Source organism: Aliibacillus thermotolerans (genome assembly GCF_027853235.1).
Classification (GTDB): Bacteria; Bacillota; Bacilli; order Bacillales; family Marinococcaceae; genus Aliibacillus; species Aliibacillus thermotolerans.
Window position 1 is genome coordinate 1 of the sequence record NZ_WKJG01000094.1, and the last position, 57,671, is coordinate 57,671.

Sequence of the window (57,671 nt, forward strand, 5' to 3'; positions counted from 1 at the left end):
TGAAGAATCCTTAGAACGCTTTCTCGTGACACGGTTTCTAGACTATAATCACAAGTTTGGCATGCGTTGTCATCGAGGCTTTGAAAAGGCCAAATCAGAATTGATACACATGTTTGAAGCACTGGAAGATTAAGCTCTAGCACTGATCCGCCATCCTTGACCTTGTTTGCGGTCGTGGTGGTGTGTAGGTTGTCGGATGGGAAAAATAAAGCCCTATGTGGGGACTTTATCCGCACACCGAGCGTACCACGACCGATCTTTTCTTAGTTCTCGCTGGCCGGGTCCCTAAACCCAACCAGCAAGAACTAAGAAAAGGTACAAGGTCAAGGACAAGCAGCTACCGCTGTGGCACTGTGTTTCACCTAAAATAGAAGTTTTACCAAGTAAAATAAGCAGGCTAACTTATCTACTGGAAATAGAGTGATTTACACAAAATTATTGACACACCCTTGTTCTTCGGATTCTTTGTCTAATTTCTAAGAATTCCTTTATTTTATGATAGTGTTCAGTCGACAAATTATCTATTTTTTTGAATAAATCCCACTTTGTAATTCCCATTTATGCCTTCCGCAAAACGATTGTTTTCAAAAATTATATCATATTGATTTGCAAAAAATGAATTGTTACACATAGAGTAAACTAACAAGAAGTAAACAAATTACGGAGGTGATCTCATGGCGAAGAATAATCAGCCGAACAAATTAATTACGGAAAAGTCCCCTTATTTGTTACAACATGCACACAACCCAGTTCATTGGTATCCTTGGGGAGAGGAAGCATTTGAGAGGGCACGAACAGAGAGAAAACCGGTGTTGGTGAGTATCGGCTATTCTACGTGTCATTGGTGTCATGTCATGAACAGAGAAAGTTTTGAAGATCCGAAAATAGCAGCGTTTTTAAATGAACATTTCGTTGCCATTAAAGTAGACCGGGAAGAGCGTCCTGATATTGACGCAATTTATATGGAAGTGTGCCAAATCATGACCGGGCACGGTGGCTGGCCATTAAACGTCTTTTTGACGCCGGAGCAAGAGCCATTTTTTGCAGGCACGTATTTTCCGAAAGAGCCTATGCCGAATATGCCTTCGTTTTTGGAAGTCTTGAAGCAATTGTCGGATCGCTATCACAGTCACCCGGAAGAAATCAGTCAAATCGGGGCAAAAATGCGTGAAGTGTTACAAGAAGAGATTACCGAAGGCGTGTTATCTGAAGAAGTGATTCACCGTGGGTTTCAAGCATTGCGTCAACAATTTGATCCTGTCCATGGTGGTTTTAGGGAAGCTCCAAAATTTCCGATGCCCCACGTACTCATGTATTTATTTCGGTATTACCACTTTATGGGAGAAGAGACAGCACTCAAAATGGCGGTGAAAACGTTAGACCAAATGGCGCGAGGTGGGATGTATGACCATATCGGCTTCGGGTTTTCTCGTTATTCGGTGGATGAAACGTGGCTTGTGCCCCACTTTGAAAAAATGTTATACGACAATGCGCTTCTTGCCATTACTTATACGGAGGCATTTCAAATCACAAAAGAAGATCGGTTTCGTCAAGTGGCCGAAGAAGTATTGACGTACGTTCTGCGGGATATGCAAGATGAGGGTGGTGCTTTTTATTCCGGCGAAGACGCGGATTCAGAAGGGGTGGAAGGAAAGTTTTACGTATGGACGAAAGAGGAAGTAATGGACGTTCTCGGTCCGGAAGACGGAGCATTGTTTTGTGAAGTGTACGATATCACGGGGAGAGGAAATTTTGAAGGGAAAAATATTCCAAACCTTCTCAAAGAGACGCCGGAGTCTTTTGCTGCAAGAAATGGACTTGATGTAGAAAAAGTAAAAGAGATATTACGGAGAGCGAAGAAGCAGTTGTTTCACCATCGAAAAAAGCGTGTGCCTCCTCATAAAGACGACAAAATTTTAACGAGCTGGAATGGGTTGATGATTGTCGCCTTGGCAAAAGCTGCCCGGGCATTTGGAGAGCGAACATACGAAGACGAGGCAAAAAGAGCCTTCGCGTTTCTTGAAAACAATCTTGTCGTGGACGGTCGGTTGATGGTACGGTTTCGAGATGGAGACGTGTTACAAAAAGGATTTATTGATGAATACGCGAACATGTTATGGGCGGCTTTAGAATTGTATGAAACGACATTCGCTGTGACGTATGTAACGAAAGCAAAACATTACGCCGATGAAATGATTCGCTTATTTTGGGATGCCGAGAAAGGTGGATTTTTCTTTTACGGAAGCGACAGTGAACCGTTACTCGTTCGTCCGAAAGAAACTTTTGACAATGCGATGCCATCGGGAAATAGTGTGGCGTCTCTTCAGTTGCTTCGACTTGCTCGTTTTACTGGGGAAGTGTCCTATGAAGAAAAGACGCGCAAAATGTGGAACGTATTTCACCAGTCCATTTGTGACTACCCATCTGGACATACGTATATGCTTCAAAGTCTCTTACTTGCTTACAGTGGCATGAAAGAAGTAGTCATTTTAGCGGGAGATGATGAGACGGCGCCATCGCTCCAAGAAGAACTTGCCCATCAGTTTTATCCTGAAGTGACGGCTCTCTTTCATCACGAAAAAGAAAAGTTACAACGAGTAGCACCTTTTATCGCGCCATTTAAGAAAAAAGATGAAAAAACGACGGTCTACGTTTGCAAAAATTTTCAATGTAAAGCGCCGGTGACGGAGAAAGAAAAAGCGCTTCGATTGTTGCGAGAGTAAATGAAAAAACATAGAGAGGAAGAAAAGGAGGAGATGGTTTGAAACCAGTTGTTGTTGCGTACAGTCGCGTGCGAAAAGTTGCCCAAGATAAACTGCGGGAAAAAGTGGATCTTCGATATTACCCGTACGGGACGAATTTTTCAAACGAAAATTTTAAGAAAGATCTACAAATAGCTGACGGGTACATTGGACTCGAGAAAAAAGTAGATGAAGAGTTTTTGTCGTATGCTCCTCATTTAAAAGTCGCCAGTAACGTTTCCGTCGGATACGACAACTTTGATTTAGAGGCAATGACGAAGCGGGGAGTGATGGCGACAAATACGCCGGGAGTATTAGATGACACCGTTGCGGACGCCATTTTTGGCATGATGTTAGCGGCGGCAAGACGGATTTCGGAGTTAGATCGTTATGTGAAGGATGGGGAGTGGAAGACGTCTCTTCCTGATGAAAAGTTCGGAGTAGATGTCCATCACCGAACGTTAGGAATTATCGGGGCAGGTCGGATCGGAGAAAAAATCGCAAAGCGGGCGCACCTTGGTTTTGACATGCCGATTTTGTATCATAACCGCTCCCGCAAAAAATCATTAGAAGAAGCGTACGGTGCGACGTATTGTTCCTTACACGATCTACTTACGAAATCCGATTTCGTTTGCTTAATGACCCCATCTACCCCGGAAACGAGAAATTTAATGGGAGAAAAAGAGTTTCGTATAATGAAAAAAAGCGCCATTTTTGTGAATGGTTCCCGCGGGGCCACAGTGGATGAAGACGCCCTCGTTAAGGCACTGAAAGAAGGAGAAATTTTAGGGGCAGCATTAGATGTCTATAAAGAAGAGCCGATACCACCGAATCATCCACTCCTTACGTTTCCAAATGTCGTCACAACGCCACATCTCGGCTCTTCCACTTTTGTCACGGAAGACAATATGTCTCTACTCGCCGCAGAAAACGTGCTTGCAGCTCTCGCAGGAAAACGCCCGCCTAATTTATTGAATGAAGAAGTATGGGAGAAGAAATAGATGTGGTCATACAACCTGTTTTCATATGAAAAGCAGATAAACATGTTGTATGAACCTTTCATGGGGTTGTTTTAAAAGGAATTCTTTCAAAAAGTGCGCCATGACTTTAAAGTAGAATCTTTTTATGGATTTATAGGATAAAACGAATTCTTTGCTGAAAAGATTCGTTATGATGAAAAAGGACGTACTAAAACATATAGAGGAAGTGAAGACGATGATAGATTTACTCATGTCTCATTCATCTGTTCGTAAATATACCGACGAACCAATTTCTGATGAAACGCTCCACGAATTAGTGAAAGCAGCTCAAGCAGCGGCTTCTTCTCACTTTGTCCAAGCTTATTCCATTATCGACGTCACGGACCGGGAAAAACGAGAAAAGCTTGGAGAGTTGTCGCGAAATCCTGTCCAATACAACGGAGCGGCCCGAGCCCTCGTTTTTTGTGCCGATTTAAAACGACTGGAATACGCTGTTCGTAAACATGGCAAAGAAATGGTGAAAGATACGACGGAAAACTTTATCGTAGCCGTGGTAGATACCGCTCTTGCCGCCCAAAACTTTGTCGTTGCCGCAGAGTCAAAAGGATACGGCATTTGTTATATCGGAGGCGTTCGCAACAATCCGGAGAAAATTAGCGAACTCCTAGAATTACCCGATCACGTCATCCCGCTTTTCGGTTTAACGATCGGCGTTCCAGCAAAACGAAATGAAGTGAAACCACGCCTTCCAGTGGAAGCAGTATTACATACGAATACGTACGATGAAACGAAATATGACACGTTGTTAGATGAATATGATGACGTCTTTCGCGAGTATTACAGAACACGTGCCACGAACCAAAAAGTAGGCAGTTGGACGGAAAACATGGCAGATTATTTATCCGCTCCACGCCGGGAATATATGAAAGAGTTTTTACAGTCAAAAGGATTTATGAAAAGATAACTAGCGACCTTTATGGGAGCTATTTCTAAGGAATATTTGAATTCACCGAGTGTTAGCACACACTCGGTGAATTTTTTCTATTCATTCAACTCTTCTGGAAGCATTTTAAAGCCAGCCATTTCCGCGTCTTCATCCACTTCAATCATGATGTACCGTTTTCCTTCCTTGTTTACTTGTTTCACATATTGTAAGTCTTGTGGGCTAATCGTAATGTTGGCGACTTTTGTGTTAATTTTAATTGATTTTGAGTTGTATTTCGGTACGATATTGTTCGCTTTTAATTCATACGTTTCATCTGGAGTGAACCTTTGATAAGCAACTTTCACTTTATCCGCATCTACTTGTTCTCCGCTTTCCCGGAGAACTCGCTCCACGTCTTTGTAATCTAACGTCGGTGGCGTCTCTTCTCCGTGTTCTTCAAGGGTGCGATGAATTTCTCCGTACACGTGGGCGAGTGTTGCGGGGCGCAGTTCGTCTCCAATGACTTCTCTAACCACTTCTTCAAAAATTACTTTGTCTTCCTTTGCGGTGGTGATTTTTTCTCCGTGAAGCACATTTTCAATAAACCACTCGTCCGGTTCATTCGCTTTTGGAGCGGCATAAAGAATCCGATTCACATCCGATATACCGTTAGCAATGGCAGGGAAGAAAAAGCCGAAAAGGGGACGATCGAGATCGATGACTGGGTCGACTTCCACTTTATATTTAAATTCTTTTTCTACGTAGTCGAATTGCATTTCTTTTGTCGGTTCCTCCGTTTGGTTGATGCTACAAAGGATAAAAGGATGAGCGTACACCGCGTCCCGTTCACTTTCTTCTCCTGTTTCATTTCGTTCCTTCATCGGTTGAAAATATTCTCCCCGAATAAACGTAATGACAATATCTCGTTCATTCGGATGGTCTTTCAACATTTTTTCAGTCATAAGGAGCATTTGTTCTTTCCAATCTTCGTCATGATTACTTAATAACCCTTTATGTAAAATCAGTTGACTGGAATGTTCCACATGTTGCTTAAATGTCAGTTCAAACAACTTTTGATCCAATTGTCCTCTCAGTACTTTTTTAAAATTGCTCATGAAAAGTTCTTGTTGATCTCGGTCAAGCATTTCGAACGGTCGGCTTTCGTGATGATAAATATCCGTGGAATCTTTCATCACGTACACGTGAAAGATCGTTGTGATAGTAAGTAAATCATTATCTACTTTCAACTGGCGGCGAATATGAGCGATATCTTTTTTATCCATTTCCCATCCACTCCAACGTTTTTCTTATGAAAATTCATTTTATCATAGATTTCGTTCAGCTAACCTCAATAAGTCAGATGAAATGATATCTTGGAATATTGCCAAGAAAAGCCACACTTAAAACAAGTGAGTTATTTTCACACCATATAAAAGAAAAAAGCAAAGTTTTCATAGAACAGACGCCAGTATCGGCAAGTATGCAACGTCATTAAGATCTACAAAAAGGTATCTGGAGATGGTCATGCTGAAAAGCTGATAGAAGGACTGAAACAAACATATATACAAAGACCCGCAATTATGGATGAACTGGGGAAAATAAGATCATCCATACGACATGTTATGGGACACTTTTTCCTGCTAGTAAGGAGATGAATGGTTCTATGACGCTTTCATACGACGCATTATTTTGTAAAAAGACTGTAGAATGGTCTTATGAAAGCAAAATTGGAAATAAATAGGTGATTTGGGGCGATTATTTTTGTCATACGACCATTTATGTGTTGAAAAAGGGAAGAAAGTGTCGCATGGACGATTGATACGACATCTTATTTCATAACATTCGTGCTGAAGGGTTGTATGAACACTATCATTGGAAAATATAGGGGATTCCAAGCCCCGTTTAAGTTTCATGGACCTGTTTTTACTTAGAAAACGATTCATTTGACTTATTTTTAAATGAAATAATGGTCCTATGACGTGTTTCATGCTCAAACAATCCCGCGGAAGAAAAGGTGCGGTAAAACTGCTTCGTAAATGAAAATTTCCAACAACGTCACCTGTGAAGATGACACTGTTGGAAATTGGTTTTTAATTTTTTTGTACCGTTTCCAGTGATTCTGTCCAACCGAAAGTATCTTCGAGCTTGCCGGTCTGGATACCGGTAATTGTCTCGTACAATTTTAGAGAAATTTCTCCAGTTTCGTTATTGTTGATTGTCATTACTTTGTCTTTCCATTTTAATGTTCCAACAGGGGAAATGACGGCTGCGGTACCTGTACCGAATACTTCTTCAAGCGTCCCCTTTTCATACGCCTCGTACACTTCTTCGATCGAAATACGACGTTCTTCTACATCCATTCCCCAGTGGTCGAGTAATTCCAGTACAGATTTTCTCGTTATGCCGGAGAGGATGCTTCCGTTTAAGGCAGGGGTGATAATCGTTCCGTTAATTTTAAAGAAAATGTTCATGCTTCCGACTTCTTCTACATACTTTTTCTCAATGGCATCGAGCCAAAGGACTTGGTCATAGCCGAGTTCATTTGCTTTCGTTTGGGCAGAGAGGCTAGCTGCGTAGTTCCCTGATGTTTTCGTGAATCCGACGCCTCCTTTGACAGAGCGAACGTATTCGTCTTCCACGTAAATTTTTACTGGACTAAGCTGATCAGAAGTAGAATAATACGCTCCTACAGGGGAGAGGATGATCATTAATTTATACTGTTTTGATGGTCGTACGGAGAGTGCAGGTTCAGTAGCGATAATAAATGGGCGAATGTAAAGTGACTGCCCTTCTTTCGTTGGAATCCAATCCTGGTCAAGTTCCACGAGTCGTTTCAGTGACTTAACCATGAAGTCAACATCCACCGGTGGGATATTCAGTCGTTCGTTCGATACATTGAGCCGTTCAAAGTTTTTTTCTGGGCGAAATAATAAAACGCCTTTTTCCGTGTGATAAGCTTTTAATCCTTCAAACACCGCTTGTCCATAGTGAAAAACGAGAGCGGAAGGGTCCAAAGTAATAGGAGCATAAGGAACGATGCGTGGAGCGTGCCAACCTTTTCCTTTCTCATAGTCCATCACAAACATATGGTCAGTAAACGTCGTACCGAAAGTAAGATGATCATAATCTGGTTTTTCTTTTTTTGACATAGCTTCTTGGACGGTCAATTCAAGTGCCATAGGCAATCCCTCTTTCTAACAAATTCATCTCTTCTTTAGTTTACTCTACTTTTTCACATTTTTCAGTAGAAAATGAAGGAGCATTCTATTTTTTTTATGTAAAAGAGATTGCTTGTTTTTGAGTTGAAGTGATTTCGTTTAATGCTTTTGCTGTTTCTTCTAACTGGGCGGTAGTAGTCCCTTTTCCAAAACTAATTCGAAATAGTCCGTGGGATTCCTCTGGTGCAAGCCCCATCGCAAGCAAACTTTTCGGAGGAGCGGAGAGGGATTGTTTACAAGCGCTGCCGGAAGAAATGGCAATACCTCGGCGGTTACATTCGAGCATGATCCATTGTCCTTCGAAACCGCGAGCCCGCATGGCGATGTGATGCGGAAGTCGATTTTCTTGATCTCCAATAGGGACAAAAATGTCTTTCTTTAATTGCTGGATAAAATCTTTTCGCATCTCTGTCCACATGTTTGCTCGTTCGGTCAAATTTTCATGTAGCTCGTTTGCGGCTGCAACAAACGCTGTAATTCCTGGAACATCCACCGTTCCCGGTTTAAATCCGTGTTGATGGGTGACATTGTCATAAATGCTACGCCAAGAGATGTGCGGGTCGATATACACTGCTCCAGCATTTTTCGGACCGTACACTTTATGAGCCGAGAGAGACATGGCGTCAACACCGAGCTGCTGTATATTGATGGGAATTTTCCCGAAGGATTGTACTGCATCCGTATGAAAGACGATATGTTTTGGAAGCACGTCCGCAATGGCTTGGAGCGGCTGAATGACACCAGTTTCGCTTGGTGCATGACAAATGGTGACGAGTATCGTGTCGGATCGAAGCAATTCTTTAAGAGACTGCAGAGAAATTTCTCCGTTCTGATTCACTTTTACTTCTTCTACAATAAAACTTTCGTCGCGTAAACGGTCCAATGCTTGGTAGACCGAAGGATGTTCTAAAGGCGAAGTGATAATATGTTTCCCCCGATGTTTATTCCCGTAAGCAAGAGAAAGGATCGCTAAAATATTACTATCAGAGCCACCATGGGTGAAATAAAATCCATCCGGTTCTCCATTGATGAACTGGGCAAGTTTCTCTTTGTTATATCGTAACAGCTGGTGAGCACGGTCTCCGGCATCGTGCAGGCTGGATTCATTTCCGTAATACATACGACTAGCTTCACTATATGCTAACAGTGCGGTTTCCGACATCGGTGTCGTTGCGGAATGATCTAAATAAATCATTGTTCTTCTCCTTTGGCATGTAATTTTTTTATCGTTAGAACGGGGTGGATGAGAAAGACTCGCACGCCCCGCTATTAATAGTTAGAAGCGAGATGGGGCTGATTTTGGTTGGGAAAAGGCAAAAAAGTGTCGTATGAGCCATTGATGGAACCCTTTTTCGTGTGTACATTGCGTGTTTTGGTCGCATGAAGGTTAGAAATGAAAATAATTAGGTGAGTTATACTCAGGATTTTGCTCATACGACCAGTCTTCAATTAAAAATAAAAAATAGACGTCGTATGACTCTTTCATGGAACCACTGTTCACACAAAAGATCTGTTGAAGTGTCGCATGAAAGATAAAATGGGAAAAACTAGGTGATACAAAGGTGAAAAGTCGTTTCATACGACGCATTTTTAGCAAAAAAGAAAATTGAATCGTCGCATGAACGTTTCATGGGACGACTATTACATCAAAATCCTGAATAAGTGTCGTATAGCAGTCAAAAATGGAAATAATTAGGTGGAAAATACTTGTTTTACTATTCATGCACATATTACTGTTAAGAAAGGACAAATAAGTGTCGCATCATGATTTCATACGACAAATTTTTTTACATCAAACTCATTGAGTCGTTGCATGACACTTCTAAAGGAGAGCGCTTCAGATCGCTGGAACGGCTTCTTTTACCGATAAAGGAACATCGCCTAACCCCCCCTCACGTCCTGCGCCTGTGGTTACTCGGCGCAAAAGAAAACAAAGAAGTATTACAGTCCAGATTTTGTAAGAAACGGCGATGCTAGCACGTCCTGTGCGTCGCAGAATCTGTCGCGCTTGTACTGTCCCCTCCGCTTTTCTTTTTATGCTCACAATTTCACATATTTGTTTAAATAGGGTTGTTTTTAATGTAAACTTATGTCATGATATATGTCAAGACATATGTCAAACAATGATAAAACAAGGTAGTTTAATGCTTTAGATGAGGGGGAGACGTGGTGAACCGATGGCAACTGCGGGATAAATTAGTCACGTTTTTTCAAGAAGATATTGGACTTGAAGATGTGACGACGAATGCGATTTTTTCTTCTCGAGACAGATCTGATATGGTGCTAAGGGCAAAGTCAGATATTGTATTTGTCGGAGAGGATGTGTTGATAGAAGGGTTCCGTTTATTGGATGAGTCGATGGACGTCACCTTACATTATCACGATGGAGACTTTGTAAAATGTGGTGAGGTCATTGCTAATGTTTCTGGTCGCACGCGGGCGCTGTTAACAGGAGAGCGTGTCATATTAAACCTTTTGCAGCGGATGAGTGGGATTGCGACGGCGGTTCATCGTGCGAAAAAAGCATTAAATGACGACTCCATTCGCATTTGTGATACAAGAAAAACAGCTCCAGGTCTCCGTATGTTTGATAAATATGCAGTGCGAAGTGGAGGCGGTGTGAATCATCGTTTCGGCTTAGATGATGCTGTCATGATTAAAGATAATCATATTGATGCGGCGGGAAGTATTACTCTCGCAGTGGAACGAGTGAAAGCTTATGCGAGCCACATGACGAAAATTGAAGTAGAAACGAGAAATGTTGCAGAAGTGGAGGAAGCGGTGGCAGCCGAAGTGGATGTCATTATGTTTGATAACTGTACTCCTGATAAAATGAAAGATCTTGTTCCGCTCGTTCCGGACACGATCAAAACGGAAGCATCAGGAAATATTACCATTGATAATATTTCTTCTTACCGAGGGTGCGGCGTCGATTTTATTTCTCTCGGATCATTAACACATTCGGTAGAGGCTGCAGATATACATTTTGTAATGAAAGGATGACAATCATGAATGTATTAGAACAGTTCCATGCGCATACGCTTCCAGATTCCATACGTTCTTTATCAACGGAAGAAATGGAAGCGCGAGTAAGAGAAATAAAAAAAGAATTAGGTTCTCGTTTGTTTATGCCGGGGCATTATTATCAAAAAGATGAAGTTATTCAATTTGCAGATGCCACTGGGGATTCGTTGCAATTAGCAAAAACGGCGGCAGCAAATAAAGAAGCGGAATATATCGTCTTTTGCGGGGTTCATTTTATGGCGGAAACCGCAGACATCTTATCAGAACCGTCTCAAACAGTACTTCTCCCTGACTTGCGCGCCGGTTGTTCCATGGCAGATATGGCGGATATAAAGCAAGTAGAAGCAGCGTGGGAAAAATTAGGAGAAACTTTTGGAGACACAATATTACCCCTTACTTATGTCAATAGTACAGCGGCCATTAAAGCATTTTGTGGCCGACACGAAGGAGCGACATTAACTTCTTCGAATGCAAAACAAATGCTCAAATGGGCATTTTCCAAAAAAGAAAGAATTTTATTTTTACCGGATCAACATCTTGGTCGCAATACCGCTTATGATTTAGGTATTCCGTTAGAACAAATGGCGGTGTGGGACCCGATGCTAGAAAAGCTTGAATATGAAGGAAACGTAGCGGATATTCGCATGATTTTATGGAAAGGGTACTGCTCGGTTCATGAAAAATTTACCCTGGAAAACGTCAAGGAAGTACGAGAAAAAGATCCGGATGTTCAGGTGATTGTTCATCCAGAGTGCACCTTTGACGTCGTACAAGCGGCCGATGAAAACGGATCGACAAATAAAATTATTGAAGTGATACGGAACGCGCCGAAAGGAAGTAAGTGGGCCGTTGGAACAGAAATGAACTTAGTGAACCGGTTAGCACAAGAAGAAAGGGACAAAACGGTTTTTTCATTAAATCCGAATATGTGTCCATGCTTAACGATGAACCGCATTGATCTTCCTCATTTACTTTGGTCACTGGAAAGCATCGTAAACAATGAACCGCATCACATTATTTCTGTGGAAGAAGAAATAAGAAAAGACGCTTTACTTGCCCTGGAAAGAATGTTAATGCATTAAGGAAGAGATGTCCTCATTATCAAGACTGGTGAGGACATCTCTTTTCTTTTCTTTACGTAATAAGCGAAAATCCATCCACTTGGGATGCTCTTCCTCTCCAAAGCGTCTGTTTGATTGTTTTTTGTTCTCCACCTAAATGAATGGTGACATCTTTCATATGAATGTATCCCGTTTCGAATGCATCTGCGCTCATTTCTTTCTTGAATTTCTTTTGCATTTTTTTGAAAAAGTTATCCATTTTTTCTTCTATCTTGTCGTCTCTTATTACTGTTCGTTCCATTTCTCTCAAATAAAGTTCATTGCCGACTAACTCACCGGTGATTACCAATCCATGCACATGAAGCATCATTTTCATTTTTGCTCCGTGATCTGCCAAACGAATCAGATACCGCAATAAAAAATCACTATGTTCATTCTGATGTAAATCTTCTTTCGCCAAAATAGCTCCCTCCTTCCAAATAATCCCCAATGACAATAGACCACCGTTATTCAAGTATTCCCTTTCTTTGAAAAATAATAAACATATTCAGAGAACTCCTTTATTCAAATAATCATTTGAATATGGTATATTAAAAGCAAGATAGACTGAGAAAAATACAAAGGAGAGTAAGACGGTGAATCATAAAAAGGTGCCGAATGATGTTTGTGAAACGACCGTAGTAAATAAAGAAAAAGTGGAACGGGCAAAGGCGAAAATGACAGAGGAAGCAACCGAGCGGATGGTGAATTTATTCAAAGGATTAGCGGATAAAAACCGAATGAAAATAGTACAAGCTCTTTATTTAGAAGGAGAAATGTGTGTCTGCGAGGCTGCAGATTTACTGGATGCAACCGTTGCTACTACTTCTCATCATTTGCGTTATTTGCGGAAATTAGGATTAGCGAAATTCCGTAAAGAAGGGAAGCTCGTTTATTACTCATTGGACGATGAACATGTTGAACAAATCGTCCAGCTGGCAATGGATCATCAAAAAGAGTTGTAAAACGGAGGGTTGTTTATCCTTACACCCCATGTCGTTTTAGGAGAAGAAGCGAGCGGACATGAAAGAGATGTTTAAAGAAGCACCGATGTCGCATATGACCATTGAAATCGAATTTTCCTCTCATGATTGCACGATTGCCCCCATTAAGTAAGGATGACTATAGCAGAGTCACTCTGTGATATACATATGGAAAGATCTTTCGTCATTAAAGATAACTAAAGGGCAATCTTCACAGCTGTCTTCAATCCCTGTACATGTGGCAGTGCATTGCAATTGACCGTTCGAAAGGGAAATGACAATCTCATAATTAATATACCGATCGACACGATGACAATAGGTGGAGTGACGCTTTGAAAAGTAATTCATGTCGATTCTCCTTTTTATCATCAGGCATAAACAAGTTCCGAAGTTTCTACGGATGCCGAAACAGTCATTAACGTTGTTGTTACTTTATACCCGTTGGGGAATGTTTTCAAACGTGACCTACTATCCTAGCTTCTACGACTTTACCACCTCAGTTTCACGAGTATAACTTTGGACGGTCCCTGCTCTAATGTCCGTTGTACGGCTTTTTTACGCTAACATTTTATTACTCCATGCATGTGTCGGATTGTCCGAATCTGATCTTTATCCCACTTTCATCTAGCTTCGCAAGATTTAGAAGTGAAGGTTAAAAAGACATTCGAAAAGGCACGTCTATTCGCTATAATGGAGAAAAAGGAGTGGATCGTATGCCTTTCATTTTGTCTTATGTCCAACCGCCGGAGGATGTCCTTCGATTTATGGAATCTCACGTGGAAGTGAAAATCGCTCGTCCGCGTAAGCAAAAAGAATTATTTTATCAATATTTAAAAGAAGCGGATGGATTGTATGGTGCTGGTTTGCCGGTGAATGATGAATTGTTGGATCATGCTCCCCGTTTAAAAGTCATTAGCAATGTTTCGGTTGGTTATGACAATTTAGATATGGCTGCTATTCGAAAAAGAGGGATCATTGCTACCCATACACCGACCGTATTGATTGATACGATGGCTGATACGATGATTGGACTCATGATTGTCACCGCTCGACGCATGATTGAGTTAGACCGCTTTGTAAAAGAAGGGCAATGGAAAAAGCCCATTTTTTACGAACATTATGGAACGAATGTTCATCATAAAACGTTAGGGATTATTGGAATGGGAAGAATTGGCGAAGAAGTGGCACGACGAGCTACATATGGTTTCCATATGGACGTTCTTTACCACAATCGACGAAGAAAGTTAGAGAAAGAAAAAGAAATAGGCGCAACGTACGCATCCCTCGATGATTTATTAAAACGATCTGATTTTGTCATGGTATTAACTCCTTTAACCGATGAAACGCGTGGGTTGATTGGAGCAAGAGAATTTCAATTAATGAAGCAAGATGCAATTTTTCTAAACGGAGGGCGAGGACCGGTCGTTGTAGAAGACGATTTAGTGCGAGCGCTCAAAGAAGGGTGGATTCGTGCTGCTGGTTTGGATGTATTTGAGAAAGAACCAGTAGATCCGACCCACCCGTTATTACAAATGAAACAAGTGGTCACTTTACCTCATATAGGAACAGCTACCCATGAAACGCGCCATGCGATGTATGAAGATGCGGCGAAACAATGCGTAGACGGCGTGCTTGGAAAAAGACCGCAACATGTCATTCAAGAATAAATTTCGCTGTCCTAAAAGATTTTGCTTGTCTTTTAGGACATTTTTTTATAAAAAATGATACTATTTGCCCTTTTTTCGTTTAGAAAAAAATTCCTTCTTGACGATAAAAAAAGTGGCATATAGTATAAAAACATGAAAAATAGGAGTAATCACAGATGAGAAAAAATATTGTATTAGTAGGATTTATGGGAACAGGAAAATCAACGGTTGGAAAACTGTTAGCAGAACAATTGAATCGCACGTTTTACGATATGGATGATGTGATTGTAGAAAAAGAAGGAAAGTCCGTAGCGGAAATTTTTTCTACGAAAGGAGAAAGATACTTTCGTGAGGTAGAACGAAAGTGGACAATTAACTATTGTACGAAGAAAGAAAATGCAGTCGTCGCCCTTGGGGGAGGTGCTTTTGTGCAAGCACCTATTCGTGAAGCTTGCCTCGCTCATACCGAGGTAGTATTACTTTCATTGTCGTGGGAAACGTGGGTAGAGCGAATGGAAGAATTAAAGGAAGGTCGCCCTCTCTTGCAAGAAAAAAATGTAAAAGAAATTCGCAACCTTTTTGAAGAAAGAGCGACTATGTATGCGGAAGCACATCATAGGATTGTAACGGATGGGTTTACTCCCGAAGAAGTAACAGAACAAATTATTGCTCTCTTGCAGGATGAAATGCAGGAATAGAGACTGGCACAAATGTCGGCAATCGTCATAAATTAGAGATGACAAGGAAATTTCTTGTTTTCAAAGATTCCAAGAAAACAAGTGATATTCTGAAAGGAAAGGCAGCGTGACATATGCATATTATTAAAGTGAAAAACGATCGTGAACTAAGCGATAAAGCCTCGGATTTTTTATTGGAAGAAATAAAAAGAAATCCAAAAGCAGTGCTTGGTCTTGCGACAGGTAGTACGCCGGAAGGAACGTATCGTGAATTGATTAAAAAAATCAAAAAGGAAAAGTTAGACGTTTCGCAATTAACGACGATTAATTTAGATGAGTATGTTGGTTTAAGTGAAGATCATCCCTCTAGCTATCATGCGTATATGAATCATCATTTATTTAAGCCCCTAGGTTTAACAAAAGAACAAACACATATTCCAAAAGGAGACGCTCCTGATTTGGAAGCAGAAACGAAACGATTTGAACGTATTATACAGGAATGTGGTGGAATTGACTTTCAATTGTTAGGCATTGGCGAAAACGGTCATATCGGTTTTAATGAGCCCGGTACATCTTTTGATTCTCGTACGCAAGTCGTTGATTTAAAACCTTCGACGATTGAAGTTAATTCCCGTTTTTTCGATAATAAAGAAGAAATGCCTCGCCGCGCATTAACGCTCGGTATCGCTTCCATTATGGAAAGCCGACGAATTTTGCTATTAGCCAGCGGTGAAAGAAAGCAACCGGCAATGAAACGATTAATTGAAGGACCGGTGGATGAACAATTTCCAGCTTCCGTGTTAAAGAATCATCCGCACTTCACGCTAATTGCAGATGAAGCGGCGCTCTCGGGTGTATTGATAGACGAAATGAATCAAACTAAAATATAAATAAAGTTGCGTGCATGGAAAAACGAACGGATAAATTTTACAGTTATCGTATAGCCATGCGCGCTTCTTTTGTGTAAAATGTAGTAAACGAGTTGAAAGGAGTCCCTTTATTTATGTCGTCTCAATTAAAATCCGAACTGCAACATATTTTACAGCACGCTTTGGAAACGAATCAGTTTGAGCGTGCAGAAGAAGCGATGTCTTATTTAAAGGACCTTGCTCAAATGGAAGCTTTCGCTAAACGCTATTTTGATCAATCTATCACTTATGGCAACGGAGGAAGTCAAGAAAAACGAAATCATGGCGAATCCTCTGTAAATAAACGGGACATCATGAGTATTTATTATATAGAAGAGGATAATATATTTAAATTTAAAAAATATACACAAACATATATGGTAAGTTATGATTTTTTTGAAAAATTTTTGCATAATTTAGAATATTGGAAGGATAAAAAGCCATTTTCCTCTAAAGATTATTTTGATACTTTCTCCCGTGATTTACAACGATTGTCGACTTACCAATCTTCGACGATGCGCCAATTTATTACGTTATTATTTCGATTTGCATATGAATTAGGTGCCCTTGTCAAACCGGAACCTCCACAACGAAACCGTTTTGTCGTCGCTGAAACGTTAAATACAGATCAGTTACTACAAGATTTAAAAGATAAAAAGATTGTCGAATTTGGAAAAGACAAAAATTTGTCGCACTGAGGTTGGAAAATAGGGGAAAAGGCATTAAAATATGAATATTCGGATGAACTTGTGCTTTTTTCACGGTATAATGGATTATTGGTACTTTATTAGTTTGAAAAATGATTTCCTATTTTTACCTTAAAGGAATAACTAGGAAAAAGGACAAGTTTTTGTGTACGGTGGAGAATGGAGGATATAAGATGATTATTGGGGTACCGAAAGAACTGAAAAATAATGAAAACCGAGTTGCCCTTACTCCAGCGGGAGTGCTAACTTTTGTGAAAGAAGGTCATTCAGTCATTGTTGAAAAAGGCGCTGGAGAAGGGAGCGGTTTTACGGATGAGGAATACGAAAAAGCAGGGGCGACGTTAGAACGGGACCCTGCTTCTGTATGGAAACAAGCAGAAATGATTTTGAAAGTAAAAGAACCAATTCCAGAAGAATATCCATATTTACGACCGGGACTGATCGTGTTTGCCTTTTTACATTTAGCGGCAGAAAAAGAACTTGGAGAAGTGCTGTGTGAAAAAAAAGTAACAGCCATCGCTTATGAAACGGTAGAAAAAAATGGTCGTTTGCCGCTACTTACTCCAATGAGTGAAGTGGCAGGAAGAATGGCTCCTCAAATAGGAACGCAATTTTTGGAAAAAACAAAAGGTGGGAAAGGAGTCCTTCTTTCCGGCATTCCAGGGGTGGAACGAGGAAAGGTTACCATCATCGGAGCAGGGGTTGTTGGAACCCACGCTGCGAAGGCCGCAATGGGAATGGGAGCAGAAGTAACGATACTCGATATTAATTTAGACCGTTTGCGGGAAATTGATGATATGTTCGGAAAAGATATCCAAACCTTATATTCCAACTCGTTTCACGTGGAACAAGCGGTCAAAAGAAGCGATTTAGTCATCGGAGCGGTTCTTATTCCGGGAGCTCGGGCACCACGACTTGTCACAGAAGAAATGATTAAACAAATGGATCCGGGCAGTGTCGTCATTGACGTTGCCATTGACCAAGGCGGAGTCATTGAAACTTGTGACCGAGTGACCAGCCATGATGATCCAACATATGTAAAACACGGTGTCATTCACTATGCTGTGGCGAATATCCCAGGAGCGGTACCTCGTACGGCTACCATAGGTCTTACCAATGCGACGATTCCTTATGCGTTAAAATTGGCGAACGAAGGGTTACAACAAGCAGTACGTCACGATGCCGCTTTACGCAAAGGCGTCAACACAGCAAACGGCGTTGTTACATACCGAGTCATTGCCGAGGAATTAAACTTACCGTATGAGGAAGTAGAACAAGCGTTAGGAATAAAATGATAGAACAGTCCAAAAAGTCATCCATGCATCGTGACTTTTTGGGCTTTTTTGTTGAAAGAGTTTTGTAGAAACTCGAATCAACTCAAGGACGTGTCAATAGTCAGTTTATCTCAAGAAGGCTTATAACACTGATTTATCGCAAAATATAAAGTGGACTGATGCCATAGAAATCTCATGATGCCGATTCATCGGGCAATCTATCGTGAATTGGTGTCATAGAACCACATGCGCTCGATTCATTAACAGTCTTTTTTAAGACAGCTTTAATATCCTCCGGGTTTCTATGTTTTTCTACCATTAAAAAAAGTAGCACAAACCATGGTCGTCGTTTGTGCTACATATATTTTAAGGTGCAATTATAAATCCGATTTTGCCGAATTGCTCCGCCTTATTTAATCGTTCAAAAGCGTCTTTATATTGTTCTAGTGAGTACATCTTATCCATGACAGGTTTAATTTGTTCTTTTTCTATAAACGCTAACATGTTTTTATATTCTTCTAAACTTCCCATTGTAGAACCGAGCATATTGTATTGACCGTAAAAAAACTCACGTAAATTTATGTTAATTTCGTCACCGGAAGAGGCACCAAACGTTACAAGTGTGCCTCCAGGACGAAGCACGTCTAATGAACGTTGAAAAGTCGCAGCGCCAACGGATTCAATGACGACATCCACTTTTTCTCCGGCTAATGCTTCTTTCCAATTTTCTTCATTGGATAGAGCCTTATCTGCTCCTAATTCCAGCGCCTTCTGTCGTTTTTCTTCGGAACGAGAAGTTACGTATACAGTAGCTCCTACTGCTTTGGCAAATTGGAGAAGGAACGTAGCAACCCCACTTCCTATTCCTGGGATAAACAGTGTTGTGTCTTTATTCACTTGTCCTCTCGTAAAGAGAGCGCGGTAAGCGGTGAGAGCTGGTAAAGACAATACTCCTGCTTCTTCCCACGTTAAAAAACTTGGTTTCGGAAGAGCGTTTTCACTGGGAACAATCACTTGTTCAGCAAACGTTCCATCACCTGGATGTCCGATAATTTCGAACCCTTTTGGAGGAGCGTCACTTTGATGGGGCCAACCAATAGCTGGATAAAGAATAACCTCGTCACCGACAGCTACATTATCCACCCCTTTTCCAACAGCATCCACTACTCCTGCTCCGTCAGATCCGAGGATAAGTGGTGGTTCGGTTGGCCGGTGGCGATAAAGCACAAACAAATCGCGATGGTTCAACCCGGCTGCTTTGAGACTTACTCTCACTTCGCCGGCTTGTGGTTCTTTCGTTTCTGCTTCTCCAAAAGTTAAGCCTTCAATTCCTTCTTGATTTGCGTGAATCAGCGCTTTCATTGTGAACCTCCTTCATCTTGTTACTATCCTCTATGTTACCATAATATCCACCATTTTCTAATCAAACGACGATGATGAGATCTGTCTTTCTTTTCCTATGTTTTCCGGTTACGATAAGAAGGGAAAGGAAAAGATTTGAATTTTGAGGAGGAATACAAAAATGAAGCTAGTCACTTATGAATCCGTATCCGGCCGTCGAATTGGTTGCATCAAAGAGGATCACATTATCGATTTGAATGGTGCCTATCAAGCACTATTAGAAAAAGAAAATCATCCTCGGGCGGAAGAAATGGCGAATGCTTACGTCCCAAAAGATATGCGCCAATTTTTACAAGGTGGAGAAGAAAGCATGGCGCATGCGAAAAAAGGGATGGATTACATATGGTCGCACAGAGATGAGGAAATAAAAGAAAAATATATCTTTCCGATAACAGCAACTAAGTTACAAGCACCGATTCAAAACCCTGAAAAAATTATTTGTGTTGGGTTAAATTATCGCGATCATATTGAAGAAATGGGGAGAGAATTGCCGACACATCCGGTAATTTTTGCAAAATACGCAAACACAATTATCGGTCCGGAAGATGAGATACCTTTACCCCATGTAACAAAACAACTGGATTATGAAGCGGAGTTAGCTTTTGTGATTGGACGGGTGGCGAAAAATGTACGAGAAGAAGACGCGTTAGATTATGTAGCGGGGTATACGATTGCAAATGACGTCAGTGCGAGAGATTTGCAAATGCGTACGATTGAGTTTTTACAAGGGAAGACGTTAGACGGTAGTTTGCCAATGGGACCATGGCTTGTGACGAAAGAAGAGATAGAAGACCCTCATTCGCTAGACATTAAATTATCTGTCAATGGAGAAAAAAGACAACATTCTAATACGAAACAGCTTGTATTTAATGTCAATCATCTTGTATCGTTTTTATCAGAGATTATGACGCTTGTTCCAGGCGATATTATTTGTACTGGAACACCAGGAGGAGTGGGAGCAGCAAGAGAACCGCAACAGTTTCTACAAGGTGGAGATGTCGTCCGAATAGAGATTGAAAAAATCGGCACGCTGGAAAATCAAGTAAAAGAAATTGACCGTTGGTAATGGGGGAAATGAAAAAACGTTCCTCTTCGAGAGAAGGTGGAACGTTTTTTAAAGAATTGTCCCAAACAGTAGAATGGGGACATTCATTCAAACACGTATTTTTTTTCTGCTGCTTTCAGTCCAACGAATAGAATAATGAAAGAGTTGATAAAGAGCAAAATAATAAATATTGACCATGTTTGAAAGACGTCATATAAGTATCCCATAAAGATCGGTCCGATCGCTGCAAGCAAGTAACCAAGCGATTGGGCCATTCCGGACAACCGGGCGGCTTCTTGGACGGTGGCAGCCCGTAAGCTAAGCAACGTAAGGGAAAGGCTGATGGCGATTCCTTGAGAAATACCTAAGAAAAGCGTACAAATGACAATCACTGTGATGTTCGGATGAAGTAAAAGACCGGTAAAACCAATAAAATAAAATAAGCAGATAGTAATCACAATCGGTTTTTGATTCGGTAATTTGTCTGCGATTAAAGGTGTCATGAAATTAAACGGAATGCCTATTAACTGAAGCCAAAATAACATCCAACCGGCAAGGGAAAGGTTCATTCCAAAATCATGAAGAACATCCGGAATCCAAGTGATGAGGCAATAAAAAGATAATGATTGCAGCCCCATAAATAACGTCACATACCATGCAATGGAAGATGTCCATAATGGTTTTTCAGACTTCGTTTGTTGGTTTATAGAAGTTGTTTTCTTACGACGAACATCTTTTTTTATTTGTGGCATCCAGATAAGTAACGCTGCGAAAGAGAGTATTGCCCAAATAGCTAACGCCCATTTCCAACCAAGACCAAATGTTTCAGAGAGCGGAATGCTCAATCCGGAGCCAAGGGAAGCAAAAACTCCCATTGATGCGGTATAAAGACTTGTCATGATACCTACTTTTTTTGGAAAACTATTTTTAATGACAGCCGGTAAAAGAACGTTACAAATGGCAATTCCAACTCCGACAAGGGCGGTTCCAATAAAAATAAGAGCAATGATTCCAGTGGAACGGGTAAGGATACCGACGATCAACACAAAGAGTGCAACAAAAATTGTTACATGATTGCCAAAGCGCAAGCCAAGCTTTGGAGCAAGTAAGGAAAATAAGGCAAAGGATAAGAGCGGAAGGGTCGTGAGTAACCCTGCCAAACTGTTGGTTAATCCAGTATCTTCTCGGATGAACGGAATTAGGGGTCCAACCGATGTAATCCCTGGTCTTAAATTAAAAGCAACAAAAATAATTCCAACAATGAAAATATACGTGGATAATTTTGTGATTTTTTCTTTTGAATCGGGAATAGAAGATTGTGGCATTGATTTCACCTAGAACCTTTCTCCAATATACGTCTAAAAAATGAACGGTATTTACTATTATAACAATCTCTAGGAAAATTGCTAAAGAAAAAAATAACAAGAAATATAAGATAATTCTGAGGTTTTACAAGCGAAAAATATTTGTTTATAGTATTTGGGAACTATTTTGTATGGAGGGGGAGATGATGATGTTAAAAGGGACAGTTTCTCTATGGAACTCGCTTTGGGTGTCGCATCGAGAAACGAAAAAATTTTTGCTCATGTCATTCGGAAAGACAGGAGACAATGGAAAAAGCAGATTTAACAATAGTAGCGCAGTAGGAAGTGGTATTGGCGGACCAGGAGATCCAGTACCGGAAGATTCGGAAAACCGCAAAGCTTATACGCGTCCACAGCTCATCGGATTGTTTCTAGGTCCATTGCTTTTTGTACTTACGTTACTGTTTTTTCAGCCGGAAGGGTTATCTCCGGAAGGAAAAGCTGTTCTTGCTTCCACATTGTGGATTGCCACATGGTGGATAACGGAAGCAATTCCCATTCCAGCGACCAGTCTATTACCTATTATACTACTTCCTATTACCGGGGCAGTAGAGGGCAATACGGTTGTTTCCTCTTATGGTAATGATATTATTTTCTTGTTTTTAGGTGGATTTTTTATTGCCTTGGCGATGGAAAAATGGGATCTTCATAAGCGGATGGCCCTGGCGATTATTTCATGGATCGGGACGAGCACACGTATGATTATCTTAGGGTTTATGTTTGCGACAGGCTTTTTGTCCATGTGGGTCTCCAACACAGCGGCCGTCATGATGATGGTTCCAATTGGACTTGCTATTGCTTTTCAAGTGCAAGAAACGTTACAAGGAGAACAAAAAGAGGAATTACCGAAATTTGAAAAGGCGCTTTTGTTTGGAATTGGTTACTCTGGGAGTATCGGAGGACTAGGAACACTTATTGGAACGCCACCGAATATTATTTTAGCGGGAACGGTGCAAGAATTATTTGGGGTGGAAATTTCTTTTGCAGGTTGGATGCTATTTGCAGTGCCACTCGTGCTTTTTTTATTGCTTTCCGTTTGGTTATATTTAACCCGCATTGCTTTTCCTATACAGTTTAAACATATTCCTGGTGGTCGGGAGATGATTCAACGGGAAAAGTCTTTACTTGGAATGATGTCTTATGAAGAAAAAGCCGTGATGACTGTTTTTGTTTTTACCGCGTTTATGTGGATTACGAGAACTTTTATTTGGCAAGATATCGTTGGTGTCCCAGGAATTAGTGATGGAATGATTGCTATGATTGCGACATTATTGTTATTTCTTATTCCAGCGAAACAAAGTGATGCAACGAAAATTTTAGAATGGAATGATTCTAAAGAAATTCCTTGGGGTATTTTATTACTATTTGGTGGGGGACTTGCCATTGCTTCCGGTTTTAGTGAAACAGGACTTTCTACATGGATTGGAGAACAGTTAACCGTGCTAGGGGAACTGCATTTTATCATTATCGTCTTAGCAGCAACCACTGTTGTTATTTTCTTAACAGAAATCACATCGAATACAGCCACAGGAACAATGATTCTTCCTGTTGTCGCTTCACTTGCGCTGGCACTCCAAATACATCCGTATGCGTTAATGGTTCCTGCTGCATTAGCCGCTTCTTGTGCATTTATGCTGCCAGTAGGAACACCACCTAACGCCATTATATTTGGTACAGAGAAATTGAAAATGATTGAAATGGTGAAGGTTGGCTTTTGGTTAAATATCTTTGCCGTTATACTGATTGTATTATTCGTGTATACTTATTTACCGATTGTATGGAATATTGATCTTTTAAATGTTCCAAGCTTTGCTCAGTAGGAAAAGGACGGTGAGAGTGATTTCTCACCGTCTTTTTGGTTAATGATAGTTTGCTAAGTCTTTAAATGTGGCCATTTCTTTCATCATTGCTGTCGCAAATTGCAAGATGGGATAGGAAACCGCTGCACCGGTCCCTTCTCCTAGTCGCATTTCTAAGTCAATGAGCGGTTTTTTCCCTAGCACTTGAACGGCAGCACTGTGTCCCGGTTCTTTTGAAAGATGTCCAATGATCATATAGTCTGTACATCTAGGTTGAATGTTTTTCGCGATAATTGCGGCGGCAGAACTAATGAAACCATCGACGAGAATCGGAATGCGTTTATGAGCGGCAGAAAGCATCGCCCCGGCAATGGCTGCTAGTTCAAGGCCACCTACTTTACTTAAGACGTCGATCGGATCACTTTTGTCCGGTTGTCGGCGTCGTAACGCTTCTTGAATAATGTTTGCTTTTTTGCGTACTTCCTCTTCTGACAATCCAGTGCCAATGCCTGTCACTTGTAGAGGGTTCGCACCACTATATAATGAGACAATCGCGCTGCTTGCCGTTGTATTACCAATTCCCATTTCCCCAAAAATGAGGCAGTTGACATTGGAGGTTTTGATCATGTTTGTTGCTTCTTCATACCCGACTGCTAAGGCTTCCATTGCTTCTTCTTTTGTCATCGCATCTTGCACATAGAAGTTGTTCGTTCCGCGTTTGATGGCACGGTTCGTAATATTTTCTGCGTCTATTGTGTTTTTCATCCCGACGTCTACTAGTTGAAATTGTGCATTGATTTGTTTTGCAAAGACGTTGATTGCCGCGCCTTCATTTAAAAAGTTCATTGCCATTTGTGTCGTTAATTCTTGTGGGAAGGCAGAAACTCCTTCCGCTACAATACCGTGGTCTGCTGCAAACACGATAATACCAGGACGACTGACATCTGGGAAAAGTTTTCCCGTCATTGCCGCTAACTCACTAGCAATCGATTCCAAACGCCCAAGACTTCCAGGGGGCTTCGTTAATTGTTCTATATGTTCTTGTGCTTGTTTTCTTACATTTTCATCTAACGTTGGAATGCGAAAGTTGTTTGGAAAGGTCATGTTGTAACTCCTTTATTGTTGTTGAACGGCGGAAAGTAGTAAGTTGGTTATCTCATAGACAACTAGCTTTTGATAATCAGCGGTTTTGCCGTAACGCGAAAAAATGCCTTCATACGCTTTTTTACGCTCTGCGTCAATTGCTGGATCGTCTGGCGCAAGGTTCTTTTGTTTGAATTCAATCATTGGTTGTTGAATAAATAGTGGACGCGGTCCCCAATCAAATAAGACATCACCGGCGTCATTGGTAATGATCACTTTCGGAACGGAGCGGCCTCCCATCGTTAAAAAGAGGTCCATCAAATCTTCATGTTCTTCCATAATAAATACTTCCGTCGGAATATTCGCTTCTTTTAAAACTTCCCAAATCGGTCCGAGATTACGGTGAACGTCACCACACCATGTACCAAGTAAAAGGGAAGCACGGAGATTCGTTTCTTCTTTTAATGGTGCCAACAATTCTTGATTGTGCATCTCCCAGTCAAATTGATTGTGCCACTTTTCAAACTTTTGTCGTTCTTCCTCGGTCATTTTGTCAATAAATGCTTCGACAGAAATACCTTTTCCTAACTTTTCTTGAATATTATTTGCGTTCATATTCCTTCACTCCTTTCGATGAAATTATATCATATTCGTTTGCAAGCGAATCTTTGTCTAATTTTTGAGCAAAACATGAAGGAAACTTGACAAATGGCTTTTTTCTCTCTAACTTTTCACTTTCTTCACAAACCCTTCCTACGATAAAAGTAATAAAGAAAAAGGAGGAGTGGAGAATGGACTATCCGGTCATAGAATTTTCGTTATTAGGAAATGGAATGGTCATTGGTCTCGTTGCATTTATTCATGTCCTTATTAGTCACGGGGTCGCTATTGGGGGAACGGCGATGATGGTGTCGCTCGAATATCGAGCCTATAAAACAAATAACAAACGTCTCGATCAATTCGCCCGGACATTAAGTAAATGGGTGTTAATTGTGACGACGACTGCGGGGGCGATAACAGGGGTCGGAATTTGGTTTACGACGATGGTCATCACGCCAGCATCCATCGGTTCTTTGTTGCGGATTTTCTTCTGGGCTTGGTTTGCCGAGTGGATTGTCTTCGTTACGGAAGTATCTCTCTTACTACTTTATTATTACACGTGGGATAAATGGAAAGGTGCGAAAAAGAATATTCACTTGCGCGTTGGTTATGCTCTCGTAGGATTTTCTTGGCTGACTGCTGCTATTATCACTGGAGTCTTGGCAGCAAAATTAACTCCTGGTCTTTGGACAGAGACACTATCCTTTTGGAACGCGTTTTTTAATCCAACGTACGTACCGTCACTCCTGTTCAGAACGTTCATTGCAATTTTACTTGCCGTATCGTTTATTTCGATTATTGTCAAAATGCGCGTCAAAGACAACGCACTACAACAAGAAGTATTTGGCGTGTTTGGCAAATGGATGGTAGTAACGATTCCGTCGTTACTCATTTTCGGAGTATGGTATTTATTTAAAATCCCTGAGCAAGCTTACGACCAAGTCATTTGGTCTACCGGAATGGAACCATTGGTCTTTACGACAATAAATATATTAGGACTTGCTGTATTAATCATCTATGCACTTTGGGCGATAAAATTGCCGAAGAAAGTACCGGTCATTTTAGTATTCATCGTCTGGGCAGCTTCCATTGGGTTTGTGGGAGAATTTGAGATGGTACGGGAGTCTGTCCGCAAACCATACGTCATCTATGATTATTTGTACGCAAACGGTATCCCTGCTAGCAAAGCAGAAGAGTTCAGTGAAGAAGGTTTTTTAGAGAACTGGACATTTGCTACTGTGGATGAAGTGACCGAAGAAACGAAATATGAAGCAGGACGAATTTTATATGAAGCCCAATGTTTAGCGTGTCACTCAATCGATGGTTGGCGAAGTAGACGAGCATTTGCAGATCGCGTAGCAGGTTGGGGAGAAGATAGTTTGGCAGATTACATTGAAACGATGCATATTTCCCGTCCATTTATGCCACCGTTTGTAGGAACTGAGGAAGAAAGAGAAGCATTGGCTCACTATATTACTTCAGAAGTAGATCAAGCAAATGGGGAAGTGGCGAAAGGAGGGGACGAGCAGTGATCTTTCAGTCCGTGCCGGTAGACTTAGAGTTAGCAATCCCAGGGAACTGGACGCTTTTAATGATTCTTCTTGTTGTCAGTTTTTTAATGCACATCGTGTTTGCGAATTTAACGATTGCAGGCGCTTTTTATGCGGTATGGAATGAAATACGAGGGATGGTAAAAAACAATCCCGTGTACGATCAGTTAGCTTCTCAATCAGCGACGATGACGTCTATTTTTAAAAGTATTGCCGTCGTCCTTGGGGTGGCACCGTTACTATTAGTGAGTGTTCTATACACGCAATATATTTACCCAGCAACGATTTTTATCGGTGAAGCGTGGCTCAATTTACTCTGGATACTAATTGTGGCATTTTTACTACTATACTTGTATAAGTTTTCGTGGAATCGTTTGAAAAACAAAGGGCTTCATTTGACCATCGGGTTAATAGGTACGATGATGTTACTCATCGTTCCGCTCATTTTCATCGTTGCGGTCGTATCGATGCTTTATCCAGATAAATGGGCGGGCGCGGAAGGATTTTTCCATTCACTCTTTTATTACCCACAAATTTGGCAGCGGTACTTCCACTTTATTTTAGCGAGCTTTGCGGTTACTGGCTTAGTCATGTACTTTTGGAATAAGCGAAAATTAACACAACGGACGAAACTACATGCAGTGGACGGGAAAGATGAAGTTGCCGCCACAACAGAAAATGTGAAAGAAGACGTGAAAGTGTATGAAGCGGGGAAATCGTTCGGAATGCAAGCAGCATTTTGGACGACAGCGTTACAACTTGTCATCGGTCCGCTCGTACTATTTAGTCTCGACCGAGAAGTACGCCTCCTATATTTAGGAGATGACGTCTTTTTAACGAGTTTACTCAGTATTTCCACGTTGTTATCTGTCGTATTAATTGGAATGCTCTTTATGTTAATGAAAACAGAAGCGAAAAAGTGGCTTCTTAGCTCCCTTACAACGTTAGTGCTCGTCATCGGGTTAATGGGTTGGATGCGCCACGAAGTACGGGAGTCTTATATCGACCCGCATCGTGCTGAAAATCCACCGACAATAGAGCAACAACCAATTCAAATTGGAGATATGATGATTGAATAAAAAAGTAGCCCACCATGAACGTGAGTATTCTAAAAAACTTCCCACAGTGTCATCTTCTTCCAATATCGATGCTGTGGGAATTTTACTTTTGTAGGAAATCGTTCAATACAACAAATTTAGAATGAAGTAATTTGACGTAGATTAGGAACGTATGATAGTGCGAATGAAAGGATAAAAGGCTCGATTCGGAGAAACATCAATGGACCAAAACTTTTGCATGAATCATGCAAGATTATCATGAAGATGTATCACGAATAGGCCTATTCCAGCGATATTTCAGTTTCACTTTCATTGACCACATTGTACAGAAAAGGATAAACTAATAGAGTGTATTGATATTAAGTAGAGGAGATGATAGGGAATGTATGATGTGATCATTATTGGCGGTGGTCCTGCAGGTGCTTCAGCGGCTCTTTTTACTGCAAAAGCAGGCAAGAAAACCCTCGTTCTTGATAATGAAACGAGCATGACGAAAGCAGCGCTCGTTAAAAATCATTACGGCACACCGGACGTAGAAGGCCCCGAGCTTCTCCGTATTGGAAAAGAACAAGCAGAATCTTTCGGGGCAGAATTTGTGAAACGGGAAGCAGAAGTCATCGAAAAACTGGAAAATGGTCGCATTCAAGTGAAGACGAATGAAGGGGATGTGGAAGCAGAACACGTTATCGTGACAGTGGGGAACACGACAAAACTTGCAAAGGCTTCTCAGTTAAACACAAAACCCGGCACAGAACCTCGTATTAAAGAAATCATTGAAACTGATGAAGATGGAAGAACAAATATCGATGGCGTTTGGGCGGCAGGAACTGTTGCAGGAGTGAGCGTCCACACCATTATCACAGCGGGAGACGGTGCAAAAGTTGCGATTAATGTCTTATCTGAAATGAACGGAGAGCGCTATGTCGACCATGATATATTAAAGAAAAAGTAACAGAAAGGGGGTTTCCCCTTTCTGCCTAGTAAAGAGGTGAATGTATGGCAGCGAAGCCAAAAGGCTATAAAAAAGATTCTCCGATCAAAGTGGTTATGATCGTCACCATCGCTTTGGTCCTTGTGATGGTGTTGCTTTATTTATTGATGAATCAATCAGGAAACAAGACGTTTGATAGTGCCCCGCCATTGGAAAACCAACCGGTACTTGGTAATGAAGAAGCATCCGTTTCCGTTGTCGAGTTTGGCGACTATAAATGTCCGGGTTGTGGAACGTGGGCAACAGAGATTTTTCCTCAATTGGAGGCAGATTACATAGAAAGTGGAGATGTGTCCTTTTCCTTTTACAACTATCTTGGCTTTGGACAAGAGTCGTTTCTTGCGTCTCTTGCAAGTAGAACAGTGTATGAAGAAGCGCCGGAAGAGTTTTGGGAGTTTCATCAACGACTGTTTGAAGTAGCTCCTTCTGAAGAGGTAACGATGGAGTTATTGTTAGACCTTCTCGCGGAGCATGCACCTTCCGTAGAGGAAGAAACGTTTATGCAAGCATTAGAAGAAGGAACCTATCTTTCTTCTCTTGAACAAGAATTAGCGGTCGTACAACAATATGAAGTCAATGCGACACCGACAATTGTCATTAACGAAACGCTGGTGGAAGATCCATTTGACTATGACGAAATCCAAGCGCTTATTGACGATCAGCTAGCGGAGTGACAAGGATGTCAAAAAATAGTTTGCTTCTTTATATTTCATGGCTCACTGCGCTTGTTGCCACTTTAGGCAGTTTATATTTTAGTGAAGTACGCCAGTTTATTCCGTGTGACATGTGTTGGTACCAACGAATTGCCATGTACCCGCTCGTGATACTTCTTGGCATGGCCACCTTTCGTTCCGATATAGAGATGAAACGATATGCCCTTCCTTTTTCGGTGATTGGTATGGGGCTTTCTTCCCTTCATTACGCTGAGCAAAAAATAGAAAGCTTTGGTGGAATGGCGCCGTGTCAGTCTGGAGTGCCTTGTGACGGAGAATATATTAATTGGTTAGGATTTATCACAATCCCATTTTTAGCACTGATTGCTTTTGTCATCATTACTGTTTGTTTATTACTCATTCAAACGGGAAAGAAAAATGGATAAAAAACCGAAGAGTGTCTTTTTATCATGAGAGACTCTTCGGTTTTTTGCATTGTTATGAGTGGGGAACTTGAGGTTTCACTCGAATCCAAGGACGTTCATTTTCCCACTCGAGGGAAATGGGTAAATGAAACGTCTTTTCCAACGTGCTTTCAGTAAGCACTTCCTTTTTTCTCCCTTGAGCAGCTGTTTCCCCGGATGCAATGAGCATAGCGTGAGTAATAGAAGGCACGATTTCTTCAATGTGGTGGGTGACGTAAAGTAATGTCGGACCATCCTCTTCTTTTGCCATCTGTTCAATGCTATCGAGTAACTCTTCTTTTGCAAGTAAATCGAGTCCGGTGCAAGGTTCGTCTAAAATAAGCAACGCCGGTTTTGGCATAAGTGCTCGCGCAAGCATTACTTTTCGTTTTTCTCCTTGGGAAAGGGTACAAAATTCTCTTTCTTTCAAGGTTCCTATGTGCAGTTGATGGAGTAATTGTTCTGCTCGTTCGATATCTTCATCGTGTATCGTTTCATAAATACCGATAGAAGCGTGTTTTCCGCTTAAGACAATGTCTAACACCGTATCGTTAGAGCGGTGAAGAAACTGTTCTTCAATGTGAGGACTCATCAAGCCGATTTTTTTGCGAACGTTTTGAAGGTTTGTTTGTCCAAAACGGCGTCCAAAAACGGAAACGGTGCCGTGCATTGGCCAAATATAGCCCGTGATGATCTTTAAAAGAGACGTCTTTCCCGAACCATTTAACCCGAGAAGCACCCAATGTTCTCCTTTATGTACTTCCCAAGTGACGTTTTTAATAATGCGTTTCCCTTCCTTTTGCCACGTTACTTGTTGTAAGTCAATCATTTTTTCCGTCATCATAGGTTCCTCCATCCTACCACTTTTTCTTTAGTATATCTCTCTCAAATGATAATTCAAAGCTTCTAGCTAGGTTGTATGGAAGTTACGTTATTTACCAATTTTCTAAATATTGATACACTAGTATTATATTGATATTAAAATATTAAATGGATAAAAGGAAGTGGGAAAAGTATGAGAAATGTAGTCATTGTGAGTGGGAAGCGAACACCGATTGGTCGTTTCAATGGGGTATTCAAAGATAAAACGGCAGTGGAACTTGGAACGATTGCTTTAAAAGGTGCACTGGAAGCAATCAACCTTGATCCACAACATATCGAAGAAGTGATCGGTGGACATGTATATCAAGCAGGATGTAAAGGAAACACTGCTCGTCAAGTAGCCATTCATGCCGGTTGCCCGGTGGAAACAGTCGCTGTGACGATCAACCAACAATGTCCATCTTCTCTGCGTGCGACAGATATGTTGGCAGGAGAAATTATGCTAGGAAAAATTGATGCCGGAGCAGTCGTTGGAATGGAAAGTATGACGAATGTTCCATACTTACTGCCTAAAGCAAGACAAGGGTATCGCATGGGAGATGCAAAAGTTGTAGATGGATTGCTTCATGACGCTTTGCTCGATGCTTTTCATGGTTATCATATGGGGGTTACCGCCGAGAACCTCGTTGAAAAATATGAAATTTCTCGGGAAGCACAAGATGAGTTAGCGCTTAGTAGCCAAAAGAGAGCCGTTGCTGCGATGGAAAAAGGCATATTTAAAGAAGAAATTGTACCGGTAGAAGTAAAACAACGCCGTGAAACGGTCGTCATTGAAGAGGATGAAGGACCAAATCCAAACACGACAGCGGATTCATTAAAGGGACTTCGACCTGTGTTTAAAGAAGGGGGAACGGTGACAGCCGGGAACGCTTCCACTTTAAACGATGGAGCAGCTGCTCTCATTTTAATGGCGGAAGAAAAAGCAGAAGCGTTGGGATTAGAGCCCCTTGCCCGTATTGTTGGGTCATCCTCTGCTGCGGTAGATCCGAAAGTAATGGGAATCGGAGTCGTACCAGCGGTGAAAAAAGCCCTTGCCGCAAGCAATCTCACAAAAGAAGAGATCGATTATTGGGAAATTAATGAAGCCTTTGCGGCACAGTTTCTCGCTGTCAATCAAGAATTAAATATTGATCTCGATAAAGTGAACCGATACGGCTCCGGCATTTCCCTTGGGCATCCTGTTGGGGCAACCGGTGCGCGAATTCTCGTTACACTGATTCACGAGTTACAGAAATCGAAAGAAAAGTACGGTTGTGCGTCTCTTTGTGCCGGAGGTGGCCCGGGAGCTGCTCTTGTCGTTGAAAATGTAAATATATAATTGAAGAAATCGTAAAGAGTTGTCTCAAATCATTCGGGCAACTCTTTTTTTGGCTCTGAAGGGATGGAGATGTTGCTTTGAATGGCTCTCCTTCTAATGATAGAAGTCCCTTCCATAAAATATATGAAAAAAGAAAAGAGAAACCATAAAGTTTGCTCTTTTAAATAATAATAGTGTCTGTATGATAAAAGAAAGTGATAGGAACAATGAACAGATCATGGATAAATTGAAAGCGTATTCATCTTAGTTCAATAAATATCTGACCAACCGTGACTTCTGAAAAAATAAATATTTTTAAAAATTAAAATAAAAATAAATAATGGAAAAAGGAGTTGTATGATAAAAGAAATTACGTACTTATCGTAACGATGGTCTTTATTGCTCTCGTATTGGTGGCATGTGGTCAATCTAGTTCAACGACAGAAGCAGAAGGAAGTACTTCAGAAATGAAAGATAATCTAATCATTGGAACACACCCCAGTGGTTCTTCTTATCATACTACCGGATCTGCAGTAGCAAATGTAGTAAACGAACATTCATCGCTGCAAGTAACCGTACAGCCATATGAAGGTCCGAATGCTTGGATGCCTTTATTAAATAGTGGAGAAATAGATATGGGAGTGATTTCGAGTCTTGATTTATTTTGGGGGATCCAAGGAGAATATGGGCATCCGGAACCTCATAGTAACGTACGTGCATTCATCGTCGGCAATTATCCTCCCACAGTTGGCATGGTGGTAAAAGAAGATTCAGACATTATGACAACTGCTGACTTGAAAGGGAAGAAAGTGGCAACCGGATACGCAGGAAATCATCTCAATCATTTGTTGTCTGAATATCATTTAAATTCTGTTGGGTTAACTTGGGACGATGTCGAGCCAGTGCCTGTCACAGCAGCAATTGATGGACTTGAAGCGCTACGAGATGGAAGAGTAGATGCAGCACTCGGATTAGGTCCTATTTCAGCCGTAACCATGGAAGTTCATTCGGCAGTAGGGGGCTTAAGGGTGTTAAATCTGGCGGATGTGGAACCAGAAAATATCGAGGACTTTCCTGAAGATGTTGCGCAAAAAATAGGGGAAGGCATTCCGGGAGCGAGACCTGCTGTCCATGAAGATATGGGAATTTTAGAAGGGAAAACAGCAACAGGCTATGAGTACCCTATTATGTTGGCTACGACGACTAAATTGAACGAAGAAACAGTCTACAAAACGCTTGAAGCAATCTGGGAAAATTATGAAGAACTTCACTCTGTGCATGCATGGCTAGAGGATTGGAGTCCAGACACGATGTTCCAAGAAAAACCACCGGTTCCTTATCATCCGGGAGCTATCCAATTTTTCAAAGATCAAGGACTCTGGACAGAGGATGCGGAAAAACATCATCAAGAACTGCTTGATGCACTTCGTCCCGTTCTTGATAGCAATAGGTAAGACTTTGATGTAATCGCCATCTTTTCCCCTGCTCCACACTCAACGTGCGACTTTCACCGCATTAGGCGTTCCATCTTATTCTTTTATACTAAAGCAACTAAATTACAAACTTTACGAAATTGATTTATTTTCTCCAATTGTTTCTCATCCAATTGGAGGATTTTTCTATATTGTTCAATCGTCTTTTCTTCTGTTGCATGGATTAACCTATGGACATTTTCGTGAAACTACTACGAGATTACTGAATTTATCCGTTCCACCCATGTGACGAGGTGTCTTGTGATGACAGTGAACTTCATTAGCAAGGAGGAATTTCCCTGTTACTGCACATTTGCCTAATTGCATAGAGTACTTTGAAATTCTGTTATCTGCAAATTCTAATTTGTCGTTATCGAAGTGTGTTTGTAGCATTTTATAAATTTACGTTGTAATTTCGGCTTATCGAGATAGCAATTAGCCATCCCTTGTCCGAAGGCGATTCATCCCCCACCTACTCACTGGGATACGCCCTTCACGTACCTTGAGGTGGGGGGCTTCTCGTCTAAATTAAGATGAAAAGATACAGTGTCCAGCGCGAACGATCATATTGCTGAACACTGCTTTGCTAAGAATGGAATGATGGTGATTGATTACCAATGATTGTATCCTGTTTCTTATTGTGAATTGATAAGTTCAATATAAGAAAATTTTATCGTGAAGTATTGAACATGTCAATTCTTCACTCGAAATATATCGAAAATTACTTAAAAGGAAATGTCATGGAACCAAAACAAATGAAAAGGCATTTCCAATGGTGTCATTGTGAAAGATAAGACAATGCCATTGGAATTTTATTTTGCAATTATTTTGAGAAAATAAAAATTATTTTTAAAACAGGCTTGAAAATTCAGAAAAAAGTTTATAATTAAATTTAAACACAAAGTATAAATTTAACTAAAAAGAAATGATTTTCCTCCAGGAGGGAACGGGATGGGACAAGTTGTTCAAACAAAAATATGTAAGGGGATTGGTTACCTTGAGTTGGCAAGACCGGATAAACGAAATGCGTTAACGAAGAAATTAGTGGAACAAGCGATTGCAGCTTGTCGTAAGTTAGACGAATCTCCGGAGGTAAGAGTGATTATCTTGTCTGGAGCGGGAAGTGCGTTTTGCGCCGGCGGTGATATAATGGAAATGAGGTCCTTAAACAAAGCGAGTGAGATCTCTCTATGGATGAAAAATGCATTTCGTCTAACAAAAACAATTCAAGAGTTAAATAAATATGTGATTGCTGCAGTCCATGGTTTTGCAGCTGGAGCGGGCTTTAGTCTTGCGCTTGCTTCTGATTTTGTCGTGGCGGACCGCAACAGTTCTTTTATTAGTAGCTTTACCAATGTCGGATTGATTCCTGATTTAGGGTTAACGAAATTGCTGACAGAACGAGTGCTCTTCCGTTAGCAAAAGAATGGATTGCTTCTGGACGAGCCATTTCTGCTGAAGAACTGTATGAGAAAGGTCTCGTGAATCGTTTAAGTGATGGCGACGTCGTTCAAGAAGCGACAGAGTTTTCACAATTTATTTTAAAAGGCTCTCCACTTACCCGGATGTATGAGAAAAAAATATTAAATGAAGTGAAAGACATGTCCATGGATGCAGCACTCATTCAAGAGATGATCACACAATCGTTACTTCTTCAAACAGAGGACCATAAAGAAGGTGTTGCTGCCTTTTTAGAAAAACGCACGCCTCAATTTCAAGGAAATTAAGCAAGAAAGGAGCTAGAAACACTTATGAAAACGATTGCAGTTGTAGGGGCAGGTACGATGGGAAACGGCATTGCCCAAGTTGCAGCAGAAACCGGTTATGAAGTGATCCTTTATGATGTCAATGAAGAAGGATTAAACAAAGGCATAGAACGCATTGAAAAGAATCTGAAGAAAAATGTCGAAAAAGAAAAAATCGATGAACAGACAGCCAAAGATATAAGAGCGCGCATCCAACCAACCTTACAAATGAAAGATTTAAAAGACGTCGATATCGTTATTGAAGCCATCATTGAAAAAATTGAACCGAAAAAAGAATTGTTCGGTCAATTAGATCAAATTTGTAAAGACGAGACAATTTTTGCTTCGAACACGTCCGGAATCAGCATTACCGAAATGGCAGCCAGTGTGAAACGCAGCAGTCAGTTTATCGGGATGCACTTTTTTAACCCCGTTCCGGTCATGAAATTAGTAGAAGTGATTCGCGGAGAACAAACATCGGACGAGACGTTTCAAAAAGCCCACGCTCTCGTAGAAGAGTTCAATAAAGAAGCGATTTCGGTAGAAGATGCGCCGTTGTTTGCGGTGAATCGCATCTTAGTTCCAATGTTAAACGAAGCAATTTTTGTGTTAGGAGAAGGAATTGCCAGTGCAGAAGACATTGATAAAGGGATGAAATTAGGAGCAAATCATCCAATTGGTCCCCTCGCACTGTCTGATTTAATCGGGTTGGACACTTTACTTTTTGTGATGGAAACGCTCTATCAGGAAACGAATGACTCGAAGTATCGTCCAGCTCCTTTGCTGAAAAAATATGTGCGAGCAGGCTATCTCGGAAGAAAAACAGGAAAAGGATTTTTCACGTACGAAAGCAAATAGTCACTTCCAACCTAGAAAATAAAAGGAGGGAGTATTGATGGTTGAGGATTCTATTAAACAAGCAACGATGGAGTTACAAAAAGGGAACTTAATTATTTTGTTTGATGATATGTTGCATAATGCCGGTTATTTAATGGGAGTTGCTGAAAATGTAAGCGCTCCAAATATTAATCAAATGACGAAAATTGCGAAAGGATTAACGTATGTATGTATGCCGGAGGAAAAAGCACGGAAATTAGAGTTACCTTTAATGGTAGAAGGAACCAATCATTTTGAAGCAACTGTATCCATCGATCATATTTCTACTACAACCGGTATTTCTGTTTTTGAACGTATGCAAACGATTAAAGAGCTGACAAAACCAGATGTTCAACCGGATGAATTTCAAAAACCAGGACATATTTTTCCGTTGGTAAGTAAAGAAAAAGGTTTGTTAGAGCGAATCGGCATTACGGAAGCAGCAGTGGATGTTGCTAAGATGTGTTCGCCCATTCCCTTTGCTTATATGAGTGAAATGTTAAACGAAGCGGGAGAAGTCGCAACAAAAGAAGAGATTCAACAGATAGTAGTAACAGAGAAGTGGATGTTTGTTTTTGCATTCGAGAAGAAATTGCTTTTCCAACAGTGAATCAATTACTCTTTCAAATGGAAAAAGACAAACAAATGATTTTAAAGCGTTTTCGCTTGATGGAAGAAAGATCCGTCGTATTGCGGGATAGCTCTCTTCTAGAAATATAAACCTTACACCATCCCACTCCCTCTTTTTTCAATTGGAATAATGACTTTTACGAGAAAAACGTGTATACTCTTCTCTGAAGGAATGAACGTTCATTCATTTCTTTAGAGAAGAATTTTTTATTTTTAAAGAATATATTGAAAAAGGAGGAGGATCAAAACATGAAAAAAGATATTCGCGCCCAATTACAGGAAACGATGAGGTTGCCTGTCATTATGGCACCGATGTTTCTCGTTTCTAATCCTCAAACTGTCGTGGAAGGATGCAAGAATGGAATTATCGGTTCTTTTCCTAGTTTAAATGCAAGGGATGCATCTATTTTGGATGAATGGATGACCACGATTAAAAAAGAATTAGCGGAAGCAAAACAAACTTCTCCTGATAAGAAGATCGCTCCGTGGGCGGTGAACTTTGTTTGTCATCGTTCACATAACAAGCGGTACGAGGAAGATTTAGCGTTAATAAAGAAACATGAGCCGCCGATTGTTATTTGCTCATTAGGAGATCCCAAACCAATCGTCGATATCGTCCACAGTTATGATGGCATCGTATTTGCAGATGTCATAAATACTTTCTTTGCTAAAAAAGCGATTGAAAAAGGCGTCGATGGACTTATTTTAGTTTGTAATGGGGCCGGGGGACATGCGGGAACGTTCCATCCGATGGCTTTTATAAAAGAAGTGAAAGCGTTTTACGATGGCATTACGATTTTAGCGGGGAGCATTTCAGAAGGAGACGATATCCTTGCGTCAGAAGTATTGGGAGCGGACTTTGTTTATATAGGAACAAAGTTTATTGCCGCGAAAGAGAGTTCCGCACCAACAGAATACCAAAAGATGTTAGTGTCGTCGACGATGGAAGATATTATGTACACCGATGTATTTAGTGGTATCCATGCAAATTATTTAATCCCGAGTATAGAACGAGCAGGCATTGACATTCAAGATATACAAAAGAAAAAAGTTAGCAAAGAGACACTTCGTCAGTCATTAGACGTAAAAGCGTGGAAAGATATTTGGTCTGCCGGACACGGAGTCGGAGCGATAGATCGCGTGCAAACCGTACGAGAAATCATTCAAGATTTAGAACGGTGCTATGAGGAGGCAAGAAAAAAAATAACCGATAAAGGGGTGAAGGTGAAATAAAGGGGATGGGCAACTTCAGCCATCGCCAAAAACTTGGTGAGTCTCTCTTTTTGTGGACAAAGAACATTTAAAAATGAAAATGATAAAAAAGTGTCGTATGAACTGGTGATGCGACACTTTTTTCGTGCAATCTGAACAGGAGTGGTTGTAAGAGGATGAAAACTGGAAATGAATAAGTGATTCGGAACATTTTTTTGCTTCATGCGACGAATGACGCGTTAAAAAAGAATATGAATCGTTCCATGAACGTTTCATACGATGCTTCATTTTGTCAAACACCGGTCGAATGGTTGCATGGTAGTTATTGGAAGTAATGAGGATAAAAACAGGTCACAACACGTTTCATACAACCTTTTATTACGAGAACGATGCAATGAATGGTCGTATAAAAGATTCATACGACGAAATATTACACAAAATTCCTACTGAATGGTCTCATGACGGGAGAGTTGCAGTAGGGTGCTTGCGGTGCATTCGGCCATCCGTTGACGATCCGCGTACATCATACTGATTCTTGAGTTAGAGACACAGAGAAATGCACTTCCGGCGGTAAACTTAAGGAAATATACCGTCAGACAATAATCCAATCATAGAAGATGGGAAAACACACTACAAAAACGGTTCCAAGCAAATTTTAGTGCTTGGAACCATACTTTTTGGCTACAACCTCTTTATTTTTTGGGGATTAATTTAAAAATATCTCCACTTTCAAATAAGTGAATGACTTCATCGAGCCATTCATAATAATGGAGCGCTCCTTCTAATTTGTCTATGTCTTGTTTTATTTCTTCTATTAAATCCTCATCGTTCGTTTCATCCAGTAGCATTTCTAGTGCTTCTTTGGCCCGAGTGGCTGCATGTTTGTTTTTGTCTGTCCCTTCCCGCCAACGATTAATAAATACCGAAATAAAAGATTTGTACCAGTCATCCTCTGTTTCGTATAAATCTTTTCTATTTCCTTTCTCCCATACACGCGTGACCATATCCGCTTCGGATAATACACGAACACCGGTACTCATGCTCGTTTTGCTCATTCCAAGCGCTTTGCTCATGTCATCTAGCGTCATTGGTTTATTAGAAAACAAAATGGTTCCGTAAAGCCGACCATTTGTTTCGGAAATGCCATATAACCCTATATTTTGGGCTAACACAGAAATAAAACGATGACGTATTTGTTGCAGTTTTTCTCGTTCGTTTGACACATCCATCTTCGGTTCTCCTCTCATGCACTCGGGTTCATGATAAGATTTCTCATCGATAATAGAGAAAAATAGTCGTAATGAAAATATAGCAAAATGGAAAGTATTTTCCTACTAGCAATGAAGCAAGAAAAATGTCGAATGATGACGGGATTAAAAGAATGACTCATTTAAAGTTTGTACAGTAAAAACTGTACAATCAAAACAAATATTATAGCGTGTAAATGACGTTTGCGACTTCTACTGACATCCCGTATAGTTGGTGAAGTAAACAAAAAGAACGGACAGAGGTGTTTATGGTGGCCAAAATAAAAGTAGAAGGCCTAACCAAAATTTTTGGTAAAAAACCAAAAAAAGCGTTAGAACTTTTACAACAAAATAAAACGAAAGAAGAGATTTTGAAAGAAACGGGCCATACGGTCGGCGTAAATCAAGCCTCTTTTGAAGTAGAAGAGGGAGAAATATTCGTGATAATGGGTCTGTCGGGAAGTGGAAAATCGACCCTCGTTCGCCTATTGAATCGATTAATTGATCCAACATCAGGAAGTGTGTGGGTGGACGGAGAAGATTTAGCTACAATGAATAACGAACAGTTACGTCAGACGAGACGAAAAAAAGTAAGCATGGTTTTTCAAAATTTTGGTTTGTTTCCTTTCCGTACGATATTAAATAACGTGGAATACGGATTGGAAGTACAAGGAATGAAAAAAGAAGAACGCGAACAAAAAGCAAGAAAAGCATTGGAACTTGTTGGGTTAAAAGGATATGAACAAATGTACCCTAACGAGTTATCCGGGGGAATGCAACAACGAGTTGGTCTGGCACGAGCCCTTGCCAATGACCCGGACATTTTATTAATGGACGAAGCGTTTTCTGCGCTCGATCCCTTAATCCGGAAAGATATGCAAGATGAACTAATTGACATTCAAAATAAAATGCAAAAGACAATCGTATTTATTACGCACGATTTGGATGAAGCATTGCGACTTGGAGATCGCATTCTCATTATGAAAGATGGAAGTATCGTACAAATAGGGACACCCGAAGAAATATTGATGAGTCCTGAAAATGAATACGTTGAACGTTTCGTAGAAGATGTCGATCGTTCCAAAGTGTTTACCGTCGAACAAGTGATGATTCGAGCGGAAACGGTGAATGCGGACAAAGAAGGTCCACGCGTTGCCCTGCAACGGATGAAAGAAGCAAAAATATCGAGCATTTACGTTACTGATCGTCATCGAAAGTTACTCGGAATCGTTCACGCTGAAGATGTCTCTCAATTAATAAAAGAAGGGAAAGATGATTTAAAAGAAGCAATGGAAACAGAAGTACCAACCGTCACGAAAGAAACTGTATTACGTGATATGATGGATTTATTGACGGAAAGAACGAATGTGCCCGTCGCAGTCGTGGAAGATGAAAAATTAAAAGGGATTGTTGTCCGAGGGACAGTGGTCGCAGCGCTATCGGGAAGCGAGGTGAAGTTAAATGGAACTTCTTCCTAGAATCCCGTTAGCAGAATGGATTGATGCATTTGTTGATTGGTTAAAAAATGCCGAATTTTTCTTTGATGGGTTAACGAGCTTCATTAAATTTTTTATTGACGGGATCGAAACTATCTTAGGAGCTTTCCCAGCTTGGGCACTTATTCTCGTGATTGTAGCCATCGCTTTTTGGTTTGGCGGTCGAAAAATCGGTCTTGCTGTTTTCGTTTTACTTGGACTTTTACTGATAGATAATTTAGGTTATTGGAATGATATGATTATCACGTTATCCATTGTACTATCGGCATCGATTATTTCCATCATTATCGGAATTCCTTTAGGTATTTGGATGGCGAAAAGCACGATTGTCGAAAGTATTGTGAAACCGATTTTAGACTTTATGCAGACGATGCCTGCTTTCGTTTATTTAATTCCAGCTGTGGCATTTTTTGGCATTGGAGAAGAACCCGGTGTGATTGCATCTGTCATATTTGCTATGCCACCGACCATTCGATTTACGAACTTAGGAATAAGACAAGTACCTACGGAAATGATTGAAGCAGCGGAATCATTTGGTTCCACTGGGACACAGAAGTTATTTAAAGTGCAACTCCCGACCGCGAAAGCGACGATTATGGCCGGGGTGAACCAGACGATTATGCTTGCTTTATCAATGGTTGTTATTGCTTCCATGATTGGAGCAAGTGGTCTTGGTACAGCTGTATACTATGCGGTGGGACGAAATGACGCAGGAGGCGGTTTCGAAGCAGGACTTGCGATTGTCATCTTGGCAATTATTTTAGACCGCATCACGCAAAGTGTGAGTAAGAAAGAGAGATCATAAAGGTGATTCCTCTTGTACGTCTTGTATGGGAGATCACATAGATTGAAAAAACAAAGAAGGAGAGGTCAAGACATGTTAAAAACAACGTGGAAGAGAATTGGACTTGCTACAGGCTTGTCAATGTCACTCGTACTAGCAGCATGTGGTGGCGGAGGTGCAGATGAAGAAGGTACAGACGATTCACAACAAGATACTTCCCAAACGGAAGAAGCTGGAGAAGATACAGCAGGTAGTGTTGGCGAAGCTGTTGACTATACAATTACAGGAATCGATCCAGGCGCTGGCATCATGGAAGCAGCCAACCAAACACTGGAAGACTATGAACTGGAAGGTTGGGAAGTACAAACAAGTTCAGACGCAGCAATGACTAGTGCATTAGAAAGCGCAATCGAAAATGAAGAGCCAATTATCGTTACCGGTTGGAACCCACATTGGAAATTCGTCGTGCATGATTTAAAATATCTTGATGATCCGAAAGGTACCTTCGGAGGAGAAGAAGACATCTATACATTTGTTCGTCTCGGCTTAGAGGAAGACGCACCTGAAGCATATCAAGTACTAAAAAACTTTCACTGGGAAAGCTCTGATATGGAAACAGTCATGCTAGAAATTAGTGAAGGAGCTTCCCCGGAAGAAGCAGCACGTAATTGGGTAGATGAAAACCAAGACCTTGTGAATGAATGGACAGAAGGGGTAGAAGAAGTAGACGGTGGTGACATTACGATTGCCATGGTAGCATGGGATTCTACAATTGCTTCTACCAACGTCGTCAAAACAGTCCTTGAAGATTTAGGTTACAACGTACAAGCCAACTCCATGGAAGCACCAATTATGTACGGCGCAGTTGCAGAAGGAGAAGCGGATGCACTGCTTGCAGGCTGGCTCCCACTTACACACGAGCAATACTACAATGAATATAAAGACCAAATGGAACAACTTGGTCCAAGCTTAGAAGGTGCTAAAATCGGACTCGTCGTTCCGGAGTATATGGACATCGACTCCATCGAAGACTTAAAGGAATAATGGGCGATACGCTGAACTTGCTCAACACTAAGACATTCCAAAAAGAACGCTCTATGAAGGAAGGCTTATCTTCTTTCATAGAGCGTTCCATTTTTTTATTTACAAGTTGAAAAATGTACATAAATTCATTTCTTGAATGAGAATATGGGTTGTTCCGTGAAAGCGTTACGGAGTGCCGTTTAAGACATGCGGCTACGTTGGATGGATGCCTAGCGTTGTTTCAATCGTGTATCTCGTTAGTTTCTTTGTTTAAATATTTCTTATCGTTTGTAAAAAGTTAAACGACCGCTAACATAATTTTTAGCGGTCGTTTAAAAAAACAACGTAGTGAAACGTTGTGAACATTTTTATTTTACGCTGTACCGAAAAACTCTTTCGCCTTTTCTAAGAATGGTTCTGTTTCAGGCGTTAGTTCCGTATCTTCGACGATTGCTTCCACTGGGCAAACAACGATACAAGCACCACAGTCGATGCAAACATCAGGGTCAATAAAAAATTGGTCGTCCCCCTCCTCAATGCAATCGACAGGACATACGTCTACGCAGTCAGCAGCTTTTTCCCCGATGCAAGGTGAGGTAATAACAAAAGCCATACATTCCACCTCCTTTTACCGTGACCCATTTGAGTTTGTTTTTAGTGTTATTTTACGAAATCATGTTCATGTGCACCTCATATTTATATGTGTTTTTTGTTTAACGAGATCCTCTATTCACACATTACGTGTCAATAGCTGAGATGTATACAATGGGTCCCTTTCTATTATACGGGCCATACATTGAAGAATCAACATTGTTGGATCCCCTTCTTTGTCATATTGGGAGAGAAAATGAAGAAAAACCGTAGGCTAAAGGGAAGCCTACGGTTTACAAGAATGAGAGGTTCAGAAGGTTGTTTTATTTTTGAGAAAAGGAAGGAGTGGTTGGTTTTAGAGGAGTTTCATTGTCTGTTGGAGGGGAAAAGTTTTTCTTTTGAGAGGAATTTAATTTTAAAAAACGGATATGGTCTGCGTTTACATCCATGACATAGACTCGTTCTCCGTTTTTATTTTCATAGAAACGGGTATGGATGCGACCTCTTACGCCAACCATCGCGCCTTTGTGACAGTATGTGGCAGTATTTTCTGCTTGCTTTCTCCATACGGTGATAGGAATAAAATCCGCTTCAAATTCGCCGAGGTGATTGCGAAAAGATCTTTCCACTGCAAGAGTAAAATTACAAACGGCAATACCGTCTTTTGTGTATTTTAATTCAGGATCACGGGTCAATCTTCCGACGAGGGTGACTTCGTTAAACAAAAGGGAAACTCCTTTCAATGGACAGTATTTACATAGTGGGGGTTTTTCCTTTTTCATTGAAAAATAGAAATGTAGAGAAGTGTTCGTGAGAAGGAGATGGAAAAAAGCGAAGGGTTCGTTCTAATGTTAAGAAAGGGTGGATAGGACTGTCGGGAGATTGGGGCGAAAGATATTCTCGGCTACTTGACCAGCGGTATTGGTAGAGAGAAGTCGTCACGTTCTTTTTCAGAGGGAGGAGATGGATGAAGCGATTGGCTTCATAAAAATCGGTTTCATCAAAAAGAGGAGTAGCTTTGTAGGGACGATCGAAGACAGAACCATCCAGCTGATGTCTTTTATTAAAATAAATGGCGTAGTTCATATGCAACTTTTGGATAATGTCAGATAAATCGGAGCGGAATACTTCCATGAGGAGGTGAACTTCGGAAGGAAGAAGGGAATAAGCGTGCAGGTCAAAATCACAGTCTGATGTTAATTTTGTTAATAGGTAAAGGTATTGGGAGTAGTCGCGTTTGTCAAAAAATAAGTAGTTGTTACGAGGTGCATAAGCTTCTACGTAGAAGGTCATTCCGGGAAGCGAGAGAGAAGATATTCTAGCCAAAAAATTATCACCACTTTCTTTGTTATTGGAATGATTCTCCTTTGGCGAGTGTGGGGAGCCTCAGGAGTGGGAAAAGTCATTGAACCTCCTTTCTTTTAAAAGTTACCTATAATATACCAAAATTTCAGAAAAATGAAAGGGGGATTTTGTGACAATTTTATGTGAGACCATATTTTCCATGCATCATTTTGGATTTCGCACCAATGCTCTATGTACATGATTTGTTATAACACGTTATAATAATGAAGGAAAGGACACAGAAGGGGGAAGATTGATGAAGAATCGAGAAAAATGGCGACACGCTTTTCTATGCGCTGTCACGCTCACTTGTTTTTTATACATAGCTCCCCTCGAAGTACATGCTACCTCTTTTCCGGATGTAAAAGAGGGGTATTGGGCAGAAGAAGAAATAACATGGGCGAGTGAGAAAGGATTAGTAACCGGATATAAAGATGGTCGTTTTGGTCCCGGGGATGAAATGACGGAAGCCCAATTTGCGGTCATGTTGGGACGATACTTTGGAATGCAAGGGGAAAGAAAAGAAAATGAACATTGGGCGATGAATATGTATCGAACGCTTGCGCGAGATGGTAACTTACGTCTACCGGGATTACGCCATGATGATATCAAAAATCGCGAAGTTACCCGCGGTATTGTGAGTCAAGCATTCGCTCATACACAAGGACAAGCATCAGGTCTGATGGAATCAATCGCTTGGATGTTTGAAGAAGGATTAACAACAGGAAGGAAAAATGGAGAAACAGAGATGGAACGGTTTGACGTCAATGGAAAATTAACCCGGGCTCAAGCAGCCGTGTTTTTCAAACGTTTTCATGATAAAGTAGGAACAGAGTGGAAAAGTGAAGGGTTGCTTGACCTCACACCAGAAGGAGCAAACGAATATACGGAAAAAGTGCGCGCTTTATACCGCGAACGTGGAGTCACCGTGTATGCCCGAGAGTTAGGTTTTGGAACAGCGGATGAAGAATTTTATCACCTCTTTCAAGCGTATGAAGGTGGGTTAAGAGAATTTGCAGTTGCCCGCACGACTCAAGCCAATTTTGAATTAGCTGCCGAAGCGGCGGAAGAGTTAGGGGCGCCTATTCGGGCGAAAGAACTGGAAGAGGCGCTGGTAGCTGCGCACGAAACAGAAGAAACGATCATGATAAAAGGAGTAGAAATCATTCCAGAAAAAAGAGATATTTTCATTTTATGGAACATGGCTAATAACATAGGAGAGTGACACGTATGAAAGTAAGAAAGGCGATTATTCCAGCTGCAGGTCTTGGAACTAGATTTTTACCAGCGACAAAAGCACAGCCAAAAGAAATGCTTCCTATTGTCGATAAACCGACGATACAATACATCGTTGAAGAAGCGATTACTTCAGGTATTGAAGATATTATTATCGTGAGCGGTCGCGGTAAGCGAGCGATGGAAGATCATTTTGATAAATCGTATGAATTAGAAGAAACGTTACGTAAAAAAGAAAAATGGGACTTGTTGGAGGAAGTGCAAGCCATTTCTAATATGGCGAATATTCATTACATCCGTCAAAAAGAACCGAAAGGACTAGGTCATGCCATCCTTTGTGCGAGCCGTTTTGTTGGCGATGAACCGTTTGCTGTTTTACTTGGAGATGATATTGTTCAATCCGAAACCCCATGTCTTAAGCAACTGATGAACATTTTTGAACGGTACCATTCCTCGGTGGTCGGTGTACAAGAAGTTCCCGATGAAGACGTGTCTAAATATGGCATTGTAGCACCGAAAGGAGAAAGCATTGAAGAAGGAGTGCTTCATTTAAACGATTTAGTTGAAAAGCCAAGTTTGGAAGAAGCTCCTTCCAACTATGCAATTATGGGAAGGTATATTCTCCGGCCAGAAATTTTCCCTATTCTAAGAGACTTGCCACCGGGTTCGGGAGGGGAAATCCAATTAACCGATGCCATTAAAAAGTTAAACGAAAGCCAGGCAGTGCTCGCGTATCAATTTGGCGGTGATCGCTATGATGTCGGGGATAAATTTGGATTCATAAAAGCTACGCTTGATTTTGCCTTGCGTCGAGAAGATTTAAAAGAACCGGTGATCGATTACATGAAGCAACTACTTTCCGAAAAAGCGTAAACAAAAACGCGAACCAAACGGGAGATTACGTCCCTAGGTTCGCGTTTTTTAATTGACCATACCGATAGATACTTTTAAGTTGGCATTTTTTGCTCGGATAGCATCAATTAATTCTTTGTCCGGAATACCTTCTTTTTTAGCGATTAAATAATTCAATTGATACATCGTACCGAGATTTGTTGTCTCTACTTGCTTTAGTTGGTAATAATCTAAATACTTTTCAAATATTTCATCGAAAACATTTTCGTAATGCATATTTTCAGGAATCGTAATTCGAAGGGACTTATATGTACTTTTCAGACCGCCGTAATCCAATAAGTACAAAATGTATATTAAGATAGATAAAATAATGGTGAACATCACTGCGAGTAAGTAAAAACCGAGACCACAAGCAATTCCTGCTGCCATCCCAAAGAAAATAAAGGCAATATCTTTCGGATCGCTCATTGCGCTACGGAATCGGATAATGGAAAAAGCACCAACGAGTCCGAAAGCAACGGCTATATTATTTCCGATGACAATCATAATGACGGCGACGACAACCGACATGATGATGATTGTGTGAACAAACGATTGGGAATATCGTCCGTTTTTATGGGTTTTTCGGTATAAATAGGTAATAACCAAACTCAACACAAAACTTAAGAGAATGGCAATGATTCCTTCGATTACCGCAGCTTTTGTTGTTAAGTCAGTTACGCTTTGAATTTCATTCATGAATTGACTCATTTTTATTCTCCTTAACTGTAAAATAAGGCGCTTATATGCAAACAGGAAAAGCAGGTTCAGCAATGCGTAACTGAACCTCCTGTCATTCCCCTCTTACATTATAGAAATCGAAGCTACTTCTTGCAAATGTTTTTTCATCGAAGCATAGACTAACTAATTAATGAAGTATAGGTTCTGCCCTTTTTCATTGCTTGTTCTTCTAACAAATCCGTGCTCGTGCAAAACTTTGATACGCTTTTACGCGGGCATTCATACTCACTTAGTAATCGCGCAAGCCAAAATGGCACACTTTGGGAGACTTTCACTTCCATCACAGAAAGGTTTGGATCGACAAAATACATTCCGTAAGGTCCGTCTTCGATACGTAAATTATCATCTCGTGTCGTTAAATTGTAATCGAAAGTAACCCGCAAGTCCGGATCTTCAATACCATGAAATGCTTGGCGGTCATAGCTTACGACTAATCTCGGTTTTAACTCGTATAAAGAGCGAAAAGCTTCCACTTCTTCCAGTATTTGTGGATTGGACGGATTGTATTCCTCCAGCCCGTTTTCACTGTTTCTCCCAAATTTAATATAATCATAGGCATCTGCCAATTTTATCTTCGTTCGACGTTTGTTTACAACTTTATTAAATTTTTGTTTCACTTCCAAAAAAGCAGGGCTATTAATGGTAGCATTGTCGTAGACTCGTAATCTCAATTTTTGTCGAAAGCGGAGTTTATTTCTCGTTTCGTAATATATCTTTTTATCATCCGAGTCAAAATATAAACTCACAATATTATATCGTCCGTAACCATCTCCGAATTTATCATAGCGCATTTTACCACTATCTATTAACGCTTTTGCGATGGCTTTGTATTTATCAAAAGGAATAAGATATTTAAGTTCGTATCGTTGAAAAATTTCTCTTGCTTGCATTATATTTCACCACCTTGGTCATTTGGTTTCAAGATTTAGTGTTTGGTAGCTCGTAAATTGCGTCATTACGTAAACATTATATCATTAATGTTAAGATTCTGTAAGGAGGTGAAAGAAAGGGGAGGATAGTCTTTTACATAATTAGCAATCTCTTAATAAAAGGAAAGTCAATGAGTTGCGTCAATAAGCATCGGTTCGCAATCAGTTTTATATAAACATAATGGGAGAGATACTGATGAAAAAAATAAAAGGTTGGATGAGCAAAGGTCTTGCTTCGGTATTGTCGGTGTCATTACTTTATTCTCTTTCGGCAGAAGATGTTGCTGCCTCGTCAACACCAATAGGTCCTGGTATTACATATGAAAGTGATCGCGGTTCAGGCGCGAACATATTAAAAGTAGATTTAACGAATGAACATAATAAGTTAGCTGTCAGTGTTCCCAGTCCGTTAACGAAATTGCAGACGACTTCCGAGCAAGCTCGTGCTGCGACACGGGATGGTCATGCCGTGGTAGGAGCAATTAATGCATCCTTTTTTGATATGGACCCAAATGCAAAGCCTTTACCATTCAGTATCATTGCGAAAGATAATGAAATTATTAGTTACGGTCGAATTTCCGAAAGTCGTGATCATTACCGCAGTGAGCCTATATTGTTCGGTCAAATGGCAAATGGGAAAGCATTAATTGGTCATTATGATGCCTCTATTTCCGCTGCAGTTGGTGATAAAACAGTAGAGATTAATACGATGAACACCGGTGCTCGTTCTGATGAGGCTGTCCTTTATACCCCGTCATTTCCTGACAGTCGCACAGGTACGAGTCGTTACGGAATGGAAATTATTGTGGAACAAGCTTCAGGGGATGCGAGCCGTTTTTCTTTCGGCGATGAATTGTCTGGTACTGTAACAGAGATAAGGGGCTATAATGATTCCGGAAACTCTCGCATTCCGGAAAATGGATTTGTTATTTTTGCAAACGGGGACAAATTCCGTCAACTTCAACACGTAAAAGAAGGAGATACCATTACTGTATCCGCTTCTATCAATAATCGTTGGCAAGACGCTGCGATTTTATTAGGTAGCGGTCCACAGTTAGTAAAAGATGGTGAAGTAAACATTACGATGAATCCAAACAGTTGGCGTTACAAATCTACCACTGCCCGGACGGCGGTTGGGGTAGATAAAACAGGAGACACTGTTTTTATGGTAACAATGGATAAAGCAAATATTCGTCAGCTGGCGGAATACATGAAGAAGATTGGTGCTGACCGGGCATTGAACTTTGACGGAGGTGGCTCTACGACGTTCGTGGCAAGACAGCATGGGGATAAGTATGCAACGGTAATGAACCGTTTATCCGCTGGAAGCGAACGACGTGTGTCTTCTACTCTGCAAGCGATTAGCATTGCGCCAACTTCTGAGTTGTCGCGACTTGTATTATCCCGAGAAAAACAGTCTGTCCAAGAAGGAGAAACAATGAACGTGTCTATTCTTTATGGAATGGACGAACATTATAATCCTGTGAATGTCAATGAAGAGGACATTACTTGGAGCGTAGATGAGCATCTTGGTGAAATGCGTGGCTCTACCTTTGTTGCGAAAAAAGCAGGAGAAGGACGAATTAGAGCCCATTATCAAGGAAAGCAAGTCGGCTCGGCTCCAATTACGGTGACGAAAAAAGCGATGTTTAAAGATGTGAATGAAAACACGTTCGGTAGCAGTGAAATTGAATATTTAGCAGAGCGTAACATCATTAAAGGGTATCCAGATGGTACGTATCGTCCAAATCAGCGTTTAACTCGTTCTCAAGCAGCTTCCATGCTTGCTCGAGCATTTGAATTGGAAACGGAAAATCGACCGAATCCAAGATACCGGGATGTGAAAGAAGATTTCCATGCATACCCTGAAATTGCAGCAGTGACCGATGAAGGGATGATGAGGGGAAATGGGACATTGTTTTCTCCAAATGATTATTTAACAAGAGCCCAAATGGCAACGATTCTCGTTCGTGCCTTTGATTTAGAGGGAGAGAGAAAAGGAGTCTTTAACGATGTCGACTCTGATTACTGGGCGTATGACGAAATTGAAATATTAGCGTCCCACGGAATTGCGCGAGGTAGCAATGGAAACTTTCGTCCCGGTGAGGCAGTTACAAGAGCGCAATTTGCGGTATTTTTGAAACGAGCTCTTTCTCAATAAAAAGAAACTGTCCTTTAGCGAAATGCTAGAGGACAGTTTTTTATCATGCTATTTTGTAAGATTTTTAGACCGCTTTTCTTTCCCGACGATCGTCCCTTCTGTTCTTTCAAAATGAACTCCGTTAAATTGATGGGAAATTTTATCCGCTAGATTTTCTTCCTGATTCATGATGGAATCTATGAAAGGGGCGGCATCTTCCGGTGTCAAATTTTTGTACCATATGCCGTCAGGATAGACGATAGAGACACATTTATCTTCACAGCGACCATTACAACGTGTCCGCGTCGTATGAATTTGATGGTTTAATCCTCGCGCTTTAATTTCCGCTCTCACTGCTCGTGTTACTTCTTCAGCTCCAGCACTAGTGCAATTACTGCCGTTACAAAGTAAAATGTGATGGTGCATGTCCGATAAGTTCCAAGTAGGCATTTTATTCCACCACTCCTAAATATTTTTTGCGAAGCTCTTTCCACATATCTAATTTACTCCAATCCGGATTTTTTCGTTGTGGCTTTAAGTCCTCTGTTAAATAAGGGTTAGGGAAGATAATATTAATCATCTGTTCATCGTTTCCATTCCAAAGTCTGAGTGACCAACTTTCCGGAGTGCAAGTTCCATTTGTTTGATGAATAAACGCACCTTTTTTCACTTGTCTTATTTCTTGTAACTTGGCTTTGTGCTCTTTACTTGCTCTGTTTGCGCGATTGTGCCCGACACATAAATGAAGATGCCAGTCTCCTGTATCCACCGTGAGATACCCATCTAACACTCCTACTTTTTTTGGCTTTTTCGCAAATAACTCAAAGACAGCTCCTTGAATCACATAAGTCGTCGTCACTTGCTCCCAATACTTTTCATAAATTTCCGTTAACATCGCTTCTACATCGACATCTTTTGCATCAAAATAAGTATACTCTGACTTTGTACCATCCAAATTTTCCACTACTTCATTTTTTACTAACATTTGAAATCCCACCTTTTTATAAAAATAATGATTATACTCCCACTGTCGCTTTTACCGCTGGTGAAGTTAGTGCTTCTGGGGATGAAAATGATTGCAGCATTTCATTCATATTTTCAAAAGTTTGAACGTTCGCAGCTTGTTCACCGTATACATCTTCGCATTCTTGTCTGCTTCTTAATGAATACACCGGTTTTCCGATAGAAACGGCATACAATATTAAATCGATATTTTGCTTATTAAGAGAACCGATTGGAAAGGCAGTATCGACCACTCGTTCTAACTGTTCAATTTGCTTTTGTGCTACTTTTACCGTATGTTCGCGAATGTCTCTAAAAGGCATTTCACTTACGAGCGGAGTACCAATCGTTTTGGCGATATAGTAATCGACGTCATTTTCGTGCAAGATACCTGTCGCAACGCCGTATCCTTTTTTCGTAAGTGCCCGAAAGATTCTCGTACCTGTCCCGCCACCAGCGACAACGAAAGTGGAAGGAGGAAAATCATTCGTTAATTCGACCGTACCTAAAAATTCATTGTAATGAGCGGAACGGATATCAAAAAGATTCGTCATCGTGTCTTCTTGAATGATGTCTTCAGGTGGCCCGTAATCTAAAATTTTATTATTTTTGATCAAAATGGCGATGTCGCAACTTTTTAACGCTAAATCAATTTCATGAAGAGAAAGAATGACGGTAATTCCTTTTTCTTTCGTTAACGTATTTAAAATATTCATGACTTCCATTCGATGTCTCACGTCTAAGTGCGTCGTCGGTTCGTCAAGGATAATCACTTCAGGTTCTTGCACTAAAGCTCTTGCCAAAAGTAACTTTTGTTTCTGACCATCGCTTAATTCATTAAAAAAACGATGCGCAATATCTTGGGCGTTCACAAGATGGAGTGCTTCCCACGTTTTTTCAATATCTTCTTGACTTAGCTTCCCAAAAAAGCCTGTGTGAGGATATCTTCCCAGCGCAGCGATATCAAACCCTGTCATCAAACCAGGAGATAACCGGTCTGTTAAAACGACCGCCATCGTTTCTGCCAGTGTATTTGTTTTTATTTGAGAGATATCACGGGTTTTAAGAAATATTTTTCCGCCAACGGGAGCTAAAAATCCACATAAGGACCTTAAAATGGTCGACTTCCCAGATCCGTTTGGTCCCAACAAGCAAATGAACTGTCCTTTTAATGCTTCGATATTGATGTTTTCAACAACTTTTTTATCCCCGTATCCAACGGCTAACTCTTCCGTTTTGATGATACTCACAATGTATTCCTCCTCTTCAGTAATAAATAAATGACGATCGGGGCACCGAAGAAAGCAGTGACAGCACTAATAGGTAGTTCAATCGGGCTGTACAATGTTCGCGCTAACAAATCACATAGAGAAGTAAGAATAGCCCCAAGCAAGATAGCGGAAGGAATCAATATTTTATTGTCAGACGTTTGAAAAACCGTTCTCACAATGTGTGGTACCGCCATTCCGATAAATGCGACGGGTCCAGTAAATGCGGTAATGACTGCGGCAAGAATGCTTGCTAGAATCACAATGACATAGCGAAATAGTTTCGTAGGCACTCCCATACTTTTTGCATAATCTTCCCCTAGTAAAAACGCATTTAAAGGTTTACTAATAAGAAAAGTGGCGAAAAGCATAGGCAAACCGATGATTGCTAATACGATCACTTGATCCCAAGTAAAGCCAGAGTAACTTCCTAATGACCACATGACGAATCCGTGAACGTGTTCTTTTTCGGCAAATGCCATTAAAAAACTCGTCACCGCACTCGTTAAATATCCGACCATTAAACCGATGACTAATAATGTCGTAATATTTCTCACTTTCGCAGCGAGAAGCAACACTAAAATCATGACGCTAACTGCACCAACAAAAGCAGCAATAAAAATCAAAAAGGGTGAAATGACCCCAAGTCCAAAGGTGAATCCAGCAAGCGAAATGAAACCAACAGCCAACGTAGCTCCAGAAGAAATTCCTAAAACAAACGGGCCAGCAATCGGATTTCGAAAAAACACTTGCAACAGTAAACCGGAAATGGCGAGCGCCGCACCCCCAATCATCGCTGCAATCGTCCGAGGCAGTCTAATTTTATTTGTAATGGCTTCATGCACTTCATTTTCCGTCGGTAATTGGAAAATAATCTGAATGATTTCAGCGACACGAATGTTCACGGAGCCTATCCCGACATTCAGAAAGAAAGTGACAATCAATAGTAGTAACAATATTAAAAATATACTAAAATTTTTAAATGACTTATTTTTTGTGTCTGTTTCGTTACGAATGTCCATGCCGAACCTCCAAACTTGGAGTGAACTTTTCATCTGATTATTCCGCTTTGATAAAATGTTTCGGTGTTTGATCCGGAAAGAGTTCTGGATAAAAAATGATCGCTAAATCTTCAATTATCTCATCTGTTTTATGAAGCATTTGCCAATACCAATCTTGGTACAACCAGACATCTCCATCTTGTACCGACTTCATATCGGCAATGAGAGGAGCTTGTGCAACGATATTGTCAAGCGAACCAACATAAGACTCCATTCCATCGTAAATAAAAACATCTGCTTCAATACTTTGGGCGTAAAACTCTTCTTGGGTAAATGATACTGATTCACTCACTTCTACCGGTAAATCTTTAAAAATATAATTTCCTCCCGCCATGTCCATTAATTTTGCGGTGAAACCTTTTGGATTGACAACACTGAATTGTCCATCATAAATATTTGCCCATACAACGGAAGTTTTATCTTCATCCGGTAATTGACTAAACAAGCTTTCTACATTGTTTACTGCTTTCGTAAAAAATTGTTCCGCTTCTTCTTCTTTGTTATATAATGCAGCGAGAAATTTTATCCACTCCATTCGAGCAAAGGGGTGTTCTTCCAAGTATTCATTATTCACGACATACGTAATTCCTAACTCATCTAACTTTTCCATGATTTCAAATTGACCCCATGTGCCACCGTAAACTATCGCAATATCTGGATTTATTTCTTGAATGAACTCATAGTCTGGCGTTTGCCCTGTACCAACAAACGTGATAGAACCATTCTCAAACCCTTCAATGACGTCATCAAGATACCAGTCGTCTTTATCCGTCATGACTGCAGAAAGACTGTCAATCACCCCGAGTGGTTCCATAAGCGATACTTGAGTGGAAGAAGAGGCTAACACATTTTCAATCGGAGTATAAATGACTGGTACATCGTCATATCCTTCGGGTACCTCTTCTCCTTTCGGAACGAGTAGGAAACTGCGTCCTTCGCCGTCCACTAATTTTTTCACTTGCCCGTCAATGTATTCAATGCTAAAACTATCCGAATACTCAAGATTTAATGTATTAGTCGCTTCATGAGATGTATTTTCCTGTTTTTTCGATGTATCCGTTTCTGCCGATTCATTACTACAACCAGAAAGAATCAGTACGACCGACATCAAGCTAATGATTAAAAAGTTTACAATCGGTTTGTTCATCATTATCACTCTGCTCCTTGACATTTATAAACTCACGCCAAAACAAAAAGCTCTTCCTCGGCTTGGAGGAAGAGCGAATAAAAACGACATATGTACAAATAGCTAAAAATACTACAGCTACATTTTGCCTCTGTCGTTTTCATTTCTCACCTCCCCGGAAAAATGAAACTCGAGGAAAATAGGCAGGTCTCCTGACTTGTGCTTCACTTTACTCTGAGCCTTCCCGTATAAGCACCGTGAAGTTCACTTATACAGTGGTCATCTCATTTCATCCACACTTACAGTTGCGGGGACAGTTCTGGACTTTCACCAGATTCCCTTTTAAGTCTAAAACTAGACACCTATCTTCCAAAAATATGAAGTTGTTATTCATGTTAAACACAAATCATATATTATATGAATAAATGACAATTTTCAACCTTTTTATTATATTTCCTATTCGGATGAAGGGAAAAGTAGGGGGTGAGTTCCCGCTTCTCCATCAACTATCGCGCCTTTTTGTCCAGCTTTGGAAGTCAGGTGCTCGGAAATAAGAAACTTTTGCTAACGTTCCGTGCGTCTTTCACCTCCGCTTACTCAGTGCAAAAGTAAACAGAGAAGGATGAAAGTTTTGTTCGACACGTAGAAGTCTGATCAGGGCAGAAGTCATTCTGTCTATGCTCTTTAGACGTCTTTGCACCTGAACACTTTTTTATCAGCTTCGGTGGCTCGGAGCTTGTGTGTGCGTCAAAATGTGGAGGAGTCAAAGACCACGCTTCATCTGGCAATAGAGGATCTATCCAAAGGCCGATGCGACCAAATTTAATTCGGAAATTGAAAAAAGTGTTGCATGAACGATTTATGGGACATTTAATAGTTAAAAAATTTCATGAAGTGTCGTATGGAAGGAGAAAATGGGAAAAATAAGGCGATTTTGCATGGAAACTCGATTTATACGACCTATTTTCAATCATCTTGCATGAATTCTGAAAAAGTGTCACATGAAAGATAAAATGGGAATAATTAGGTGATATAAAGACAAAATATCACTTCATACGACTTATTATTAGCAAAAAAAGAAAAATAGACGAGGTTATCTAATAAGTCCTGAAAAATAAATCGAGCGTTCTTTTCAACAATCATTTAGCGTCGAAACGGTGCCATACATCGTGCATGGATTGCTTTCACAATGGTGTTTGGATTGAAACGGTGCCATGATCCATTCATCGCTTGTTTCCACAAACTATTTTTGAATGAAACGGTGGCATGAGCGATCCATGACTTGCTTTCATCAGACATTTTTGAATGAAGCAGTGTTATGAGCCAACCATGGCTTGCTTCCACAAGCAATACTTTGATGAAACGATGGCATGACTATCCATGACTTACTTCCATCAACCATTTGGTGTTGGAAACATGCCTATTCGGCCAAGAGGCGTTTAGAGAAGCAATTTTTGATGAAGCGATGACAAAAAAATGTCCAAAAAGTCATCAATCATGACTTTTTGGACAGCTCCGTCTCATTACATAAAAATCCTGAAAAAGTGTCGCATGACCGCTTCATACAATCACTTTCTTTATGCAATAACTGAAAAATGGTCGCATAGGACTTTGAATGATGATTTTTCTCCCTACTCGCTTGCTTCCGCGTTTATTTGTCCAGCTCCGGTTCCTAGGCGCTCGGATTCTTCACAGGTCAGATAAAGAAAGCAAAGAGCGCTTATTAAAAAGGAACATCGCCTAAAATCTCACGTCCTGCGCCTGCGGTTACTCGGCGCAAAAGAAAACAAAGAAGTATTGCAGTCCAGATTTTGTGAGGAACGGCGATGCTAGCACGTCCTGTGCGTCGCAGAACCTATCGCGCCTAAACAGTCGCCTACGCTTTTCTGATAGGTTCGGCTTTCCATTTGCTTAGGTCTGGATTGTCGTGTTGGACGAGTTCTTTTGGAAAGATGAATGTCCATGGTTTGCTTGTATTTGCTTTTACTTCGAAATCATCTAGTTTAAATCCGCCTTTTGCGACGACTGTTCCGTTAGCGTCTTTGATTTGGAGTGGGATTTGTTCTAGTTTGATGTTTCGGTTGTTGCCGTTTCTAATAAGAATTGTTACGTGTAAGTTACCGTTTTCTTTTTGGTCTGCTTTCAGCCCCATGAAGTTTACTTCTCCTTGTTTTGGTGGGGTGAGTTTGTCGACCATTTCTTTTAGTTTTTCTTTGTCTTTGCTGGCAAGGGATTTTTCCCAACTGTCTTCCAGTTCTAATGTATGTTTCCGGGAAGACGGTTTTAATTGGAATGCTAGTTTCCAGTCTTCACTCGGTAATTCTGTCGTGAATAAATCTTTTTCCGTAAAAATGAAGGTCCAAGGTCGGCTGCTTTCCGGTGGTATTTCTCCTACCTCGGAAAGATCCATTTTTTTTCTGCCAAGTACTTTGTCATCTTTATCAAGAAGAACAAGGGTTGTTTCTTTCAGTTTGATCGTTTTCTTTA

The 57,671-nt window shown here is 40.7% G+C and carries 54 protein-coding genes, 2 pseudogenes and 1 riboswitch (1 of these 57 running past the window's edge); of the genes and pseudogenes, 34 read left to right on the plus strand and 22 right to left on the minus strand.

Annotated features, from left to right (window positions below):
* From GJS40_RS14620 to nfsA, 4 genes and pseudogenes are all read left to right on the plus strand, one after another.
* Window positions 1–133, plus strand: a pseudogene (locus GJS40_RS14620) (IS256 family transposase); the annotation flags it as partial.
* 541 nt (window positions 134–674) lie between these two features.
* Window positions 675–2,723: a thioredoxin domain-containing protein gene (locus tag GJS40_RS12885; RefSeq protein ID WP_270898260.1), complete on the plus strand. Its 2,049-nt coding sequence runs from the start codon at window positions 675–677 to the stop codon at window positions 2,721–2,723.
* A gap of 38 nt (window positions 2,724–2,761) precedes the next feature.
* Window positions 2,762–3,742, plus strand: coding sequence for a 2-hydroxyacid dehydrogenase (locus GJS40_RS12890; protein WP_270898261.1), 981 nt, complete (start codon window positions 2,762–2,764; stop codon window positions 3,740–3,742).
* Window positions 3,743–3,956: 214 nt separating this feature from the next.
* The gene (nfsA, locus tag GJS40_RS12895; RefSeq protein WP_270898262.1) at window positions 3,957–4,685 is read left to right on the plus strand and encodes an oxygen-insensitive NADPH nitroreductase; all 729 of its coding nucleotides are present in this window, start codon (window positions 3,957–3,959) and stop codon (window positions 4,683–4,685) included.
* Window positions 4,686–4,762: 77 nt separating this feature from the next.
* Here nfsA and GJS40_RS12900 read toward each other — a convergent pair whose 3' ends face one another.
* The 3 genes from GJS40_RS12900 to GJS40_RS12910 form a co-directional block, all read right to left on the minus strand.
* Window positions 4,763–5,929: a DUF4317 domain-containing protein gene (locus tag GJS40_RS12900; protein ID WP_270898263.1), complete on the minus strand. Its 1,167-nt coding sequence runs from the start codon at window positions 5,927–5,929 to the stop codon at window positions 4,763–4,765.
* A gap of 807 nt (window positions 5,930–6,736) precedes the next feature.
* Window positions 6,737–7,825 (minus strand): branched-chain amino acid aminotransferase, encoded by a 1,089-nt coding sequence (locus GJS40_RS12905; protein ID WP_270898264.1) that lies wholly within the window; start codon window positions 7,823–7,825, stop codon window positions 6,737–6,739.
* 94 nt (window positions 7,826–7,919) lie between these two features.
* On the minus strand, window positions 7,920–9,059 hold the full coding sequence (locus GJS40_RS12910; protein ID WP_270898265.1) for an IscS subfamily cysteine desulfurase: 1,140 nt from the start codon (window positions 9,057–9,059) through the stop codon (window positions 7,920–7,922).
* A gap of 974 nt (window positions 9,060–10,033) precedes the next feature.
* Between GJS40_RS12910 and nadC the strand changes: the two genes are divergently transcribed.
* Window positions 10,034–10,867: a carboxylating nicotinate-nucleotide diphosphorylase gene (gene nadC, locus GJS40_RS12915; RefSeq protein ID WP_270898266.1), complete on the plus strand. Its 834-nt coding sequence runs from the start codon at window positions 10,034–10,036 to the stop codon at window positions 10,865–10,867.
* 5 nt (window positions 10,868–10,872) lie between these two features.
* Entirely contained in the window at window positions 10,873–11,970 is a 1,098-nt protein-coding gene (gene nadA, locus GJS40_RS12920; protein WP_270898267.1) for a quinolinate synthase NadA, read from the plus strand.
* Between the two features lie 52 nt (window positions 11,971–12,022).
* Here the strand turns inward: nadA and gvpU are convergent, their stop codons facing one another.
* Window positions 12,023–12,409, minus strand: coding sequence for a gas vesicle accessory protein GvpU (gene gvpU / locus GJS40_RS12925; RefSeq protein ID WP_270898268.1), 387 nt, complete (start codon window positions 12,407–12,409; stop codon window positions 12,023–12,025).
* Window positions 12,410–12,584: 175 nt separating this feature from the next.
* Here gvpU and GJS40_RS12930 point away from each other — a divergent pair, with 175 nt between their 5' ends.
* From GJS40_RS12930 to ald, 6 genes are all read left to right on the plus strand, one after another.
* Window positions 12,585–12,953, plus strand: a complete 369-nt coding sequence (locus GJS40_RS12930; RefSeq protein ID WP_270898269.1) for an ArsR/SmtB family transcription factor — start codon at window positions 12,585–12,587, stop codon at window positions 12,951–12,953.
* Window positions 12,954–13,684: 731 nt separating this feature from the next.
* A complete protein-coding gene (locus GJS40_RS12935) occupies window positions 13,685–14,638 on the plus strand; it encodes a 2-hydroxyacid dehydrogenase (protein WP_270898270.1) in 954 nt (317 codons plus the stop codon).
* A gap of 155 nt (window positions 14,639–14,793) precedes the next feature.
* Window positions 14,794–15,315 carry a shikimate kinase gene (locus GJS40_RS12940; protein ID WP_270898271.1) on the plus strand — a complete coding sequence of 174 codons (522 nt, stop codon included), beginning with the start codon at window positions 14,794–14,796 and terminating at the stop codon, window positions 15,313–15,315.
* 113 nt (window positions 15,316–15,428) lie between these two features.
* The gene (gene nagB / locus GJS40_RS12945; protein WP_270898272.1) at window positions 15,429–16,184 is read left to right on the plus strand and encodes a glucosamine-6-phosphate deaminase; all 756 of its coding nucleotides are present in this window, start codon (window positions 15,429–15,431) and stop codon (window positions 16,182–16,184) included.
* Between the two features lie 113 nt (window positions 16,185–16,297).
* Window positions 16,298–16,900, plus strand: coding sequence for a hypothetical protein (locus GJS40_RS12950; protein ID WP_270898273.1), 603 nt, complete (start codon window positions 16,298–16,300; stop codon window positions 16,898–16,900).
* A gap of 182 nt (window positions 16,901–17,082) precedes the next feature.
* On the plus strand, window positions 17,083–18,204 hold the full coding sequence (gene ald / locus GJS40_RS12955; RefSeq protein WP_270898274.1) for an alanine dehydrogenase: 1,122 nt from the start codon (window positions 17,083–17,085) through the stop codon (window positions 18,202–18,204).
* A gap of 345 nt (window positions 18,205–18,549) precedes the next feature.
* Here the strand turns inward: ald and GJS40_RS12960 are convergent, their stop codons facing one another.
* Window positions 18,550–19,545, minus strand: a complete 996-nt coding sequence (locus GJS40_RS12960) for a zinc-binding dehydrogenase (protein WP_270898275.1) — start codon at window positions 19,543–19,545, stop codon at window positions 18,550–18,552.
* 160 nt (window positions 19,546–19,705) lie between these two features.
* On the opposite strand from GJS40_RS12960, the gene GJS40_RS12965 reads away from it, so the two are divergent.
* A complete protein-coding gene (locus tag GJS40_RS12965; RefSeq protein WP_270898276.1) occupies window positions 19,706–20,650 on the plus strand; it encodes a fumarylacetoacetate hydrolase family protein in 945 nt (314 codons plus the stop codon).
* Between the two features lie 83 nt (window positions 20,651–20,733).
* On the opposite strand, the gene GJS40_RS12970 is transcribed toward GJS40_RS12965, so the two are convergent.
* Window positions 20,734–21,954 carry a CynX/NimT family MFS transporter gene (locus GJS40_RS12970; protein WP_270898353.1) on the minus strand — a complete coding sequence of 407 codons (1,221 nt, stop codon included), beginning with the start codon at window positions 21,952–21,954 and terminating at the stop codon, window positions 20,734–20,736.
* A 188-nt stretch (window positions 21,955–22,142) separates the two neighbouring features.
* Between GJS40_RS12970 and GJS40_RS12975 the strand changes: the two genes are divergently transcribed.
* Complete coding sequence (locus tag GJS40_RS12975) at window positions 22,143–23,813, plus strand: SLC13 family permease (protein ID WP_270898277.1); 1,671 nt, start codon at window positions 22,143–22,145, stop codon at window positions 23,811–23,813.
* A gap of 39 nt (window positions 23,814–23,852) precedes the next feature.
* Here GJS40_RS12975 and cobT read toward each other — a convergent pair whose 3' ends face one another.
* Both cobT and GJS40_RS12985 read right to left on the minus strand, forming a co-directional pair.
* Window positions 23,853–24,896 carry a nicotinate-nucleotide--dimethylbenzimidazole phosphoribosyltransferase gene (cobT, locus tag GJS40_RS12980; protein ID WP_270898278.1) on the minus strand — a complete coding sequence of 348 codons (1,044 nt, stop codon included), beginning with the start codon at window positions 24,894–24,896 and terminating at the stop codon, window positions 23,853–23,855.
* A gap of 12 nt (window positions 24,897–24,908) precedes the next feature.
* Complete coding sequence (locus GJS40_RS12985) at window positions 24,909–25,490, minus strand: thioredoxin family protein (protein ID WP_270898279.1); 582 nt, start codon at window positions 25,488–25,490, stop codon at window positions 24,909–24,911.
* Between the two features lie 176 nt (window positions 25,491–25,666).
* Here GJS40_RS12985 and GJS40_RS12990 point away from each other — a divergent pair, with 176 nt between their 5' ends.
* The 5 genes from GJS40_RS12990 (at window position 25,667) to GJS40_RS13010 (ending at window position 30,173) form a co-directional block, all read left to right on the plus strand.
* Complete coding sequence (locus tag GJS40_RS12990; protein WP_270898280.1) at window positions 25,667–27,007, plus strand: c-type cytochrome; 1,341 nt, start codon at window positions 25,667–25,669, stop codon at window positions 27,005–27,007.
* A complete protein-coding gene (locus tag GJS40_RS12995) occupies window positions 27,004–28,104 on the plus strand; it encodes a cytochrome ubiquinol oxidase subunit I (protein ID WP_270898281.1) in 1,101 nt (366 codons plus the stop codon). Before GJS40_RS12990 ends, GJS40_RS12995 begins: the two co-directional genes overlap by 4 nt.
* Before the next feature lie 361 nt (window positions 28,105–28,465).
* On the plus strand, window positions 28,466–29,035 hold the full coding sequence (locus tag GJS40_RS13000; RefSeq protein WP_270898282.1) for an FAD-dependent oxidoreductase: 570 nt from the start codon (window positions 28,466–28,468) through the stop codon (window positions 29,033–29,035).
* A 44-nt stretch (window positions 29,036–29,079) separates the two neighbouring features.
* Window positions 29,080–29,748, plus strand: a complete 669-nt coding sequence (locus tag GJS40_RS13005; protein ID WP_270898283.1) for a DsbA family protein — start codon at window positions 29,080–29,082, stop codon at window positions 29,746–29,748.
* A 5-nt stretch (window positions 29,749–29,753) separates the two neighbouring features.
* Window positions 29,754–30,173 carry a disulfide oxidoreductase gene (locus tag GJS40_RS13010; protein WP_270898284.1) on the plus strand — a complete coding sequence of 140 codons (420 nt, stop codon included), beginning with the start codon at window positions 29,754–29,756 and terminating at the stop codon, window positions 30,171–30,173.
* A gap of 52 nt (window positions 30,174–30,225) precedes the next feature.
* Here the strand turns inward: GJS40_RS13010 and GJS40_RS13015 are convergent, their stop codons facing one another.
* Window positions 30,226–31,032 carry an ABC transporter ATP-binding protein gene (locus GJS40_RS13015; protein WP_270898285.1) on the minus strand — a complete coding sequence of 269 codons (807 nt, stop codon included), beginning with the start codon at window positions 31,030–31,032 and terminating at the stop codon, window positions 30,226–30,228.
* Window positions 31,033–31,206: 174 nt separating this feature from the next.
* Between GJS40_RS13015 and GJS40_RS13020 the strand changes: the two genes are divergently transcribed.
* On the plus strand, window positions 31,207–32,391 hold the full coding sequence (locus GJS40_RS13020; RefSeq protein WP_270898286.1) for a thiolase family protein: 1,185 nt from the start codon (window positions 31,207–31,209) through the stop codon (window positions 32,389–32,391).
* Between the two features lie 332 nt (window positions 32,392–32,723).
* Complete coding sequence (locus GJS40_RS13025) at window positions 32,724–33,824, plus strand: TAXI family TRAP transporter solute-binding subunit (protein WP_270898287.1); 1,101 nt, start codon at window positions 32,724–32,726, stop codon at window positions 33,822–33,824.
* 83 nt (window positions 33,825–33,907) lie between these two features.
* Here GJS40_RS13025 and GJS40_RS13030 read toward each other — a convergent pair.
* Window positions 33,908–34,202 (minus strand): annotated as a pseudogene (locus tag GJS40_RS13030) (HNH endonuclease signature motif containing protein); the annotation flags it as partial.
* A gap of 591 nt (window positions 34,203–34,793) precedes the next feature.
* On the opposite strand from GJS40_RS13030, the gene GJS40_RS13035 reads away from it, so the two are divergent.
* The 6 genes from GJS40_RS13035 to GJS40_RS13060 all read left to right on the plus strand — a co-directional run bounded on the left by GJS40_RS13035 (window position 34,794) and on the right by GJS40_RS13060 (window position 38,640).
* Window positions 34,794–35,261, plus strand: coding sequence for an enoyl-CoA hydratase/isomerase family protein (locus GJS40_RS13035; RefSeq protein WP_270898288.1), 468 nt, complete (start codon window positions 34,794–34,796; stop codon window positions 35,259–35,261).
* Window positions 35,262–35,305: 44 nt separating this feature from the next.
* Window positions 35,306–35,569, plus strand: a complete 264-nt coding sequence (locus GJS40_RS13040; RefSeq protein ID WP_270898354.1) for an enoyl-CoA hydratase/isomerase family protein — start codon at window positions 35,306–35,308, stop codon at window positions 35,567–35,569.
* A 24-nt stretch (window positions 35,570–35,593) separates the two neighbouring features.
* Window positions 35,594–36,445 carry a 3-hydroxybutyryl-CoA dehydrogenase gene (locus GJS40_RS13045; RefSeq protein WP_270898289.1) on the plus strand — a complete coding sequence of 284 codons (852 nt, stop codon included), beginning with the start codon at window positions 35,594–35,596 and terminating at the stop codon, window positions 36,443–36,445.
* 37 nt (window positions 36,446–36,482) lie between these two features.
* Window positions 36,483–37,073, plus strand: a complete 591-nt coding sequence (locus GJS40_RS13050) for a 3,4-dihydroxy-2-butanone-4-phosphate synthase (protein WP_270898290.1) — start codon at window positions 36,483–36,485, stop codon at window positions 37,071–37,073.
* 269 nt (window positions 37,074–37,342) lie between these two features.
* Window positions 37,343–38,326 carry an NAD(P)H-dependent flavin oxidoreductase gene (locus tag GJS40_RS13055; protein WP_270898291.1) on the plus strand — a complete coding sequence of 328 codons (984 nt, stop codon included), beginning with the start codon at window positions 37,343–37,345 and terminating at the stop codon, window positions 38,324–38,326.
* Window positions 38,327–38,502: 176 nt separating this feature from the next.
* Window positions 38,503–38,640: a hypothetical protein gene (locus GJS40_RS13060; RefSeq protein ID WP_270898292.1), complete on the plus strand. Its 138-nt coding sequence runs from the start codon at window positions 38,503–38,505 to the stop codon at window positions 38,638–38,640.
* Between the two features lie 357 nt (window positions 38,641–38,997).
* On the opposite strand, the gene GJS40_RS13065 is transcribed toward GJS40_RS13060, so the two are convergent.
* Entirely contained in the window at window positions 38,998–39,534 is a 537-nt protein-coding gene (locus tag GJS40_RS13065) for a GbsR/MarR family transcriptional regulator (protein WP_270898293.1), read from the minus strand.
* A gap of 290 nt (window positions 39,535–39,824) precedes the next feature.
* On the opposite strand from GJS40_RS13065, the gene GJS40_RS13070 reads away from it, so the two are divergent.
* The 3 genes from GJS40_RS13070 to GJS40_RS13080 all read left to right on the plus strand — a co-directional run bounded on the left by GJS40_RS13070 (window position 39,825) and on the right by GJS40_RS13080 (window position 42,876).
* Window positions 39,825–41,030, plus strand: coding sequence for a quaternary amine ABC transporter ATP-binding protein (locus tag GJS40_RS13070; RefSeq protein ID WP_270898294.1), 1,206 nt, complete (start codon window positions 39,825–39,827; stop codon window positions 41,028–41,030).
* The gene (locus GJS40_RS13075) at window positions 41,014–41,853 is read left to right on the plus strand and encodes an ABC transporter permease (RefSeq protein WP_270898295.1); all 840 of its coding nucleotides are present in this window, start codon (window positions 41,014–41,016) and stop codon (window positions 41,851–41,853) included. The genes GJS40_RS13070 and GJS40_RS13075 overlap by 17 nt, the downstream gene beginning before the upstream one ends.
* Before the next feature lie 72 nt (window positions 41,854–41,925).
* A complete protein-coding gene (locus tag GJS40_RS13080; RefSeq protein WP_270898296.1) occupies window positions 41,926–42,876 on the plus strand; it encodes a glycine betaine ABC transporter substrate-binding protein in 951 nt (316 codons plus the stop codon).
* 352 nt (window positions 42,877–43,228) lie between these two features.
* On the opposite strand, the gene GJS40_RS13085 is transcribed toward GJS40_RS13080, so the two are convergent.
* Both GJS40_RS13085 and GJS40_RS13090 read right to left on the minus strand, forming a co-directional pair.
* On the minus strand, window positions 43,229–43,468 hold the full coding sequence (locus tag GJS40_RS13085; protein ID WP_270898297.1) for a DUF362 domain-containing protein: 240 nt from the start codon (window positions 43,466–43,468) through the stop codon (window positions 43,229–43,231).
* 301 nt (window positions 43,469–43,769) lie between these two features.
* Window positions 43,770–44,171 (minus strand): single-stranded DNA-binding protein, encoded by a 402-nt coding sequence (locus tag GJS40_RS13090; protein WP_270898298.1) that lies wholly within the window; start codon window positions 44,169–44,171, stop codon window positions 43,770–43,772.
* Between the two features lie 238 nt (window positions 44,172–44,409).
* Here GJS40_RS13090 and GJS40_RS13095 point away from each other — a divergent pair, with 238 nt between their 5' ends.
* The 3 genes from GJS40_RS13095 to galU all read left to right on the plus strand — a co-directional run bounded on the left by GJS40_RS13095 (window position 44,410) and on the right by galU (window position 46,899).
* Complete coding sequence (locus GJS40_RS13095) at window positions 44,410–44,559, plus strand: hypothetical protein (RefSeq protein WP_270898299.1); 150 nt, start codon at window positions 44,410–44,412, stop codon at window positions 44,557–44,559.
* Window positions 44,560–45,046: 487 nt separating this feature from the next.
* The gene (locus tag GJS40_RS13100; RefSeq protein ID WP_270898300.1) at window positions 45,047–46,015 is read left to right on the plus strand and encodes an S-layer homology domain-containing protein; all 969 of its coding nucleotides are present in this window, start codon (window positions 45,047–45,049) and stop codon (window positions 46,013–46,015) included.
* Window positions 46,016–46,020: 5 nt separating this feature from the next.
* The gene (gene galU, locus GJS40_RS13105) at window positions 46,021–46,899 is read left to right on the plus strand and encodes a UTP--glucose-1-phosphate uridylyltransferase GalU (RefSeq protein ID WP_270898301.1); all 879 of its coding nucleotides are present in this window, start codon (window positions 46,021–46,023) and stop codon (window positions 46,897–46,899) included.
* A gap of 48 nt (window positions 46,900–46,947) precedes the next feature.
* On the opposite strand, the gene GJS40_RS13110 is transcribed toward galU, so the two are convergent.
* The gene (locus GJS40_RS13110; protein WP_270898302.1) at window positions 46,948–47,628 is read right to left on the minus strand and encodes a DUF4956 domain-containing protein; all 681 of its coding nucleotides are present in this window, start codon (window positions 47,626–47,628) and stop codon (window positions 46,948–46,950) included.
* Between the two features lie 149 nt (window positions 47,629–47,777).
* On the minus strand, window positions 47,778–48,548 hold the full coding sequence (locus GJS40_RS13115; protein ID WP_270898303.1) for a polyphosphate polymerase domain-containing protein: 771 nt from the start codon (window positions 48,546–48,548) through the stop codon (window positions 47,778–47,780).
* Between the two features lie 235 nt (window positions 48,549–48,783).
* Here GJS40_RS13115 and GJS40_RS13120 point away from each other — a divergent pair, with 235 nt between their 5' ends.
* The gene (locus GJS40_RS13120; RefSeq protein ID WP_270898304.1) at window positions 48,784–50,748 is read left to right on the plus strand and encodes an S-layer homology domain-containing protein; all 1,965 of its coding nucleotides are present in this window, start codon (window positions 48,784–48,786) and stop codon (window positions 50,746–50,748) included.
* Between the two features lie 48 nt (window positions 50,749–50,796).
* Here GJS40_RS13120 and GJS40_RS13125 read toward each other — a convergent pair whose 3' ends face one another.
* From GJS40_RS13125 to GJS40_RS13155, 7 genes are all read right to left on the minus strand, one after another.
* Window positions 50,797–51,177: a (2Fe-2S) ferredoxin domain-containing protein gene (locus GJS40_RS13125; RefSeq protein ID WP_270898305.1), complete on the minus strand. Its 381-nt coding sequence runs from the start codon at window positions 51,175–51,177 to the stop codon at window positions 50,797–50,799.
* Window position 51,178: 1 nt separating this feature from the next.
* Window positions 51,179–51,712, minus strand: a complete 534-nt coding sequence (locus GJS40_RS13130; RefSeq protein ID WP_270898306.1) for a DUF7676 family protein — start codon at window positions 51,710–51,712, stop codon at window positions 51,179–51,181.
* 31 nt (window positions 51,713–51,743) lie between these two features.
* Window positions 51,744–52,979 (minus strand): ABC transporter ATP-binding protein, encoded by a 1,236-nt coding sequence (locus GJS40_RS13135; protein WP_270898307.1) that lies wholly within the window; start codon window positions 52,977–52,979, stop codon window positions 51,744–51,746.
* Window positions 52,976–54,019, minus strand: a complete 1,044-nt coding sequence (locus tag GJS40_RS13140; protein ID WP_270898308.1) for a FecCD family ABC transporter permease — start codon at window positions 54,017–54,019, stop codon at window positions 52,976–52,978. Before GJS40_RS13140 ends, GJS40_RS13135 begins: the two co-directional genes overlap by 4 nt.
* A 37-nt stretch (window positions 54,020–54,056) precedes the next feature.
* Window positions 54,057–55,208: an ABC transporter substrate-binding protein gene (locus tag GJS40_RS13145; protein WP_270898309.1), complete on the minus strand. Its 1,152-nt coding sequence runs from the start codon at window positions 55,206–55,208 to the stop codon at window positions 54,057–54,059.
* 161 nt (window positions 55,209–55,369) lie between these two features.
* Window positions 55,370–55,565: riboswitch (cobalamin riboswitch) on the minus strand.
* A 762-nt stretch (window positions 55,566–56,327) separates the two neighbouring features.
* Window positions 56,328–56,528: a hypothetical protein gene (locus GJS40_RS13150; protein ID WP_270898310.1), complete on the minus strand. Its 201-nt coding sequence runs from the start codon at window positions 56,526–56,528 to the stop codon at window positions 56,328–56,330.
* A 532-nt stretch (window positions 56,529–57,060) separates the two neighbouring features.
* Window positions 57,061–57,671 carry the 3' portion of an accessory Sec system S-layer assembly protein gene (locus GJS40_RS13155; RefSeq protein WP_270898311.1) on the minus strand. 298 nt of this gene lie beyond the right edge of the window, so the window shows 611 of its 909 coding nt (coding positions 299–909); its start codon lies beyond the right edge, outside the window — the gene reads right to left on this strand; the stop codon is at window positions 57,061–57,063.

What these genes read in the sequence shown, in the direction of transcription:
- GJS40_RS12885 (WP_270898260.1), top strand. Translation starts at nt 675, where the DNA reads ATGGCGAAGAATAATCAGCCGAACAAATTAATTACGGAAAAGTCCCCT.
- GJS40_RS12940 (WP_270898271.1), top strand. Translation starts at nt 14,794, where the DNA reads ATGAGAAAAAATATTGTATTAGTAGGATTTATGGGAACAGGAAAATCA.
- GJS40_RS13120 (WP_270898304.1), top strand. Translation starts at nt 48,784, where the DNA reads ATGAAAAAAATAAAAGGTTGGATGAGCAAAGGTCTTGCTTCGGTATTG.
- nadA (WP_270898267.1), top strand. Translation starts at nt 10,873, where the DNA reads ATGAATGTATTAGAACAGTTCCATGCGCATACGCTTCCAGATTCCATA.
- GJS40_RS13080 (WP_270898296.1), top strand. Translation starts at nt 41,926, where the DNA reads ATGTTAAAAACAACGTGGAAGAGAATTGGACTTGCTACAGGCTTGTCA.
- GJS40_RS13055 (WP_270898291.1), top strand. Translation starts at nt 37,343, where the DNA reads ATGAAAAAAGATATTCGCGCCCAATTACAGGAAACGATGAGGTTGCCT.
- GJS40_RS12905 (WP_270898264.1), bottom strand. Translation starts at nt 7,825, where the DNA reads ATGGCACTTGAATTGACCGTCCAAGAAGCTATGTCAAAAAAAGAAAAA.
- GJS40_RS12960 (WP_270898275.1), bottom strand. Translation starts at nt 19,545, where the DNA reads ATGAAAGCGCTGATTCACGCAAATCAAGAAGGAATTGAAGGCTTAACT.
- GJS40_RS12970 (WP_270898353.1), bottom strand. Translation starts at nt 21,954, where the DNA reads ATGCCACAATCTTCTATTCCCGATTCAAAAGAAAAAATCACAAAATTA.
- GJS40_RS13085 (WP_270898297.1), bottom strand. Translation starts at nt 43,468, where the DNA reads ATGGCTTTTGTTATTACCTCACCTTGCATCGGGGAAAAAGCTGCTGAC.
- GJS40_RS12990 (WP_270898280.1), top strand. Translation starts at nt 25,667, where the DNA reads ATGGACTATCCGGTCATAGAATTTTCGTTATTAGGAAATGGAATGGTC.
- GJS40_RS13000 (WP_270898282.1), top strand. Translation starts at nt 28,466, where the DNA reads ATGTATGATGTGATCATTATTGGCGGTGGTCCTGCAGGTGCTTCAGCG.
- GJS40_RS13110 (WP_270898302.1), bottom strand. Translation starts at nt 47,628, where the DNA reads ATGAGTCAATTCATGAATGAAATTCAAAGCGTAACTGACTTAACAACA.
- GJS40_RS13125 (WP_270898305.1), bottom strand. Translation starts at nt 51,177, where the DNA reads ATGCCTACTTGGAACTTATCGGACATGCACCATCACATTTTACTTTGT.
- GJS40_RS13035 (WP_270898288.1), top strand. Translation starts at nt 34,794, where the DNA reads ATGGGACAAGTTGTTCAAACAAAAATATGTAAGGGGATTGGTTACCTT.
- ald (WP_270898274.1), top strand. Translation starts at nt 17,083, where the DNA reads ATGATTATTGGGGTACCGAAAGAACTGAAAAATAATGAAAACCGAGTT.
- cobT (WP_270898278.1), bottom strand. Translation starts at nt 24,896, where the DNA reads ATGACCTTTCCAAACAACTTTCGCATTCCAACGTTAGATGAAAATGTA.
- GJS40_RS12975 (WP_270898277.1), top strand. Translation starts at nt 22,143, where the DNA reads ATGTTAAAAGGGACAGTTTCTCTATGGAACTCGCTTTGGGTGTCGCAT.
- GJS40_RS13145 (WP_270898309.1), bottom strand. Translation starts at nt 55,208, where the DNA reads ATGATGAACAAACCGATTGTAAACTTTTTAATCATTAGCTTGATGTCG.
- GJS40_RS13130 (WP_270898306.1), bottom strand. Translation starts at nt 51,712, where the DNA reads ATGTTAGTAAAAAATGAAGTAGTGGAAAATTTGGATGGTACAAAGTCA.
- GJS40_RS13045 (WP_270898289.1), top strand. Translation starts at nt 35,594, where the DNA reads ATGAAAACGATTGCAGTTGTAGGGGCAGGTACGATGGGAAACGGCATT.
- GJS40_RS13050 (WP_270898290.1), top strand. Translation starts at nt 36,483, where the DNA reads ATGGTTGAGGATTCTATTAAACAAGCAACGATGGAGTTACAAAAAGGG.
- GJS40_RS12910 (WP_270898265.1), bottom strand. Translation starts at nt 9,059, where the DNA reads ATGATTTATTTAGATCATTCCGCAACGACACCGATGTCGGAAACCGCA.
- GJS40_RS12965 (WP_270898276.1), top strand. Translation starts at nt 19,706, where the DNA reads ATGAAGCTAGTCACTTATGAATCCGTATCCGGCCGTCGAATTGGTTGC.
- GJS40_RS13075 (WP_270898295.1), top strand. Translation starts at nt 41,014, where the DNA reads ATGGAACTTCTTCCTAGAATCCCGTTAGCAGAATGGATTGATGCATTT.
- GJS40_RS13095 (WP_270898299.1), top strand. Translation starts at nt 44,410, where the DNA reads ATGGATGAAGCGATTGGCTTCATAAAAATCGGTTTCATCAAAAAGAGG.
- GJS40_RS13100 (WP_270898300.1), top strand. Translation starts at nt 45,047, where the DNA reads ATGAAGAATCGAGAAAAATGGCGACACGCTTTTCTATGCGCTGTCACG.
- GJS40_RS13020 (WP_270898286.1), top strand. Translation starts at nt 31,207, where the DNA reads ATGAGAAATGTAGTCATTGTGAGTGGGAAGCGAACACCGATTGGTCGT.
- GJS40_RS13015 (WP_270898285.1), bottom strand. Translation starts at nt 31,032, where the DNA reads ATGACGGAAAAAATGATTGACTTACAACAAGTAACGTGGCAAAAGGAA.
- GJS40_RS13115 (WP_270898303.1), bottom strand. Translation starts at nt 48,548, where the DNA reads ATGCAAGCAAGAGAAATTTTTCAACGATACGAACTTAAATATCTTATT.
- nagB (WP_270898272.1), top strand. Translation starts at nt 15,429, where the DNA reads ATGCATATTATTAAAGTGAAAAACGATCGTGAACTAAGCGATAAAGCC.
- GJS40_RS13140 (WP_270898308.1), bottom strand. Translation starts at nt 54,019, where the DNA reads ATGGACATTCGTAACGAAACAGACACAAAAAATAAGTCATTTAAAAAT.
- GJS40_RS12935 (WP_270898270.1), top strand. Translation starts at nt 13,685, where the DNA reads ATGCCTTTCATTTTGTCTTATGTCCAACCGCCGGAGGATGTCCTTCGA.
- GJS40_RS13010 (WP_270898284.1), top strand. Translation starts at nt 29,754, where the DNA reads ATGTCAAAAAATAGTTTGCTTCTTTATATTTCATGGCTCACTGCGCTT.
- GJS40_RS12985 (WP_270898279.1), bottom strand. Translation starts at nt 25,490, where the DNA reads ATGAACGCAAATAATATTCAAGAAAAGTTAGGAAAAGGTATTTCTGTC.
- nfsA (WP_270898262.1), top strand. Translation starts at nt 3,957, where the DNA reads ATGATAGATTTACTCATGTCTCATTCATCTGTTCGTAAATATACCGAC.
- galU (WP_270898301.1), top strand. Translation starts at nt 46,021, where the DNA reads ATGAAAGTAAGAAAGGCGATTATTCCAGCTGCAGGTCTTGGAACTAGA.
- GJS40_RS12950 (WP_270898273.1), top strand. Translation starts at nt 16,298, where the DNA reads ATGTCGTCTCAATTAAAATCCGAACTGCAACATATTTTACAGCACGCT.
- GJS40_RS12900 (WP_270898263.1), bottom strand. Translation starts at nt 5,929, where the DNA reads ATGGATAAAAAAGATATCGCTCATATTCGCCGCCAGTTGAAAGTAGAT.
- GJS40_RS13065 (WP_270898293.1), bottom strand. Translation starts at nt 39,534, where the DNA reads ATGGATGTGTCAAACGAACGAGAAAAACTGCAACAAATACGTCATCGT.
- GJS40_RS13005 (WP_270898283.1), top strand. Translation starts at nt 29,080, where the DNA reads ATGGCAGCGAAGCCAAAAGGCTATAAAAAAGATTCTCCGATCAAAGTG.